Genomic DNA, 57,671 nt, shown 5'->3' on the forward strand with positions numbered 1-57,671 from the left:
CTGGAAGTATCTGTGCCGGATTCCGATCCGCATATTCCGTCGATCGTCGGGATCTACCCGACCAATGACTGGCATGAACGCGAGACGTACGACTTCTTCGGGATCGTCTTCGACGGTCATCCGGCCCTGACCCGCATCGAGATGCCCGACGACTGGAAAGGCCACCCCCAGCGGAAGGACTATCCGCTCGGCGGTATCCCGGTCGAGTACAAGGGCGCCCAGACTCCGCCTCCCGACGAGCGTAGGTCGTACAACTGATGAACGAGACGACAGGAAGCAACTCCGGTGCCACGACGGAAACCGTCGTCACGGCATCGGGTCAGGACTGGGACGACATCGTCACCGCGGCCGCCCGCCAGCGAACCGGCGAGGCGGAACGGATCGTGGTCAACATGGGCCCACAGCATCCGTCCACTCACGGGGTCTTGCGCCTCATTCTCGAGATCGAGGGTGAGACGGTCGTGGAAGCTCGATGTGGAATCGGCTACCTGCACACCGGAATCGAGAAGAATCTCGAATTCCGGAACTGGACGCAGGGTGTCACTTTCGTTACTCGAATGGACTACCTGTCACCGTTCTTCAACGAAACCGCGTACTGCCTCGGAGTCGAGAAACTTCTCGACATCACCGACGACATTCCCGAGCGAGCCACCGTCATTCGCGTGATGATGATGGAACTCAATCGGATCTCCTCACATCTCGTGGCCCTGGCGACCGGCGGAATGGAACTGGGCGCCGTGACGGCGATGCTGTTCGGATTCCGCGAACGCGAATTGATTCTGGACGTGTTCGAGACGATCACCGGACTGCGGATGAATCACGCCTACATCAGGCCTGGTGGTCTCGCTCAGGATCTACCCGACGGGTCGGTCGCGAAGGTTCGAGAATTGCTGAAGGTCCTACCGAAACGGTTACGTGACGTCGAACTGATGCTCAGCGACAACTCCATCTGGAAAGCACGTACCCAGGGAATCGGATATCTCGATCTCACCGGCTGTATGGCGCTCGGGGTGACGGGGCCGGTCCTTCGCGCCACAGGTCTCCCCCACGATCAGCGTCGAGCGCAGCCGTACTGCGGCTACGAGAACTACGAGTTCGACGTAGTGACACACGACGGATCCGATTGCTACGGAAGGTACGTCATCCGCGTCGAGGAGATGAAGGAGTCCCTCAAGATCGTGGAGCAGTGCCTCGACAAGCTACAACCGGGCCCGGTCATGGTGGACGACAAGAAGATCGCCTGGCCTGCCGATCTCGCTGTGGGACCGGATGGCCTCGGCAACTCGCAGAAGCACATCGCCAAGATCATGGAGTCCTCCATGGAAGGTCTGATTCACCATTTCAAACTGGTCACCGAGGGTATCCGCGTGCCGCCAGGTCAGGTGTACGTCGCCGTCGAGTCTCCGCGTGGCGAACTGGGGGTGCACATGGTCAGCGACGGGGGAACCCGGCCGTACCGCGTCCATTTCCGGGACCCGTCGTTCACCAACCTTCAGGCAGTAGCCGCGATGTGTGAGGGAGGCATGGTGTCCGACGTGATCGCTTCGGTTGCCAGTATCGATCCCGTCATGGGCGGAGTGGACCGATGACCGGCCCGAACAGCTCGTCACGCGTGTTCATCGAACTCGGGCCGCGCCCGGAGGAGCCCACGCAATTGGTACGCCCCGGCGCACGATCGAGCTATCCACCCGACGTACTCGCCCGACTCGACGCCGACGCCGAAACCGTCATCGCTCGTTACCGTGAGCCTGACGCCGCCGCGACCACCAGTCGATCCGCCCTGTTGCCGCTCCTTCATCTCGTGCAATCCGAGGACGGGTACATCACCCCGGCCGGGATCGATTTCTGCAGTGCCAAGCTGGGTTTGACGGGCGCCGAGGTCGCCGCAGTTTCCACCTTCTACTCCATGTATCGCCGGGGGCCGACGGGTGAGTATCTGGTCGGAGTCTGCACCAACACGCTGTGCGCGATCATGGGCGGCGACGACATCCTCGCGGCACTCGAAGAGCACCTGGGCTCGACAGGCTCCAGAGACGAAGGCGGACACTCCATCTCGACGTCCGACGGTAAGATCACCCTCGAACACATCGAGTGCAATGCGGCGTGCGACTACGCCCCCGTCATGATGATCAACTGGGAGTTCTTCGACAATCAGACCCCGGAATCGGCGCGCTCACTCGTCGATGCGCTCCGCGCCGGAGAGCGCGTGACACCCGATCGCGGTGCCACGCTGTGCTCGTTCCGGCAGACTGCGCGCACTCTGGCTGGTTTTCCGGATACGCGAATCGAGGCAGCCGAAGCTCAGACCGTCGGCGATGCAACTCTTGCCGGACTACGTATCAGCCGATCTCTCGACGACAACCCACCCGGCTCGGCTTCCGCGGCCGACGCTCCCGGCGAAGGGAAGTGACATGACACTCGCCCCCGTCCTGAGTCGATACTGGGATCAACCGAATTCATGGACCCTCGACAGCTACCTTCGCCGCGACGGCTACCAGGCGCTGCGCAAAGCGCTGGCCACGCCCCCCGACGCCGTGATCGAAACCGTCAAGGACGCGGGCCTGCGCGGACGTGGTGGCGCGGGCTTCCCGACAGGCCTCAAGTGGAGCTTCATCCCCCAGGTCTCCGAAGACAAGCCAGGAGACGGCAAGCCTCACTACCTCGTCGTCAATGCCGACGAGTCCGAACCGGGCACATGCAAGGACATGCCGTTGATGATGGCGACCCCACACACGTTGGTGGAGGGAGTGATCATCGCGGCGTACGCAATTCGAGCAGCAAAGGCGTTCATCTACGTCAGAGGTGAGGTTGTCCCGGTTCTGCGGCGCCTACAGACCGCTGTCGCCGAGGCTTACGCGGCTGGATATCTGGGCCGCAACGTCCTCGGTTCGGGTTTCGATCTGGATCTCGTCGTCCATGCCGGAGCCGGCGCCTATATCTGTGGGGAAGAGACGGCCCTCCTCGATTCGTTGGAGGGACGACGCGGTCAGCCTCGACTGCGGCCGCCGTTCCCCGCTGTCGCCGGTCTCTATGCCTGCCCGACAGTCGTCAACAACGTCGAGTCCATCGCGAGTGTTCCGTCGATCGTCCTGGGCGGCCCGGAGTGGTTCCGGTCGATGGGAAGTGAGAAGTCACCGGGATTCACGCTGTATTCGCTCTCGGGTCATGTCACCACACCCGGCCAGTACGAGGCTGAACTCGGGATCAGCTTGCGCGAGCTGCTCGAATACGCAGGCGGGGTCCGCGCTGGACACACCCTCAAATTCTGGACTCCCGGCGGATCCTCGACACCGATCTTCACCGACGAACATCTCGATGTCCCACTCGACTACGAAGGCGTCGGCGCCGCGGGATCCATGCTCGGAACCAAGGCCTTGCAGATATTCGACGAGACAACCTGCATCGTGCGTGCGGTGTTGCGATGGACCGAGTTCTACGCTCACGAATCCTGCGGTAAATGCACGCCGTGCCGCGAGGGCACGTACTGGCTGGTGCAGATCCTGCGACGACTCGAAGGCGGAACAGGAACCGAGGCCGATCTCACCAAACTTCTCGATATCTCGGACACGATCCTCGGAAAGTCCTTCTGCGCGTTGGGTGATGGAGCGACCAGCCCGATCATGTCTTCCTTGAAGTACTTCCGCGAGGAATACGTAGCGCATTTCGACGGTAACGGATGCCCGTTCGATCCTCACCGGTCCGTTCTCGCGACAGGAGCGTTCGTCTCATGACTGCATCCGACGCCGCCACTGGAACCGATGCGGCACCGCCGACCGATCTCGTCACCCTCACCATCGACGGCCGGGACCTCCAGGTCCCCAAGGGCACGTTGATCATTCGCGCTGCGGAGATGATCGGCACCCAGATTCCGCGGTTCTGCGATCATCCTCTACTGGACCCGGTCGGTGCTTGCCGCCAGTGCATCGTGGAAGTCGAGGGTCAACGCAAGCCGGTGGCGTCCTGCACGACACCGGTTGCGGACGGAATGGTCGTCACCACACAGCTCACGTCGCCTGTGGCCGAGAAGGCGCAACGCGGGGTGATGGAACTCCTGCTCATCAACCACCCTCTGGACTGCCCCGTGTGCGACAAGGGCGGCGAGTGTCCGCTCCAGAACCAGGCGATGTCGACCGGTCGCACCGAATCCCGGTTCGGTGAGGAGAAAAGGACCTACCCCAAGCCCATCCCCCTCTCGTCCGAGATCCTCCTCGACCGCGAGCGTTGTGTCCTCTGCGCCAGGTGCACGCGATTCTCGAGTCAGATCGCCGGCGACCCGTTCATCGATCTCCTCGAGCGCGGCGCGCTTCAACAGGTCGGGATCTACGCCAACGAGCCCTTCGAGTCCTACTTCTCGGGCAACACCATCCAGGTTTGCCCGGTCGGCGCGCTCACCAGTACGGCATATCGATTCCGGGCGCGACCGTTCGATCTGGTGTCCAGCCCCAGCGTGTGTGAACACTGCGCCGACGGATGTGCTCAGCGCACCGACCACCGTCGCGGAAAGGTTCTCCGTCGTCTCGCCGGGGACGACCCCGACGTCAACGAGGAATGGAACTGCGACAAGGGGCGCTTCGCTTTCACGTACACGACCCAAGGTGATCGGATCACCACTCCCCTGATCCGCAATGCTGACGGCGAATTGATTCCGGCGTCGTGGCCCATGGCACTCGACCTCGTTGCGCGATCCTTCGCGCAGGCCCGCGGTGACGCAGGCGTACTCGTCGGCGGACGCTCTACCTTGGAGGACGCCTACGCCTACGGTAAGTTCGCGCGAGTTGCTCTCGCTACCAACAACATCGACTTCCGAATCCGCGCTCACTCAGCCGAAGAGGAAGATTTCCTCTCAGCTCACGTCGCGGGCCGCACACTTGAAGGGTCGGTGACGTACCAGGACCTCGAATCTGCCCCGACCGCGTTGCTGGTAGCTCTCGAGCCCGAGGAGGAGTCACCGATCATCTTCCTGCGACTGCGCAAGGCCGCACGTTTCGGCAAGACGACGGTGCTCTCCAGCGCGCCATTCGCTACGCGCGGCCTGCAGAAGATGGGCGGTGGTCTACTTCGGACCGTACCCGGAAGTGAAGCAGCTCTGATGGATTCGTTGTCCCACCCCGGCAGTGAGGAGGGTCAACTCCTTCGGCGGCCCGGTGCTGTGATCCTGCTGGGTGAGCGACTGAGTGCGGTAGCAGGCGGCTTCGCCGCGGCGCTGCGACTCGCCGAATCGACGGGAGCTTCTTTGGCTTGGGTCCCACGCCGCGCTGGTGATCGCGGCGCCGTCGAGGCCGGCGCGCTACCGGGATTGCTTCCCGGCGGACGCCCCGTTGCGGACCCGGCAGCACGCCAGGAGATGGAATCAGTGTGGGGGGCCTCCATCCCGGCATCCGACGGTCGCGACGCCGCGAGTCTGCTGGATCCGGAGCAGACGACTGCTGCGCTTCTTGTCGGCGGCGTCGAGTTGAGTGATCTCCCGAACCCGGCGAAGGCAAGGGCCGCGATCGAAGCCGCAGGGTTCGTTGTGAGTTTGGAGATCCGTCACAGCGGAGTCACCGAACTCGCCGACGTCGTCTTCCCGGTGGCACCGGTCGCCGAGAAGCCCGGAACCTTCCTCGACTGGGAAGGCCGCGAGCGCGTGTTCGACACCGCGTTGAGAACGACAGGAGTAATGCCGGATCAGCGCGTTCTCCACGCGATCGCAGCCGAGATGGGCATCGATCTGGGCCTACCCGACGCAGATTCCGCACGCTCGGAGATACACCGCCTCGGCGCGTGGTCCGGATCGCGCCCCAACTCGCCTCAGGTCCCGTCAGGCACCCTGCCCATACCGGCGCAAGGCGAGGCAGTGTTGTCGAGTTGGCGAATGTTGCTCGACAACGGCCGATTGCAAGACGGCGAGCCCAACCTGGCGGGTACGGCACGGCCGTCGCTCGTGCGTTTGTCGGCCGAGAGCGCTGCCGAGATCGGCGCCGACAACGGCGATCACGTTGCGGTGTCGACTGAATCCGGTTCCATCACATTACCGTTGGAGATCACCGAACTCCCGCCTCGAACAGTCTGGCTTCCGCTCAATTCACCGGGTAGCACGATCTACGAAACGCTCTGCGTCACCGCGGGGTCCGTGGTGAAGATTGCGAAGGCGGGAGCGCAATGAACACCCACGAGTACGGGACGGTCGCAGCTCCGGTCGACCTGTCGGCGTTTGGGCACGACCCGTGGTGGTTGGTGATCGGCAAGGCTCTCGCAATCTTCGTGTTCCTCGTACTCACCCCGCTGGTGGCGATCTACGCGGAACGAAAGGTCATGGCACGCATGCAGATGCGTGTCGGACCGAACCGCGTCGGCCCCCGTGGAATGCTCCAGAGCCTCGCTGACGGAATCAAGCTCGCCCTCAAGGAGGGCATCACACCGAGCGGCGCCGACAAACCGATTTACCTCCTCGCGCCCGTCATCGCGGTCGTGCCCGCCTTCATGGCTTTTGCTGTCATCCCGTTCGGTCCACAGGTGTCGATTTTCGGAACCCGGTCACCTCTGCAACTGACCGATCTACCGGTCGGCGTTCTGTACATCCTGGCCGTCACTTCTATCGGTGTGTACGGGATCGTCCTTGCCGGCTGGTCTTCGGGATCGACGTATCCCCTACTGGGCGCACTTCGATCGACCGCTCAGGTCATCTCGTACGAGGTAGCGATGGGCCTGTCTTTCGCTGCCGTTTTCCTCTACGCCGGCACGATGTCCACGTCCGGCATCGTCGACGCCCAACAGGGAGCCTGGTACGTCTTTCTCCTCCTGCCGTCCTTCCTGATCTACGTGACAGCCATGGTCGGCGAAACCAACAGGGCTCCCTTCGACCTTCCCGAGGCCGAGGGTGAGCTGGTAGGTGGGTTCCACACCGAGTACTCCTCCCTCAAGTTCGCGATGTTCATGCTGGCCGAGTACGTGAACATGGTGACGGTGTCCGCTCTGGCCACCACGCTGTTTCTGGGCGGGTGGCACGCACCGTTCCCGTTCAATCTTTGGGACGGCGCCAATTCCGGTTGGTGGCCGGTGCTGTGGTTTGTCGCGAAGGTGTGGGGCTTCCTCTTCGTCTTCATCTGGTTGCGCAGCACGCTTCCTCGATTGCGCTACGACCAGTTCATGAATCTCGGCTGGAAGGTTTTGATCCCAGCAGCTTTGGTATGGGTGATGGTGATCGCGACCGTTCGTGCGTTCCGCAACGAGGGCTACAACACCTGGGTCGTACTTCTCTGCGTCGCACTGGTTCTCGGAGCTGCGCTCCTGATCGTGTTGGCCGGGACTTACCGCGGCCGACGCCGAACTGCCGCGTTGGTCACCGCTTCGGGGACCTTGCCTTTCGATGCAATGTCGGGCGGGTTCCCGGTTCCACCGCTGCCTGGTCAAAAACTGCCTGGTCAAAAACTGCCTGGTCAGAACGTGCCACCGCAGCGACGCACAGATGTTTCCGACACATCGGAGGACTCCCATGCCTGAATTCCTCGGACCTATCGCGGGTTTCGGAGTGACGCTCTCGACCATGTTCAAGAAACCCGAGACCGAGTTCTATCCGGAGGAGAAGCGCCCCACCGCGCCCGGATACCACGGTCGCCATCAACTCAACCGGTATGCGGACGGACTCGAGAAGTGCATCGGTTGCGAACTGTGTGCCTGGGCCTGCCCCGCCGACGCGATCTATGTCGAGGGTGCTGACAACACCGAAGAAGAACGGTTCTCCCCCGGAGAGCGCTACGGGCAGGTGTATCAGATCAACTACCTGCGGTGCATCGGCTGCGGCCTCTGCGTCGAGGCCTGCCCCACTCGGGCCCTCACGATGACCAACGAGTACGAGATGGTCGACGACAATCGAGCTGGATTGATCTACGAGAAGGACCGATTGCTCGCGCCCCTGAAAACCGACATGACAGCGCCACCACACGCGCTGCGTCCCGGCACAACTCAGGACGACTACTACCGCGGCGACATCACAGCAGTACCCGAACAAGCAGCACCCGAACAAGCAGCACCCGAACAGCCAGCACCCGAGCGAGAGCCGAACCCGGAGACCGAGAAATGATCGCGGCGGTCACCACCACGATCCTGGCGGAGGGAACGATGACATCGACCTCCACCGGCGAGGCGGTGCAGTTCTGGATCCTCGGAACCCTTGCGGTGATCAGCGCTTTGGGTGTCGTCGCCGCTCCCAAGGCCGTCTACTCTGCACTCTTCCTTGCGATGACGATGATCATCCTGGCCGTGTTCTACATCGTGCAGGGCGCACTGTTCCTGGGTGTCGTTCAGATCGTCGTCTATACCGGCGCGGTGATGATGTTGTTCTTGTTCGTCCTGATGCTGGTGGGCGTGGATTCTTCGGACTCCCTGGTCGAAACGCTACGCGGACAACGAGTCAGCGCGATCGTGATCGGCGTCGGATTCGGGCTACTCCTTATCGGCGGCCTCGGAAATGCGTCGATCTCGGGCTTCACCGGATTCACCGGACTCGACCAGGGCAACATCGACGCACTCGCCGATCTCATCTTCATCCGCTACCTCTGGGCCTTCGAACTGACCGGCGCACTGCTGATCACGGCGACACTCGGCGCAATGATGCTCGCACACCGGGAGAAGATCGGAGCCACACTCAGCCAACGCGAACTCTCCAAGCAACGATTCGCGTACCTGGGCAGCGATGAAGACAATCCCGAAAAGGGCTCGGCCACTCCACTCCCCAGTCCCGGCGTGTACGCACGTCACAACGCAGTGGACATGCCGGCCTTGTTGCCGGACGGAACATTCTCGACGCTCTCGGTCAGCAGCGCGCTCACTCCACGTTCCCCGGATCCGAGCACCGGTGAGGAGACTCAGCGATGAATCCCGAGAACTATCTGTATCTGTCCGTCCTGTTGTTCACGATCGGAGCTGCAGGAGTCCTCCTGCGCCGCAACGCCATCGTGGTGTTCATGTGTATCGAATTGATGCTCAACGCCGCCAACTTGGCGTTCGTGACCTTCGCGCGCATGCACGGCAATCTGGACGGCCAGATCTTCGCCTTCTTCACGATGGTGGTCGCTGCGGCCGAAGTAGTCGTCGGCCTGGCAATCATCATGCTCATCTTCCGATCTCGGCGTTCTGTATCCGTCGACGACGCAGACCTGCTGAAGTACTGATATGTCAGGAGGAATCACGTCCGCCATCTGGTTGCTCCCCGCCCTGCCGCTGTGCGGCGCGGCTGTTCTTATGCTGGCCGGTCGTCGCACGAACGCGTGGGGTCACCTGCTTGCCTGCGTCATGGCTATCGCGTCGTTTGTCGTCGCAGTGGTGTTTTTCATCGCCATGCTCGGCCGCGACACCGCCGACCGCACCGTCACCGAGCACCTGTTCAGTTGGGTCCCGGTCGACAGTCTTCAGGTCGAGTTCGGACTGCAACTGGACCAACTGTCGATGTGTTTCGTTCTGCTCATCACCGGTGTAGGTTCGCTGATCCACATCTACTCGGTCGGATACATGGCGCACGACCCCGAGCGTCGTAAGTTCTTCGCGTACCTCAATCTTTTCCTCGCTGCAATGCTGCTTCTGGTGCTCGCCGACAACTTCCTCGGACTCTACGTCGGCTGGGAAGGTGTCGGTTTGGCGTCATACCTGCTGATCGGCTTCTGGCAGCACAAGCCGTCGGCGGCGACTGCTGCCAAGAAGGCTTTTGTCGTCAATCGGGTGGGCGACATCGGGTTGATGATCGCAATGATGTTGATGTTCAGCACATTCGGCTCGCTCTCGTTCAGCAATGTCTTCGGCGACGCGTCCGGCGCAAGCGAAGGTGTCCTGACGGCGATCGGTCTGATGCTCCTCCTCGCTGCGTGCGCGAAGTCGGCGCAAGTGCCGCTGCAGTCGTGGCTCGGCGACGCGATGGAGGGCCCTACCCCCGTTTCGGCGCTGATTCACGCGGCCACGATGGTCACCGCCGGCGTCTACCTGATCGTGCGCTCCAATCCGATCTTCGATCTCGCGCCCGACGCTCAACTCGTGGTTGTCATCGTCGGTGCCGTGACGCTCCTGTTCGGTGCGATCATCGGCTGCGCGAAGGACGACATCAAGAAAGCGCTCGCCGCATCGACCATGAGTCAGATCGGATACATGGTCCTGGCCGCGGGTCTCGGACCAGCCGGATACGCCTTCGCAATCCTTCATCTGATCACCCACGGATTCTTCAAGGCGGGCCTGTTCCTCGGCGCCGGCTCCGTGATGCACGCGATGAACGACGAAACCGACATGCGGCGCTACGGCGGACTCCGGGCGTTCATGCCACTGACTTTTGTCACGTTCGGGCTCGGATATCTTGCCATCATCGGTGTTCCGCCATTTGCCGGGTTCTTCTCCAAGGACAAGATCATCGAGGTTGCAATCGGCGAGGGCGGCGTCAAGGGTGTTGTGCTTGGCATCGTCACGCTCTTGGGTGCGGCGCTCACTGCCTTCTACATGAGCCGCGTGATGCTGATGACCTTCTTCGGGAAGGCCCGCTGGGAGAACCAGAAACCTCACGAATCTCCGGCGGTGATGACGTCTCCGATGATCATTCTGGCGGTGGGATCCGTCGGGGCCGGCATGCTCCTGACCATCGGGTCCAGCTTGCAGAACTGGCTGGAACCGGTAGTCGGCTCCCATCACGTCGAACCGCCGATACCCGCATGGTCGATCACCGCGCTGGCGCTGCTCGCAGTTGCCGCCGGCGTCGCGATTGCTTATCGCGAGTACGCCACACGGGAGATTCCCGTGGTGGCACCGACTCCGGTTTCTCCGTTGACCGTTGCGGCTCGCCGTGATCTGTACGGTGACGCCTTCAACGAGGCGGTGTTCATGAAGCCGGGACAACAACTCACCAAGTCGCTGGAAGTGGTCGACACCAAGGGAATAGGCGGCGTCGTGGGTAGCTTTGCGGTGGTCGTCACCGGGTTGTCCACGCTCACGCGGAAGCTGCAGACCGGGTTCGTTCGTTCGTACGCGCTGGTGATGTTTGTCGGAGCAACACTCGTGGTCGCGACAATGATGGCGGTGACACTGTGGTGATCGAAGCGGCGGTGAGCGACTCTGTGACCAATGCCGGCTTCCCTGCGCTGACGGCGCTCTGGCTGCTTCCGCTCATCGGAGCGGGTGTTGTCCTCGCTCTGCCTGCACGGTCGTACCAATTTGCCAAATCTCTCGCGCTGGCAGTGTCCGTGGCAGTCCTGGTGATCGCCGGCGGTCTCGGAGTTGCGTTCGACCGCGGCGGCGGGCAGTTTCAGTTCGTCGAAAGCCATAGCTGGATACCGGCTTTCGGTACCAGCTACACACTCGGGCTTGACGGCATCGCACTCGTTCTGGTTCTTCTCACCGCAGTGCTGGTGCCATTACTACTGATCGCGGGCTGGAACGACGTCCCCGCGGACCCGGCATCACCCAAGCGGATGCCGCACACCTATTTCGCGCTGATCCTTGTTGTCGAGTCCATGGTGATGATTTCGTTCAGCGCCTTGGATATTCTCCTGTTCTATATTTTCTTCGAGGCAATGCTGATACCGATGTATTTCCTCATCGGCGGGTTCGGCGGAGTGGGCAGATCTCGCGCAGCCGTGAAGTTTCTGCTCTACAACCTCCTCGGCGGCCTGGTTATGCTCGCTGCGGTCATCGGCCTGTACGTGGTCACCACGCGCGACGAGAGTCCCTTCACCAGCGGCACTTTCGACTTCCGAGCGATCGCGTCCGCGGCGAGCAGCGGTGAACTCGGCGTCGGACCCGGGGTGCTCAACGCCTTGTTCCTCGGATTCATGTTCGCGTTCGCGGTCAAGGCACCGCTCTGGCCGCTGCACAGTTGGTTGCCGGACTCCGCGGTGGAATCGACTCCGTCGACAGCAGTGTTGATGATGGCGGTCGTGGACAAGGTAGGCACCTTCGCGATGATTCGCTACTGCCTGCAACTGTTCCCGGAGTCGTCGTCGACTTTTGCACCGTGGATCATCACGCTCGCCGTGATCGGAATCGTCTACGGCGCAATACTGGCGATCGCGCAGACAGACGTCATGCGACTGATCGCCTACACGTCGATTTCACACTTCGGCTTCATCATTCTCGGAATCTTCGCGATGACCAGCCAGAGCCAGGCAGGTTCCGCGCTGTACATGGTTAATCACGGAATCTCCACTGCCGCGCTGTTCTTGATTGCGGGCTTCCTGGTCTCGCAGCGAGGTACACGATCGATCGCAGCGTACGGCGGCGTCCAGAAAGTCGCACCCGTCCTGGCCGGCACATTCCTCGTTGCGGGGTTGGCAACACTGTCTCTGCCGGGTCTCGCGCCGTTCGTCAGCGAGTTCCTGGTGCTGATCGGAACGTACTCGCGCTACCACGTGGCCGCTATCGTGGCGACTGTCGCGCTTGTACTGTCCGCGATCTACATACTCTGGCTCTATCAGCGCATGATGGGCGGACCGGTGAAGGAAGGGCAGGGAACGATCCGCGACCTCGCGCGACGCGAACTCGTGGTGGTCGCCCCTCTGATCGCACTCCTCCTGCTTCTCGGCATCTACCCCAAGCCTGCCTTGGACGTCATCACTCCTGCAGTGAGCCACACGGTCGTCTACGAGGCACCGACGCCGCTCGTCGCCGACCACGAAGGAGGTGCCCACAAATGAGTTCCTTCAACGACGTGACCATCCTCGGCTCGGCCGACGCGGCATCACCCAGTATCGAATACAGCCTGCTCGCACCGATGTTGATCGTGTTCGGTGTTGCGGTGGTCGGGGTACTCATCGAAGCCTTTGCACCCCGGCGTATTCGGTACCCAGTGCAACTCGTCCTCGGTGTCGGAGGTTTGGCGGCTGCGTTCGTGGCAGTGCTTCTGCTCGCCGGCACGCGGTCGACGGCGATGATGGGTTCTGTTGCTGTCGACGGACCGACGCTGTTCTTGCAGGCCACGATCCTTCTTGTGTCGATCCCCGCGGTACTGCTGATTGCCGAGCGAGGCTCGGGCAACACCGCCCAAGTGATTGCGCAACATGACGCGCTCGGCAGTTTCACCCCTCAAGCGTCGAGCGTCCCGGGAAGTGTTGCGGAGCAAGAAGCAGTGAAGGTCGGTATCGCCCAGACCGAAGTCTTTCCGCTCACGCTCTTTGCGGTCGGCGGTATGTTGTTGTTTCCGGCTTCGAACGATCTACTGACGATGTTCGTTGCGCTCGAAGTGTTCTCACTGCCTCTGTATCTCCTGTGCGGTCTGGCACGTAGACGTCGCCTGCTCTCCCAGGAAGCTGCGCTCAAGTACTTTCTGCTCGGGGCATTTTCGTCGGCGTTCTTCGTTTTCGGAATTGCGTTGCTGTACGGCTATGCCGGGACGGTCACGCTCTCCGGTATCGCCGACGCAGCACGCATCGGGTCGGGCACCGACGCCTTCCTCTGGCTCGGAACGGCCCTGGTGGCAGTGGGGTTGCTGTTCAAAGTCGGTGCAGTGCCGTTTCATTCGTGGATTCCCGACGTCTATCAAGGGGCGCCGACGCCGATCACCAGTTTCATGGCGACTGCGACCAAGATTGCCGCGTTCGGCGCCATCCTTCGCGTCTTCTACGTGGCCCTGCCCAATGAATACGTGAACTGGCGCCCGCTGATGTGGGCGGTCGCGATTCTCACGATGGTTGTCGGATCGATCGTTGCAGTGACGCAGACCGATATGAAGCGAATGCTGGCCTATTCGGCTATCGCGCACACCGGATTCATTCTGACCGCCGTGGTGGCGGACTCGGATGCCGGCCTCGCCTCGGCGATGTTCTATCTTCTGGCTTACGGATTCAGCACCGTGGGTGCGTTCGCCGTCGTCAGTGTGGTCCGGGACGCTGACGGTGAGGTCGCTGCGCTGTCGCGCTGGGCCGGATTGGGCAGACGCTCACCATTGGTCGGCGTTGTGTTTGCACTGTTCCTGTTGGCTTTCGCCGGGATTCCGTTGACCAGTGGGTTCATCGGAAAGTTCGCGGTGTTCAGCGCGGCCGCCGAGGGTGGGGCCGCGCCTCTCGTGATCGTCGGCGTCCTGTGCAGCGCGATCGCCGCCTACTTCTACGTGCGAGTGATCGTGTTGATGTTCTTCACCGAATCGGCGGAAGACGCACCGACCGTCGTGGTGCCGAGTGCACTGACCAGCAGTGTGATCGGCCTCGGCGCCGGTGTAACGCTCATCCTCGGCATACTCCCCCAGCCGGCGCTCGATCTCGCCGAGCGTGCAGCGGACTTCGTACACTGAGCCGATGCGTGAATCTGTTGGCGACGCCGGACTGCCGAGCACCTTCCGGTCGCCATGGTTTGTCGGGTTTTCCGCGGTAGCGATTCTTCATCTGATCCTGAATGCCGCTGATGCTGCGCCCTGGGACGGGATCACCAAGGTCATGCTCGCTCCGATTCTGGCTGCCTGGGTTGTCGACCAAGGCGGACCGAGGATCGTTGCTGCTGCGCTGATTGCCTGCGCTTTCGGAGACCTGTTCCTGATCTGGGACTCCACGTTTGTCATCGGGATGGCCGCCTTCGCGATCGGTCACGTCTGTTTCATCCGATTCTTTCTCTCGCACGGCGCGCTTCGGGAGATACGAAGGCGGCCATGGTTTTTGTGCGCGTACGCCGTTGCCGGAATTGCCCTTGTGTCGTACGCCTGGACCGGTCTCGAACCGGCACTTCGGATTGCCGTCCCTGTGTACGCCGCAATCCTGGTGGGAACCGCGTCCACCGCACTGGCCTACAACACGATCACCGGTATCGGCGGCGCACTGTTCCTCACCTCTGACGCCCTGATCCTGCTCGGTCAGGCGAACAAGTGGCAGCCTGCCGCTGCCGGCATCTGGATCATGACGCTGTACATCCTTGCGTTGTTGCTCCTGACCGTCGGAATCCTCGGCCGGAGTAAGACGGCAAACCGTCCATTGGCGCCCACGCTGTAAGGATCAGCAACCAGCCGGACATCTCTTCTTATGACGCCGAAATCCGAGGACGGGCCACCACCGAGCGACGAACAGCGTTTCACCGTCCTGTGGGACGCCTACGCCGGTCGGGTGTTCGCGTACACCTGCCGCCACGTTGATCACCACAGCGCACAGGAAGTTGTCTCCGAGACGTTCCTCGTTGCCTGGCGACGCTTGGACGAGGTGCCCGAACAGGCACTTCCATGGCTGTTGGTGGTGGCTCGAAACACCGTGAACAACAACCGTCGAAGCGTTCGGCGCCACGATGCGTTGACCGAGAAGATGCGACGAATCGAGCAGATCGCGGCATCGACGCCGGGCGCCGACGTCACTGTCCCCGACCGCACAGAACTGCTCGAAGCACTGACAACACTCACCGTCACCGAGCGTGAAGCCCTACTCCTGACTGCCTGGGACGGATTGACCGCCACCGAAGCAGCGCGTGTCGCCGGGTGTTCGGTTCCAGCCATGCATGTTCGACTCTTTCGCGCTCGGCGTCGATTGAGCACCGGGTTGGCTTCAGAATCCGACACCGCGATCCCGATGAACACCGCCCGACCTTGCGCTGCCGCCGAACACGGGAGTACTCCATGAGCAATGATCTGCTGACCACCCTCGAGAAGCTGCGGCCGACCGATTCACTTTTCGCCGAGCTCTGGCCCGAGAACGTCCAGGTTGCCGCTCGCATCCGAATCATCGCTGACGAAAACAACATTGGAACGCCCAAGGTTCCACGCCGCCGAGTTGGCGCCGTAGCTCTCGTCGCGATGCTCTGTGCAGCGGGAATGGTGGGCTGCGCCGCTGCCACGGCGATGATGCCAAAACCGTTTACGGATATGTACTCGGGTTGGCAGACCATGCCGGGAACCAACGGCGGAATAGATCCGTCCACCGCCGATCGGGTCGGGTCCATCCCCGGACCTGACGGAACCCGGTTCAGCGTCTTCGTTGCCCACGGCGCTGATGGCTGGAGGTGTGTCGCCCCGGTTTTCGAGGCGTCAGCCGACATCGACAAGGTTGGTCCGTCGAAATTCATCAGCCTCGGCCACGGCTGCAGATCGAACGACGACTTGTACGGCGCAGATTCATTCGGGGGCGGCGCCGGGTACGAGGCCGGTTCGCACGAGGCGACCTACGACGCAGGGGCGGGAGGTGCCGTTCGGGCCGAACTTCACACCGCAGACGGCCAAATCTATCCAACAGTTCTTGCCGAAGACCGCTTCTACGGATGGATTCCCCTCTCGCTCATCTCCCCTCGTCCAACCCTCGTCGGATATGCCGCAGACGGGACGGTCGTCGGCACCCGGTGAGCTGTCGGTACCCTCGAAAGATGACTGCACAGGCCCCGAACGAGCGCATCCCCAGCCAGTGGGAAGAGATCACTGCAGCCGACTCGACGCATTCCACACGATATGTCGAGCGTTTCCGTTCCATGAGAGCGGACGGCAAGGACATTGTCGGGGAAGCACGTTTGATCGACGCGATGCTCGGACGCGGTGGCCGGGTTCTCGATGCAGGGTGCGGGCCGGGCCGACTCGGCGGTTATCTGCACGACGTCGGGCATGTGGTTGTCGGAGTCGACGTTGACCCGGTTCTCATCGCTGCCGCGGAGGAGGACCACCCAGGCCCGACGTGGCTTGTCGGCGATCTCTCCGAGCTCGATCTACCGGCCCGCGGTGTCGAGGCGAATTTCGACGTCATCGTGTCGGCAGGCAACGTGATGGCGTTTCTCGCTCCGTCAACCAGGCAAGCAGTATTGTCAGGATTTGCTCGTCATCTCACTCCGAGCGGCCGAGTGGTCATCGGATTCGGTGCCGGCCGTGGCTACGAGTTCCCCGAGTTTCTCGCCGATGCGGCCGCGAGTGGCCTCGAGGCTGATCTGCTGCTGTCCACGTGGGACCTGCGCCCGTTCAAGGACAATTCCGAATTCCTGGTCGCGGTGTTCTCCCGCGCCTAGCCCGCCAGTTCACCGCCTTCCCCACAATCCGTCACATGGCGATCAATTCACCCTGATCACAATCCTGGCGACTGTTGTTCACTACGAACATAATTGGATCAATGCGGGTGTGGCCGAGCGGCAAGGCAGCGGTCTGCAAAACCGTCCACGCAGGTTCGACTCCTGCCATCCGCTCAGCTTGCGAACCAGCGACTCATGCCGCGACCAACCACTTACCAAAGACATTCGGTGCACGCAGCCTGCATCGCTCCGCTCTGTCTCCGCGCACAGGGCTCCGGACAGTTACCCTCGATCGATGCACCCTCTCCCCGAGACAGGCCAGTTGCCTCCCGGACCGATGGCCTTACAGGTGGAACACCTCTGCATGGCGTTCGGCGCGAAAGTTGCTGTGAACGACCTTTCCCTCGCGGTGCCCTCAGGTTCGTTGTTCGGCCTGGTGGGCCCTAACGGTGCGGGAAAAACGACCACACTGTCGATGGCTGTCGGATTGCTTCGCCCGCACTACGGTCGCAGCCTGGTGTACGGCTACGACGTGTGGAACGACCCTGTGGCAGCGAAGAGTCTGCTCGGCGTTCTACCCGACGGTCTGGCGCTACCCGCCCAGTTCACCGGTCATGAACTACTCACCTATTTCGGGCGACTGCGCGGCATGCCAGAGGACGTCATCGCGTCACGACGCGACGAACTGTTGGCCGCGCTCGATCTCGCCGATGCAGGTGGAACGGTCATCGCCGACTATTCAGCGGGTATGACGAAGAAAATCGGGTTGGCCTCGGCCTTGTTGCACGGCCCTCGCTTACTGGTACTGGATGAGCCGTTCGAAGCTGTCGACCCCATTTCTTCGGCCGGAATTCGGAGCATTCTGCTCTCGTTCGTCCACTCAGGTGGCTCGGTCATTCTTTCCAGTCACGTGATGGCCCTTGTCGAACAACTGTGTACTCAAATCGGAGTCATCGCAGACGGGCGCGTCGTGGCTTCAGGAACGGTCGACGAGGTGCGCGCAGGCAACACACTCGACGAGGCATTCGTTCGCCTTGTCGGCAGCCGCAGTCCCAATCCCGACGGACTGTCATGGATGCGCGCATGACCACCACCAGCTTTTCACCGACACACTGGAACACGTCGGTCTCGGTGTGGCGCACTGTTCTCCGCATGCGCATGACCCTCTACAAACGTCAGTTCACCGGCGGAAGAGCTGTAATCAAGGTCATTGCAGCGTTGTTCGGGGTTCTGGGGGCAGCTCTACTGTGCCTACGAGCTTCGGGAACAAACGGTGTTTCTCCCGAACTCGTCAGCGGCACAACCAGTCTCGCACTGTCGGCTATCGGCGTGATGTGGATCTTGATGCCGATCATGTCTGGTCTGTCAGATGACAATCTTCACCCCAGACATTTCCAACTACTCCCCCTGGAACCCGTCCGACTCGCCAGAGCACTGTTCTCGACGTCGCTGGTCGGTATGACCGTGCCGATTACCGCGTTGGCTGCAGCAGCGATTCCAATTTATGCCGCTACACACCACCCTGCCGTATTGCCATTGGCCATTATCGCTTGGCCCGCAACGGTCCTGCTCATTGTCGGCACCTCACGGGTCGCGATGCTGGCGATGTCGCAGCTCCTGCGGAGTCGTCGCAGCCGCGAACTGGGACTGTTGGCATTCGGCACGTTCTTCGGCGGACTGTATCTGCTGCAATTTCCGCTGCAGAGTCGCCTCGGCACGGTCGTGGACGGCGACGTCACGTGGCCGCTCACGGTCGCGCATTCGATACCGTTCGCGTGGGGAATCACCAGTGTCGACGCAGCAGCAGGAGGCGCCTGGCTCCTCGCCGCCGGAGCAGTCCTCGCCCTGGTGCTGGTCGATCTCGCACTGCTGTGGTCATGGCAACGCCTGGTCGTTCGCTACTTCAACGGGAAGGTCGCAGAATCAGCGGGCGCCACTTCCGTGCAATTGAAGAACCAGGGCCGCGACATTCGAACCGGTTGGCGCGCATCCCGACTGGGCACCGTCATCTCTCGCGAGCTTTCGCTCTGGCACGGAGACATGCGCCGACGAACACAACTGCTCTCCGTTGCCATCATGACCTTGGTCTCCGGCTTCGGACCGCTGATCTCGTCATCGATCCCCTTCTCCGCCGCATGGGGTGCCTGGTTCCTGATCTACCTGGCAATGGCAGCCGGATCGAATCTGTACGGATTCGACGGCGCATCGATCTGGCATCTGGTGATGATCCCCGAAGCCGCTGCCGCTGACGTCCGGGGCCGACAAATCGCGTGGGCAATCGTGATGACACCCTTCGTGGTCGTCGCAACAGCTGCTGTACGGATCTTCGGGGACCTCGGGACCGACCGACTGGCCGTGCCGATCGCCGTCGGCATTTCGATGATGGGAGTCGGTGCAGGATTGGTAGTGGCGATATCCGCCAAAGCGCCCTACCCGGTTCCGGAGATGAAGAAGACGTTCTCCTTCAACACCCGCGGGTCCTTCAACGGCTCGTCCTTCGGACTGATCATTCTCGCCATCGTCATCTTCGCCGCGACAACGGCGCCCGGCGTTCTACTCGGGGCGCTGCTACCGAACCCGGTGAACTATTTCGCCATCCCTGTCGCTGTTGCGATTGGTGCACTTGGTGCTTGGATCGGGGGCCGCGTCGCGATCACCCGTATGCAACGCGAGCCGGATCGGATTCTGTTCGCGGTTACCACCACATGATCGTTGCCCAGATAGCCCGAGAATTTCTGGGCGTCAGCGCAGTAGCCGCAGCTTGCACCAAAAAAACTCAGTCTGGGCAATCGGATTATCAGGGAGCCAGGTAGCCAGCCTCAACGCGTTCGGTCCTCGCATATCGCCGCCGGCGCTTTCGTGACATAGCTTCCGCTCGAGCCGAACCATTGCCCTGGAAACATCGCACCACCAAGATGTTTGGCATGCCCCCGGAGCACCACGGTTCCGTACGTGTCGCCGAACGTCCCGGCCGATGCGGGAACTGCGCGCACCCGGCCCCTTCGCTCGAGCGCGGCTGGATCGAGCGCTGCCTCAGGTTCGCACCGCAGCCCGCTCGGTGCGCAGAAATCCTGGTGATGGACCACTACACCGGAGCGATGGAATTCTGCCGGTGCCGACATCCGTTCCACGGGTCCTGATCGCGCCGGATCCTCGAGATCCGCTGCCGAGCCGAGTCCCTCGGCGCCCCGGCTCGACAGCGAAATCACACCTGAATCAGCTCAGCGAACTCAGCAGCGGCTCGAGCAGCTTGTAGAGCTCGAAGATGCCGATGATCGTTGAAATAGAACCCATGATGATCCTCCGTGATTCGTGAACTTTCCGTGACGTCGCGTCACAGGCAGAAAGCTAACAAACCCGGCTTTCAAACGGGGACCTTGGATGTGTCCGGCAGATGAACTCCCTGCTGGCAGAGCCCTTTTGGTGACCAGCGTCATGTTCGACGAGAAATACGCCTCATCGTCACATCACCTGACCCTGACCGACCACAACAGCGAAAGTCTGCCGGTTGTGGTCTCGCGATACTTCGCGCCAATTCCGCCCCATCCGGCTCTTGCTTTGTGCGCTGAATCCGATTACATTTCTCCACAATAACGGTACGCGTAACGAAATAACAAGACGCTCTACCGCACTGACCTATATACCCAGTGCCACAACCCTTCCGGACTCTTGCTGGGGCGGCGCTTCGTCGTGTCCAGAAGCCCCTCACTCCCCGATCGAAAGAGAGCACGATGACCACAGAGAGCATCTCCGGAAATCAGCCGCGACCGGTAGCAACTATCGCAAGCCTGACCCTGCTGATCGCTGCCGTCGCCGCGCTCGAAAGCATCATCGTCCCCGCACTCCCCCTGATACAGAGAGACTTCGGAGTGACGGCCGACGTCGGAGCGCTCGCATCCGTCGCTCTGACGTTGAGCACTGTTCTCGTCACGCCGATGGCCGGGCGAATAGCCGACGTGTACGGCGCCCGCCCCACCTTGCTCGCGATCACGACAATCGTCGTCCTGGGCGGCAGCGTGTCCGCTCTTGCAACGATCTTCCCGCTGTTCGTCCTCGGCCAGTTTCTCCAGGGATTCGGGCTCGGGTTGTTGCCCGTGAGCTTCGTGGTCCTACGACGCACTTTGTCCTCGGACCGACTCAAGACGGCCACGGGTTTGCTCGGGGCTGTCGTCGTGGCCGGCGGCGCTCTGGGAGTCGTGCTGGCGGGACCCGTCGCGGAAAACGTCTCACGCACCGCGATGTATGCAGTTCCGACCGCGTTCGTTTTGCTCGGCGCAATTGCTTTTGCCATGAGCACACCACGAGATCATATGTCGAACGTCGGCGGCCGACTCGATTGGCCGGGAGCTGCCGGATTGGCTCTGGGCTTGTTGACGCTGACGGCGTGGCTGGCGAGCGCATCGAGCAACGGGTGGGGCGCACCGACGTCGATGCTGCTGCTTCTCGCTTCCGCTGCCGTCTTCACGATCTGGGCCAGGTATCAGAGCCGGACAACCGAGCCGATGGTCGACCTGACGATGATGCGGCATCGTTCGATGTGGAGCGCCGTGGTCGTCGGCGTGGTTTTCGGGTTCACCTACGGCGCTGTTGTCTATCTACTTCCGCAGCAACTCGCCGTGCCGGCAGAGAGCGGATTCGGCCGCGGTGCGTCGACCAGCGCCATCGGCTTCCTGCTGTGCGTCGGCTACGGCGCAGCGGTCATCGCGTCGGTGATCTCCGGAAAGCTCGCGCAACGGGTCGGCACGAAAGCCATTGCGGTAGCGGGAGTTGCCTTTCTCGGCCTCAGCGGCGCCGCCGGGGTCTTTGCAACCACGATGTGGCAGATCGTTGTGGTGCTGATCCTTGCGGGTACCGGCGTTGCCGCCGCGTCGACGGCAGTGTTCGTCATCTCCGCCGACAGCGCACCGGCAGACCGCGTAGGTGTCACGACGGCAATAGTCACGATCGCCAGATCGCTGGGTTCTGCTGTGGGAACCCAAATTGCCGCCGGGATCATCGCGAGCGCGACTTCATCCGGCGGCCTTCCCCAGCACTCGGCATTCGCCACGGCTTTCGGAGTGGCGGCAATCGTTGCGATTGTCGGACTCGTTGTCGCGGTGACGATGCCGAAACCGGCGTCAACCGATGTTCAGTGGTCGTCGTCGTCCTCGTCGAAGTCTGCGACTCCGCGCTTCCAGTAGCCCGTGATCAGGTGGTCGCCCGAACTCAGGCCGAGTTCGTCGCGCACGAATCTGCGAATCGGCTTGAGACTGGTGGCCTCACCGGAGATCCAGGCGTAGACGCGCTCACCTTCGGGCACGGTGACCGTCCGGACTGCCTGCTCGAGCAGATCCGAGTGACCGGCTGGGACGTCACCGCGGTGCAGCCATCGCACCTCGACTCCTTCCGGAACAGTGAGTTCGATTTCCTGTGAAGGGTCGGTGATCTCGACGAACACCCACCCGGCGGCAGCAGCGGGCATCATCTCGAGCCAACGAGCAATGGCAGGAAGGGCGGTGATGTCACCGGCCAGCAGATAGCGGTCGTACGTCCATGGAACTACGACGCCGCCGGGCGGACCTGCCACGTGCACCCGAGTGCCGACGGTGGCCGCCTGAGCCCAATCAGAGGCGTACCCACCTTCGTGGAGCGCGAAGTCGAGGTCCAGCTCCCCCGCCTCGGCGTCATATCGACGGACGGTGTACTCACGCGAGATCGGCAATGGACGAGGCCACTTCAGGCTGAATCCGTCGCGTTCGGGTAGACGCAAAGTTCCGTCTGCATCCGGGTACACCAGGCGGACATGCTCGTCGGGAGCGTGCGATTCGAAGCCCTCCAACTCCGGTCCACCCAAGGTCAGACGCAACAGTCCGGTCCCGACCATTTCGCTGCGAACAACTTCGAGTTCGCGAATGCCGATGGGGTACGGCACTTTTGCGCCGGTGGTTCCCGCCAGAACTTCGGCGATGGTCGCGAGGTGGTCTCCTCGGTTCATGAACTACCTTCCTTTTCCGGCGGAGCATTCCCCACCGGCACAGTGTTTTCGGAGAGATCGACTTCGTTGATCTCCGAAGTTACCCGGCGCACCGAACCCAATGCTGCCAGGAGCACCAGGCCCAGTGTCACACCGGCGAGCCCCAAGACCAGTAGCGCGGCGCCAGGCTCGAGCCACTGCCCGAGGAACCCGGCTGCCATCGAACCGATCGCCGTACCCGTGACGGCTTGCACCATCCACAGACTGGACACGCGTCCGCGCAATTCGTCCGGCGTGTTCTGTTGAAGGACTGCAAATCTCAGAATGTCGTTGAGTGCGCGGCCGAGGCCGAATCCGGCCAGGCCCAGGAACGCGACAATCGCTGCTCCCGACGCACCCAGTACCACCAGGCCGAGAGGCATCAGCGCAACAGAGATCAACATCGCGGCGCCGTTGCGGTGGACTCGTCCCGTCCAACCGCTGGTGAGTGAACCGATCACAGCGCCGACAGCGGGGGCGCCGTAGAGCAGACCGAGCATGGTGGGTCCGCCGCCGAGAACCTGGTCGACGAAGGCAGGCAGCAACACCATAGGCCCGCTGACGAACATGACCAACAGTCCGCTGATCAGGATGCCGCGAATGACTGTGTGCGTGCCGGCGAATTTCACGCCGGTCACAAGCGCGCGCATCGGGCTTTCGTGATTCGTGCCCGGTGCAGGGGAGGGGCCGATGGCCTGGAACAACGTGACAGTTGCTGCGGTGGCCACCGCAGCAACAAAGTATGTCGCGGGGATGCCGCCGGAGGCGATGATCACGCCGGCGATTGCCGGCGAGATCATCGTCCCGATGTCGGTGGTCAGCGCTACCAAAGCGCCGGCCGCAGCCATCTTGTTGCGCGGCAACAACGTCGGCATCAAAGCCATCAAGGCCGAGCTGCTGACACCGCCGGCCAAGCCGTCGACGGCTGCCGCGACGTAGATGACCCACATCGACGGGTGTGGCAAGAGCGCATTGCACCCGAGAATGACAAAGCCGAGACCCGCAGCACTGCGGGCCAACTGGATGGTGCGTCGCCGGTCGTAACGGTCAGCGAGCACGCCGCCGAACAGGCTGCCGAAGAACATGGCGATGGCCATCGCCGTGGACACTCCGGCAACCTGCAAGGTCGAGCCGGTGAGCTGGTACGTCTGCGCGGGAACGGCTACGACGAGCAGTCCGATCCCGAGCAGCGAGATCAATCGCGCGGAAAACGCGTACCTGAATGGACGGCTGGTCCGCAACGGTGAAACATCGATCACCAGCCCACCGAATCGAGTCATGCGAAGGTCTGGCCGATCAGGTCGAGCGTAGCCATTGCGCCGTCGTAGTCAGGACGGTAGCTGGTGGCGGGGAGCTCGAACGTCGTGCCTGCCTTGAAGGACGGCAGCTGCGAGTAGAGCGGATCGGTGGCAAGTTCGGCCATCGGGCGACCGGACACCGGAATCACAAAGGCGACAGGAGCATCGGCGACCTGCGAGAGCAGTTCCGGGCTGACCTCGAACGAGTCACCCGAGCCGAAGAGCTGCGGGTTGCCGGCCTTGGCCATGACGTCGTCGGCCTTGAAACCGAGCTCGGCGAGCATTGCGGGGAGCGCTGCCGTCGGCGGCACGAGGTACGGCTTGTTGTTGGCGAGCGAGAGAATGTAGACGACGTTGCCCTCGGGAACCTTGATCTTGCCCTTGACCTCTTTGACCTTGTCGTCGTACGCGCTGATCAGTGCCGGAACCTTGTCCGAACGACCTGCGGCATCGGCGACGATCTCGAGCTGCTTGTCCCAGTTGGCAACCGTCTTGGGGACCAACACGGTGGGTGCGATAGCGGTCAGCTGGTCGTAGAGTTCCTCGGCCTGAACCGAGGTGATGCCCTGTCCACCGCCGATGATCAGGTCGGGTTCAGCCGCCGCGACGGCTTCGATGTTGAGCTGCTCGCCGGCCGGCAATTCCTTGGTGCCCTGCGCCTTTGCGGCATCCGACCATGCCGGCGGGAATCCACCGTCGAGGTTCGTGACACCGAGGACGCGGGTATCGGTGGCAACCACCGGTGCGTCCAGGGCGTACAGGTATCCGGCGAGACCGCCGCTCAGAACCACGATGCGCTCCGCCGACGCGGGCACGGTGACCGAGCCCTTTTCAGTTTCGATCACGCGCGTCGTGGGCTCTGCAGCCTTGGTCGGTTCGTCGTTCGAATCGCTACTGCAACCGATCATCGCCACGAGTGCGACGATCAGCAACCCTGCGATGGCGACGAATCGTCGCCAACTCCGTATCGCGAGGGGCGGTGTGGACTTCATCATTGAGCTCCCATTGTGTTTCAACTGTGTGGTTTTCAAACTATGTGGCCGTGCGTTTCGACAAATGGCTGTCGAGCAGCGGGGCAATTGCCGCCCACCCGGCTGGGGTCACCAATCCGGCGTGGTCGTACGGCAGATGGTGTACTGCCATGTCCCGGTCCCCGCGGACTCTGCGCCAGCGATCGGCCAGCAGCTGTCCGGACGCCTCGGCGTCGGCGGTGATCAGAGTAACCGGTCCGTCGTAGGTTGTGTCAGTCGAGCGGGCCACGAGCAAACGAGTGGCATCAAAACCCGCCCGAACATCCTCGACCAGTCCCGGTGCCTGAGTGAGGATCTCGGGTGGCAGGGCGGCGGCCAGATCTCGGTCGTCGGCATCGTCGCGACCGCGATCGTCACGATCTCCCAGTGGATGAGTATCGATCAGACCGGCGAACTCCACCGTCTCGCCGATATCGACCAGCTGAGCCGCCATCGCGGCAACGACGTTGCCACCGAACGAGTAGCCGAGCAGGTGGTACGGCCCGCTCGGCTGAACGCCCCGAATCGTGTCGACGTACATCGCTGCCAGTTGGTCCACGTTCGTCGGTTCGAGTGGCTCACCGGCAACTGTGGGAAGTTGCAGGCCGAACAGTGGACGGTCAGCCTCGAGGACACCGATCAAAGGTGCAAAGGGCCAAGCGAATCCACCGGCCGGATGCACGCAGAACAGTGGTTCTTCGCTGCCTTCGGCTCGGAGTGTCAGAAGGCGATCGCGACTTAAATCGATTTCGGACGCCGACTCGCCAAGGTGTGCTGCAAGTTCTGCAACTGTCGGACGGGCCATCAGCGTTCCCACACCGACGCTCACCGACAGGTCATGCTCCATCTCCCCCACCAGTCGCATGGCTCGAAGCGAGTCGCCGCCGAGATCGAAGAAGCTCTCGTCGGGATCGACGGCCTCGACGCCGAGTACCCGCGCAAAGACCTGGCACAGTTGCCTTTCCATCTCGGTTCGCGGTGCTCGGGCCGCTGCTCGGGCGGGGGGTGCCGGCAACGCACCGCGGTCCAGTTTTCCGTTGGGCGTCAGCGGAATCGAATCCACGACGACGATGTCCGACGGAACCAGGTGTGCCGGTACGCGTTCCCGCAACGCAGCTCGCAGATCGGTTGAATCAGCGCCGGGTTCTTCGATGACGTACCCGACCAGTCGCGGCGGCCCACCGCCTTCGCTACGGACTGACGCTGCCGCTCTCAACACTCCCGGCAACGACGCCAGCGCGGATTCCACTTCACCCAATTCGATCCGAATGCCTCGGATCTTGACCTGATGGTCTGCGCGACCCAGATATTCGAGTTCGCCGTCGCGGCGACGCAGAACGACGTCACCCGTGCGGTACATGCGGTGACCGACCGAGTAGGGATCAGCGACGAATACGGAAGATGTCAGCGCGGTCCGGTGAAGGTAACCCATCGCCGTTCCGTCACCGGACATGTACAGCTCGCCCGCCGCTCCGATCGGAACCTCCCGCAGCCCCGAATCGAGTACCCGCGCGGACGCGTTCAGAATCGGACGACCCAAGCACGGTGTCTCGCTCCCCTGAACCGGGGATCCCATCGCGTTGATCGTGAACTCCGTCGGCCCGTAAAGGTCGTACCCGTCGACACCGTCCTGATCGCGCAATCGCGACCACAGTTCGGCAGGTACAGCTTCTCCTCCGAGCATCACCAACACAGGCGTCCGCTCCCCGTCGAGGAGACCGGCGGCCATCAGTTCCCGTGCATACGAGGGGGTTACATTCACGACGTCGATACCGACTTCGCGGTAATGCTTCACCAGAGACGCGGGGTCCAGTCGCGCCTGCTCGTCGATCACGTGAACTTCATGCCCCGCGAGCAACCAGAACAGTTCCTCCCACGACATGTCGAACGAGAACGAGACTGTGTGCGCGATGCGCAAACGTCGGCCACCCACACTGTTTTCGGTCGGAGTGAAGATCTCGGCCTTGTGATTGTGATACATCGTCGTCAACCCGCGGTGACCCACCACGACGCCCTTGGGTTTTCCGGTACTGCCCGAGGTGTAGATGACGTAGGCAGGCTGGTCCGGTGAGGTCGGCCCGCACACCGCGGCCTCGTCGACTACAGGTGCCGGGGACTGCCCGTCGAGTACCCCGGTTACGTCCGGGTCGTCGAGGACCAGACATACCTGTCCGTCCGGAACAACAAGGTCACGCGTCTGAGTCGTGGTGATCACCAGCGCCGCATCGCTGTCGAGGATCAGTTCGCGCAGGCGTGCCGGCGGGTGAGCCAGATCCAAGGGAAGGTATGCCGCTCCGGTTCTCATGACCGCGAAGATCGCTACGACGTGATCGGCGGTACGCGGAAGTGCGAGCGCCACAACACGGGTCGATCCCGCGCCTGGCACCGACTGCCCCAGCGCCGAAGCGAGTATCCGTGCCAGCCTGTCCACTCGAGTGTTCATCTCGGCTGCGCTCAGTGTGACGTCTCCGAAGACCAGCGCCGTCTCGTCCGGAGTTGCCGCTGCCCTTTCGCGGAGCAAGGCGTCCACGCTACCGCCGGCCTGGTCCGGCCGCGGCATCACAATGTGCTCCGAAGCGAATTCCGCGGGGGTGCGCGAAAGCGGAACCGCCGTGTCCGCCACCGTGGCGGTATCGGAATTCGCCATCACTTCGAGGATCGTGATGGTGCGTGAAAGAACGTCCCGAGCCACGTCGTGGGGAATCAGGTCGGGACGATTTTCGAGAGTGAGCGCCATCGGCGCATCCCCGACCCCCGGATCCACGTCGAGCGTGAGCGCATAGTGGGTGCCGTCCACTGCGTCGAACCCGACGATTCCACTGCGCCCGAACGTGTCTCGACGTGCCTGTTCGTCACGAGGCGTGTTGCGGAAGACGTAGAGCGTGTCGAACAGTGTTGCGAACCCAGCGCTTCGCTGCACGTCGCCGAGCCCGAGATGGTGATGCCCCAGCAGCGAACCCTGTTCACGGAACAGGCGTCCGAGCAACGCCGAGATCTCCTCGCCTGGCCGGACCCGGACACGCACGGGAATGGTGTTGAGCGCCAAGCCCACCATGCGGTCGGCGCCCTCGACCTCGGGTGAACGTCCCGAAACCGTCGATCCGAAGACCACGTCGTCACGCCCCGTCACGGCGCGCAATGCCAGGCCCCACGCCGCAGAGACGACGGTGGACAGCGTCACTCCGCTACGTCTGGCCAGCTCGCGAACGTGCTCGGTGATGCTCTGTTCGAGCTGAACGCGGGTGAACACCGGCAACGGAGCGCGTCCGCCTGATCCCGTACCACCCACGAGTGTGGGTTGCTCGAGATCCGCGAGGTAGTCCTTCCAGGACGAGAGGGCGTCCGTGCGATCCGCTTCGGCGATCCATCGCAGGTGATCACGGAAGTCCGCAGGCTTGTCGAGCGCGCCGTCGAGTCCAACCGGGTCCGTGCCGTGAGTGCGAGCAAACTCGTAGAGCGCAAACAACTCCGCGTACATCAAGGTCTGCGACCAACCGTCGGTCAGCAGGTGGTGCTGAGTGAAGACGAGATGCGCTCCCCCACCCGGTAACCAGACCAGCACCATTCGAATGAGTGGTGGTGCACTCAAGTCGAAGAGCGTGCCGAATTCGGCCTCGTCGACGGCGCGAACCTCGCGATCGATGTCCTCGGTCGCAACTGCGCTCAGATCGATCTCGCGGAAAGGCATTTCGGCTGCCCTGGGCACGAACTGCACCGGAGCGTCGAAACCGGCGTGTGTGAAGCCGGCCCGCAGGTTCGGATAGCGCCGCAAGAGCGCATCCCCCGCTGCTCGGAGTGCGCGAACGTCGACGGCAGCATCGGCGGAGAACTCGAATCGCGGCTGCATGTGATAGACATCCGTACCGCCGGCGCCGTCGAGAACCGACTGGAAGTACATGCCTTCCTGCAATGGACCGAGTGGTAGCACGTCCTGCCATCCCGGGCTCAGCGACTCGAGCCGTGCCCGACGATCCGCATCGACGGCTACGAGTGGGCTCGGCACACGATCCGGCGCGGTGTCGGGCAATGCCTTTCGGTCCACCTTGCCGTTGAGGGTGAGCGGGAGTGCTTCGAGCACCGTGATGCTCTGCGGCACCATGTGCTCGGGGAGCAGCCGCGCAATCTCCTTGCGCACCAGTACCGAATCGAGCGTGGTTCCACCTTCGGGAACCACATATCCGTGCAGACTTCCGGTGCCCGCCGCATCGACACGGACGGTGGCTGCCGCGCGGAACACACCGGCCACCGATCCGAGCGCGCCTTCGACCTCGCCGAGCTCGATACGGAAACCGCGAACCTTCACCTGATCGTCCGCACGACGAAGGAAGTGCAAAACCCCTCGCCTGCGTCGGACCAGATCGCCGGTGCGGTAGAGACGTGCCCCCGGCAGAGAAGGATCGGCAACGAACCGAGCGACGGTCAGATCGGGGCGATTCAGGTATCCGCGGACCACCTGCGCACCACCCAGATACAGCTCGCCCGCAACGCCTTCCGGAACCTCACGCAGGTCGTCGTCGAGGATTCGCACGTGCACGTCGGTCCAGGGCTGACCGATCGTGACTCGGTCGCCGGTCGTGATGACCGAAGATGTCGCCCACACCGTGGCCTCGGTGGGTCCGTAGACATTCCGGACCGAAGCAGCGTTGGCCACCAGATCGTCAGCCAGATCCTGCGGGAGGGCTTCCCCTCCCACCAGGGCTCGCACCATGGCGAGTCCGACTGCGTTCTCGTGTTCGGTGACCACTCGCCACAGCGCCGGCGTTGCCTGCATCACTGTCGCATCGCTTGCGATGATCAACGCCGACAACGCATCCGGATCGCGAACCGTCCTGCGGTCTGCGATCACGACAGTCGCGCCCGCTGCGAGCGGGCACAGCAACTCGAGTGCCGCGATGTCGAACGACACCGTTGTCACCGCGACGATGCGATCGCCCGGCCTGATCCAGCAATCCTCGAGTACCGTGTCCGCGAAGGCCGCGAGGTTGCCCGTCGAGACCATCACGCCCTTGGGGCGACCCGTCGAACCGGAGGTGTGGATCATGTAGGCGAGGTGATCACCCGCCGCGGGCGGTGAAGGAAGCACAACGCCCGAGTTGGTGAACTCACCGTCCACGAAGACACTCGTGGCGACCGTCGACGGAAGTTGCCCGGCGCTGTCGATACTGGTCAGGACACACACCGGGGCCGCGTCCTCGATCATGAACTCGAGCCGCTCACTCGGGTAGTCGACGTCGAGTGGCAGGTACGCCGCACCAATACGCAGTACCGCGAGCAGTCCGGCCACCAGATCCGCATCTCGATCGAGCGCGACGGCGACTACCTTCTCGGGTCCGGCGCCGGCCGCGAGAAGTTCGCGGGCCAGCTCGTCGACGCGCGCCGACAGTTCCCCGTAGGTAATTCCGACCTCGCCGGAGATCACCGCGACGTCGTCGGGGTGGAGGCTGGCATGTCGAGCGAACAACTGCGAGATCCCCGACGGCGGCGTCGCGCGTCGGCCCGGGTCGCGATCCGACTTGCTTTCCGACAATCGCAGGTCCGCGACGACAGTGCTGTTTTCGTGACCGAGGACCGCGATCACACCGTCGAGCAATGCGTCCGCAGTCGCGGCGTCGAACAGCCCGGCATCAACCGTCAATCGAAGTTCTGTTGCGGTTCGGACGAATTCGAGGTCGACGCTATTTCCGGGCGAGTGACCGACACGGGCAGCGAACAGACTGCTGGTGGGACGCCCGAGTAGATCGGCGATTCGGTCGAGGCTGACTTCGGAATGCGCAAGTGACTCAGAGACAGCGTTTTCGACTCGTCGAACGACATCGGCAATTCTCGGCCGACCGGACAGGTCGACCCGAATCAGGGTGTCAGTCCCTTCCGAGAACAGTCCGACCGCAAGGTCCCGACCGCCACCGAAGCCGTTCAGCGTCGCCGCCACTGCGGCCAAGAGCACCGCGTCGAATCCTGATCCGTCACCGAACCGAGCATCGCGTAGCTGACGAACGTAGGTGTGCGGGCGGTACTCTTTGCCGCGCGGGCGATCGTAGGGAAGGTCCGTTTCGAGGGGCAAGCCCGCGAGCGTGCGAACCCAATACCGCTCGTGATCAGGATTTCCCGCCACTGCCGGGGCGCGGAACGTCGCCACGGTCACGGCGGGTCGATCGACGACAGCAACCGAATCCGGCGAGAACTTCTTCTGATCGACGCGTGCGGCCATTGCAAGACCGAGGGGGGTCGGGGTGTCGAAGACATCGGAGACGACGACGCGTATTCCCAGCTTCCGCAGACTTCCCACCAACCGCATCGCTGTGAGCGAGTGACCGCCGAGAGTGAAGAAATTGTCACCCGGATCGACGTCGGGAATCTCCAACACCGTTGCGACACAGGCGCACACTGCATCGACGACCGCGGGATCGACATCGATCGCAGGATCGGACGCGGCCACCTTTTTCGTGACAGCCACATTTTTCGTGACAGACACCGCATCGGCAACGGACGCTGCCTGTCGGACAACCGTGAGCACCGCGGATGCGGGAGCTGTCGGCTCGGTCAGCAACCCACGCAGGATCTCCGCGAGCCGTGTGACCATTCGCTGCGCCGTGGCTTCGGAGACAACTGCCGGATCGTGGTACAGGACCAGATCCAGACCGGTGCTCGGCGGCGCCATCAACGTCATCGGATAGTGCGTGACTCCGCGGTTGGTGAATCCCTCGACTCGAAGTGTGTGCGATGCAGGCTGTCCCGCACCGGAGTTCGGGAAGTTCTCGAACACCAGGAGCGTGTCGAACAGTTGACCGATCCCGGCGATGCGTTCGATCTCGGCCAAACTGGTGTGCTCGACGTCCACGATGTCGAACTGCGCGTTCTGCAGACCGACGAACTGATCCAGCAAGGGCTGATCCGCGACGATGTCGAGGCGGGCCGGAATCGTGTTGCTGAACAACCCGACCATTCCCTCCACCCCGGAGAGTTCGGCAGGTCGGCCGGACACCGTGGCCCCGAACACGACGTCCCACTGTCCCGACGCTTCGGCGAGCGCCGCTGCCCACGCACCCTGAACCAGGGTGTTGACCGTCAGCGCTCGCGCACGACCGAGTTCGATCAGCGCTTCGGCGTCCGATGTCGCGAGAGGAACCTCGAGCGCGACGGGCACACTTCGCGGCGCCCCTGCGTCGGCAACGAGAGTCGGCGCGGTGAGCCCACGCAGACGCTCACTCCACACTGCGCGGGCAGAGTCCTGATCACGGCCGGCGATCCATGCCAAGTAGTCGCGATACGGCGTCGGCGCAGGAAGGTGCGCATCGCCGTCGTGGTAGACGTTCATCAGCTCGCGCAGGACGATCGGAGTCGACCACCCGTCGGTGAGCAGGTGATGCGCATTGAGGACCAAACGGTGCACCCCGCCGGGCAGCCGAATCAGCAGCGCACGCAGCAGAGGCGGTGTACTGACATCGAAGACGTAATCGGCGGCCTCGTCCTCGAGCTGATCTGCAGAGCGGAATGCAGTGTCAGCTGGAACGGAGGTCAGGTCGACCGAACGCCACTCGACTTTTGCACCGCGCGGAATGATCTGAACGGGCCGTTCGAACTGCTCGTAGTGGAAAGCTGCGCGTAGGTTCGGGTGCCTGTCGATCACGGTCTCGAACGCGTCGGCCAACTTCACCTCGTCCAACGGGCCGGAGAGGTCGAAGCGTGCAGTAAGGGTGTAGACGTCTGCCTCGCCGTCACGGACCGCGTGGAACAGGAGGCCTTCTTGTAGCGGCGAGAGCGGAAGTACATCGGCAAGCGGTCCGTGGACGGCTTCGAGTTCGTTGATCCCGGCTTGATCTACCACCGCGCCCTGGCCGAAGATCGTCGCCGAGCAATCGGAAGGCGTCAAACCACCCTCGAAGAGCGCGGCATGCGCGGTCAGGGCAGCGAGCGCACGTTCCCAATGCTCTTGCAGCGCGACGATCGTTTCGCCGTCGAGCACTGAACCCGCCGCAGTCCATTCGACTGCCAGCGTCGTCGAGTCGTCCTCACGGACAAATGCGTTGAGCGCCAGCACCTCCGACATAGCCTTCGTCGCCGGTTCGATGACCGCGAATGGATCCTGCTCCGGCAATCGCCATCCGGTTCCGGGTAGGGACGGGAAGCGGCCGAGATAGTTGAGCAGCAGTTCGGGTGTAGCGCACGCGGAAAGGTCAGGTGCGGTGTCGCGATCCAGATGCCGCAGAACTCCGTAGCCGACTCCACCTCCGGGTACGGCGCGTTTTGCTTCCTTCACCGCACGAAGCAGATGCCCGGCTGCTGCTCCGCCGCTCAGTGCGTCGGCAAGATCGTCTGCGGTGAGCAGTGCATCGGTGGGAACCCGGACGGGGAACTCACTGGTGAACCACCCGATGGTTCCGGCGAAGTCGGTGTCGCTGGTGAGCGCGTCGCGGCCATGGCCTTCGACGGTGACTGTCTGCGCGGGCATCCCGATGAGGCCGCGGCCGTGCTGCCATGAGCGCAAGGCAAGCATCAAACCCGCGAGAAGCACTTCGTCGGCCTTGGCTCGATACGCCGCCGGAAGCGTGGTCAACAGCGCGTCGGTGACAGCCGGGGGTGCAACAGTTGTCGTGCGAGAGGCGGTTGCGGTGAGGTCGACTTTCGGGTCGAGACGACGACTGCCGATCGGCTCGTCGTCCGCCTGTACCGACGCGGACTTCCAGTACTCGAGCTCCGATGCCATGCTGCCCGAGGTCCCGAATTCTGCGAGCAACCCCGCGTATCGGCGCCACGAACTTCCGCCAGCACCCAGCCGGGCCGACCTACGCTCGCGCGCTGCATCGGTAGCTTCGTGGAGGTCTGGAAGCAGAATTCGCCAGGACACACCGTCGACGATCAAATGGTGAGCCACGACGATCAATTGGTCGGGTCGACCGGTCTCGGTATTGACCAGTACGACTCGCAGGAGTTCACCGGCGCGTGGGTCGAGACTCGCCGCCGACGCCTCCGCGAGCTCTCTGATCCGGGACGGCTCGGAGGTGTCGGACACCTCGTGAACGAGCCCCTCGCTGCGCACCGCGCCGACGTCTCGGACGATCAATTCGGTAGTGCCGCTGTCATTGTCACGGCGCAGGAGCAGACGTAGAGCGTCATGGTGATCGAGGATCGTCTGCACGCCGGACTGCAGGTCGCCAAGCGAGAGGCCGTCGTCGATGCGCACTGCGGTCCACTGCGTGTAGCCCGCGATTGCCTCGTCTGTCGGATTCTTGTCGATCAGTGCCCGAACGATCGGCGGAGCGATCACGGTGCCGGTCGCCACGTCCGCAACCGAGGCTACGGCGTCGGCGTCATCGGCAATCTCACGCGCCGCAGCGGCGATGGTTCCCAGATCTCGCTGTGCCAGTAGCTCTTTCGGAGCGACGACCAGTCCGCGCACCCGCAGGCGACTGCTGACACTGATTGCCGTGATGCTGTCACCACCGAGGCCGAAGAAATCCTCGTCCACACCGACGCGCTCGCGGCCTAGCACCTCGGCCACCACGTCACAGAGGATTTCCTCGTGTGGTGTGGATGCAGCGCGACCTTCCGATTCGGTGGCCGGGGCTGGTAGTGCCGCACGATCGAGCTTTCCGTTCACCGTGACGGGTAGTTCGTCCAGAACGACGATTGCGGCGGGAACCAGATGATCCGGTACGCGACCGGCGAGGTCTCGGCGCAATTCTTCCTGCGGCGGAAGCGTCGTACCGGCGGCGGCTACAACGTAGCCGACCAGGCTGGGCCGTCCTCCATCCGTACGGATCAGCGCGGCGGCCGCGCCGATTCCGGGCACCGATCCGAGAACTGCCTCGACCTCGCTCAACTCGACGCGATGTCCGCGGATCTTCACCTGCTTGTCGCTACGACCGATGAAGTCGTATCCCCGCCCGGGTACCCAGCGCGCGACGTCCCCGGCGCGGTACATCAGATCTCCCGGAGCCCCGAAGGGATCTGCGACAAAACGCTCGGAGGTCGCTCCGGCGCGACCGAGGTATCCCCTGGCCAATTGCGGTCCGGCCAGATAGAGCTCACCTCGTTCGCCGTCGGCGACCGGTTCGAGCGCGCTGTCGAGCAGGTACGCGCGGGTTCCCGCGAGCGGGTACCCGATACGCGGTCCGGCACCTTCGACCGTGGTCGCGATCGCGTCGACCGTCGTTTCGGTGGGGCCGTACAGGTTTCGAGCGGGAACACCGGATTCGATGATCGCGTCCCACAGTGCGGGCGGTGCCGCCTCGCCGCCCACGACAAGCAGGTGCAGCCGCTGCGTGCGCAGCAATCCGTTGTCCACCATCGCTGCCGCCATCGACGGCGTCGTGTCGACCACGTCGACGCAATCTCGCTCGAACGCCGCGACCAGGGCAACGGCGTCCTTCTGCAGTTCTTCGTCGTATACGTGCACCCGATGACCACACAGCAGCCACAACAGCTGATCGAGAGACGCGTCGAAGGCGAACGACGCCGTATGCGCGGTGTGCAGTTGCCGGTTTCCGACGCGCGCGGCCGTGTCCCGGTAGATGGTGGCGCGGTGATGGTGAAGCAGGTGCGCCAATCCACCGCTTCTGACCAACACGCCCTTCGGCTTGCCGCTCGATCCCGAGGTGTAGATGACGTACGCCAGGTGATCGCCATGCCGCGCCGTCGCCAGTTCACCGAGTTCGAGTGGAAACTCGGAATGGGCACGGAGTTCTTCGCGCACTTCGTCGGAATCGAGTACGAGCGGGTCGGGTCGAGAATCTCCGACGAGTTGCTCGGCCAGCGCGGAAGTGGTGAGCACCACCTTCGGTTGCGCGTCGTCGATCAGATCCCGCAACCGCTCGGCCGGGTGCTGCGGATCCAGGGCCACGTACGCTGCGCCCGCGTTCAGTGTCGCGAGCAGAGCCACCACCATCTCGGAGGTACGCGGAAGCGCAAGTCCGACAATGTCGTCCGGGCCGACATCGCGAGCCCGAAGCAACCGGGCGAGTTTGTGGACGCGGCCACCGAGTTCTGCGCCTGTCAGACGTTCCTCACCGCACACCAGGACCGTGTCATCCGCATGATCGGCGACGATGCGGTCGAAGACGTCCGGGACGAGGGCGACGGAGCCAGGCACAGGTTCAATTTCACGGCCGGCAAGGATCCGCGCAGCTTCGGGTGCCGGCATCATCTGCACCTGTCCGACGGCAGGGTCTCCCTCCCCCACCATTGCGTTGACGATGCTCACGAAACCAGCGAGGCGACGCTGAACCGAATCCCGAGTGTTGGTGCGCGCGTCCACTTCGAACCCGAGGAGAACTTCGCCGTCCGCGATGGGGGTGACCGTCAAACCCAGGTCCTCCGGCGGACCTCCGGCGACGTTACGTAGTACACCCACAGCGCCGGCGAAATCGAGGGCGAAGTCGAAAGCCTTGAGATTGATTCCGATCCCGTGAAGCAGTGCGCCGGTGCCGGCGACGCCCAGGTCCCGAGCAAGATTCTCACCGCGGTAGCGCTGGTGTGCGCGCAGGCTTTTCATCGTGGCGGCCACCTGCTTGCTCAGGTCACCGAGTCGATCGTGGCTGCGAATCGTCAACCGGAGAGGCAGAACGTTGACTGCCATGGCCGGCGTCTTGAGTGCCGTGCGGCCTACGCGCGCCATGAGTGGCATCGCGATGACAACATCCGTCTCACCGAGCAACCGGTGGAGAAACGCGCCGTAGCAGGCGATCAGTGCCTCGGCCCACGTTGTTCCCGTCGCGTCTGCCACCTCTTTGAGGCGGTTGAGGGCGTCGGCGGTAATGACCTCGCGAACCTGGATCGTTCGTTCCGCCGGACCGGTGACCCGCTGGCCGCGTCCGTCCAACGCGGGCAACGGCGTCAGGACATCACGCCAGTAGTCACGATCTTCCGCGAACTGCTCGCCAGCCCGGTACGCCTCGTCCTCGGCGACCAACGCACTCATCGAACCGAATCGCGTTGGTGCGACGTCGGTTCCCTTCTTCGCCGCCGTGTAGTGCGCGGCGACACGACGCGAAATCATGGCTGCGCTGTATCCGTCGACGATCAGGTGGTGATAGAGCTGAATGCACCAGATCTCGCGATCGGAGAGCCTGATCAGCGAGTACGTGTAAAGCGGGCGCTCCACCATCAAGCGGCAGTACTCGGACGCTCGGCTGCGCTCGGCGTCGACCAGTGCGTGCGCCACGGCTACGGGATCGCGCTCGTCACGGACGTCGGTGATCGGGATGACGCCAACCGGCTCGTCGGAGATGTACTGACGCGGGCCGTCCGCCGTCTCGATCATCCGCAGCCGCATGGTTTCGGCTTCGCCGATCGTCGCAGTGATGGCGGCCGTCAGAAGTTCGGTGTCGATCGGTTCGTCGCCCGAGATTTCGAGCACCTCACCGACGAGATAGCTCCGGGATTCGGGATCAAGCCTCTGTGCGTTCCAAATCCCGAGTTGAGCTCCTGTGAGAGCAAACGTAGCTTCGTTTGCCGCTCCGGAGTTCGAACCTGGAAGAACGCTCACACTGATCCCCTCGTCTGTGGACACACGTCACCCAAGGGTGACCTAACGTCGTTTTGGGTAGCCTAAACTAAATGTCGATGAATCGGGGAATCCGCCTCGCCGGTGACCCGAGAACCGACGGCTCCCGACGCGTTCACCAGAGGACACGCGCTTCTACAACCGCTTGAGGGACAGTCTCTTTCGTGAACCGAAACGAGAAAGTGGAAGGCTAGTCCATCAGCGTTGCTGCGACGGTTCCGCCCAGTTCATAACAACCATCGCGGACAGATTTGTCCACGCTCACAGTCACTTCGAGCGGATCCGCCACCGCGACCAACCCGAGCCCTGTCGCGAGTTTGCGCACCGACGACACGGCACCAGCAGTGTCGTTGTTGCCGTGAACCCACAGGCCGTACGGCCGATCCGACACCGCACCGAGGCATTGGTAGTACGTGGTATCGAAGAAGTATTTCAGCGCGCCCGACATGTAACCGAAATTGGCGGTGGTACCGAAAAGATAGCCGTCAGCAGCGAGGACGTCGGGCACCGTCGCCGCCAACGCCGGCACCACCTTCACCTCGACGCCCTCGATCTCGGGATCGCGAGCCCCGGCCAGGACTGCATCCAACAATTCGTGGGTTGTCGGCGAGGGCGAGTGGTGAACCACCAACAAAGTCTTCACGCACCTGACAATACGGCGACGGGTGGCGCACCCGTCGCCGTTCACGCCTACGCCGAAACCGTTTCCGCGCTCATCGCCTTGACCAGGTCATCGGTTCGGGTGACCGAGGCGCAGCGCCCGGCCGCGTACTCGAGGGCGCCGACATGCTCGCCCAGGGAGAAGTCGGCCACCGCGTCGCCCACGAAGAAGATCTGCACGTCTTGCATGAACCCGTCCAAAGCGGTAGTCAGGCAACCGATGTGGGCATAGATTCCGGTGATGATCAGCTGGTCACGCCCACTCTCGCGCAGCCGCTCACGCAGATCCGTTTTGATGAAGGCGCTGTAGCGCCATTTTGTGAGCATCACGTCGTCCGGATGCGGAGCCAACTCGGCGATCACGTCGGTGTGAGCGGGATCTGCCTTCAGACCCGGTCCCCAGAAATCCGACAGCAACGCACGCTCCTCGGGATCCTGATCACCGGGTTGCGCGGTGTAGACGATCGGGATTCCGGCAGCTCGCGCCGACGAACGAAGCCGGTCGATGTTCGGAACCACGGTTTGGAGCGGGTCGACGCTTCGGTCGTACGCGTTCACGAAATATTCCTGCATGTCGTGCAGAAGCAGCACCGCTCGGGAAGGATCGAGAGTCCAGTCGACGCGATTCTGCGGAAACTCGGTGGGCATCTCGTATCGCACTGCTGTGGGTAGCGCCATGATGAATCTCCTCGAAAATGTGGGGGTGGGAACCGATCAACTCGACAGAGTCTGTGCGGCAATCGATTCGCTGAGAACACGGCGCAAGGCCGCCTTGCTGGTCTTTCCGACGCCGGTGACGGGGAACTCGGTCACGAACTCCACTCGATCCGGAACCTTGTACGCCGCAACGCCTCGGCCTCGTATGTATCGCTTGATCTCGCCGACGGTCGGTGCATCTCCGGAAATCACCAGAACGGCGCAGGTTCGCTCGCCCAGGTACTCGTCGGGAACAGCGACGACGGCCGCATCGTGGACAGCAGGATGCGAGAGCAGGTGGTTCTCGATCTCCTCGGCGGCCACCTTCTCACCGCCGCGGTTGATCTGGTCCTTTGCGCGGCCCTCGACAATCAGGTGTCCCGAATCGGTGACGCTGACCAGATCGCCGGTGCGATAGAAACCTTCGGCGTCGAAGACCTCGGCATTGTGCGCATCCGCCCGGTAATAGCCACGGATCGTGTACGGCCCCCGAGTCAGTAAGTGCCCCGTGGTTCCGGGCTCGACGAACGCGCCATCGTCATCGACTACACGAACCTCGTCGTCCGGTGAAATGGGCCGGCCCTGCGTGCTGACGATCAATTCTTGCGTGTCGTCGAGGCGGGTGTAGTTGACCAAACCCTCAGCCATGCCGAACACCTGCTGAAGGGTGCAGCCCAGCTCCGTGGGTACGCGTGCGGCAGCTTCGGCGCTGAACTTCGCTCCGCCGACGCCGAGAACCCGCAAGCTCGACAGGTCGTGATCTGCCTTGCTGGGGGCGGCCATCCAGGCCAATGCGATCGGTGGAACCAGCGACGCGTGCGTGACTCGCTCTGATTCGATCAGACCGAAAGCTGTGGACGGCATGGTGTCCGGCGCCAGAACCACGGTGCCGCCCGCGTGGAAGACACCCAGGATGCCCGGCGAACTCATCGGAAAATTGTGCGCAGCAGGGAGAACCACCAACATGCGCGTCGAATCGTCGACGCCGCAGATCGGGTTGGATGCCCGCACCGAGTAGAGGTAGTCGGCGTGCGTTCGCGGAATCAGCTTCGGAACACCGGTCGTGCCACCGGAAAGCTGAAGAAAGGCGACCGACAACGGATCGACGTCGGCAAGAACGGGAACCTCGTATCCGCGCAGCGAATCGAAACCGACAAACTCTTCGGGGTCACCGGCCACGATCACAACAGGCGGAGTCTCGAGGCCTTCGTTCACATCACGCGCCAGTGCGCGGTAGTCGAACCCGCCATGACGGTCGGCGACGATATAGGCAGCGACATCAGCGAACTGGCAGAAGTATCCGATTTCGGTTCGGCGATGCGCCGGCAACCCGAATACCGGCAGGGCGCCGAGCTTCAACACACCGAACAATGCTTCGACGTATTCCACGATGTTCGGTAGCTGCAGAAGCACACGGTCACCGGCGCGAACACCCAACCCGGACAGGCCTCCGGCCACTGCCGAGCTGCGACGATCGAGGTCGCAATACGTCAGCCGTGTTTGTGCCCCGGTGGCATCGCTGCCTACCACCGCTTCGTTGTCGGGATGCCGTGCGGCCGCGGCCGTGATGAATCCGGCCAGCGTCTCGTCAGTCCAGTAGCCTCGTTCCCGATAATGCGTCACCAATTCGGGTGGATACTGTGCGACGGGCGCCAAGGGCTCGCGAGCGATCCTCGATGTCATGCAAGTGACTCCTCTTCGAAAGTACTGTCAGCAAATACATCTCACGCTTTTAGCGTCGCTCCGCCGTCGACGTACAGCGCCTGCATGGTGATGTGGGCCGCCCGGTCGGACAGCAGGAAGTGCACCGAGTCCGCGATATCGTCTGCGGTGGCAAGTTTTCCGAGCGGAATGCCCAGGCGATAGCCCGCCAGATTGCCTTCGATGACAGCGTCGGCACCCGAATCGTCGGAAGGGTCCGACCACAAAGACCGCTGCATCGCTGTGTCTGTGGAACCCGGAGCGACAACGTTGACGCGAATCCCGTCGACAGCCAACTCCAGGCCCGCGGTTCGAACCAACATGGTGGCAGCAGCTTTGGACGAACCGTAAGCACCCATCCCGATACGTGGGACACCGGCCGCGTTGGACGAGACCACCACGATCGACCCAGCCCGCCGGCGACGCATTTCCAGTCCCACACTTTGCAGAACGTTGAGCAATCCGAATACGTTGACGCCGAATATCTTCCGCCACTGGTCTGGATCGGAGTCCAGCACCGATCCGGTGTCGAGAATTCCGGCGACGTGCGCGAGCGCGTCGATCCGGCCGAACGTGTCCGTCGTGGAGGCCACTGCCGCGTCGACTGCCTGCCGATCGGTCACGTCCACGACGTGACTCTCGATATCGGCGCCTTCGACGATTGTTTCTGCCAATTCCGCAGTTGCCCGCTTCAGTTCGACGTCGTCGCGATCGAGAAGTGCCAGCGAATACCCGTCGCGCGCAAGAGTCCGGGCCACTGCGGCGCCGATCCCCGCCGCCGCACCGGTGACTACGGCAATTCGGCGATCGCTCACTGCGGGCACAGCACCTGAACCCAGGCATTGATCGTCGGTTCTTCTGCCAACTCCGCGAAGTCGGCATCCGCGCCCGCTCCTCGCCATCGTTCGACGAGCGTCATCAAGCGAACCGAGTCCAGTCCTTCGTCACCCAGGTCCGCGTCGTCGCCGAGTTGTTCTGCCCTCATCGACAGAACCTCGGCGACGTCGCGCACGATCTGGTCACGGTCCACGGTGTTGCTCATCGGTCTCCTCGAGTAGTGGTCGACGCGCTCAGATCGAGCCAACCCACCCCTCGTGTCGACCCCGTCCGCACGCCTTTACTTTAGGCCAGCCTAACCATAACGGTACGGAAGTACACAACCCGGATGCTCACGACACAAATTCACCCGAACTAAGGCTAGCCTCAACATAGCAAGTAATCCTGTCGAACTGGAAGGGTGTCCATGTCAGCACTCGCCGAAGTCTCCGAATTCCCGTTGCGCAACAACCGGACTGACGATGAAACGGACTCCGTTTTCCTGCTCTCACGTAGGCAAACGTCGATCCGTACTTCGGGAGCAGTCGAAGAATTCGACTCGGCCTTCGACGCCGCTGAAGCCCTCAAAACGGGGCGCATCGACTCGGTCGTCGGAGCCCTGCCGTTCTCACCGGAGACGGCGTCCGCCCTCACCGCGCCACTGAGTTTCACACGAGTCCGCGGTGATCTATATCACTCGAACGTACCGACGCTACCCACTTCGCGGGTAGCCGGATTCGAACCCAGCCCGCAGATCCACACCGACAGGGTCCGCGGCGCCATCGAACGTCTTCGAGCAGGCGAACTCGACAAAGTTGTCCTCGCACGCTCCCTGACCATCGAGGCCGAGTCCACGATCCTGCCCGCCGCTCTGGCCGAGAAACTGATTGCACTCGATCACGCGCACAACGGTTTCTGCGTCGACTTGTCCCCCGCCGGAGGAAAGTACCGCGGGCGTTCGCTGGTCGGCTCGACGCCCGAGGTTCTGATCGAACGGCGAGGCGACGTCGTCACCTGCCACCCGTTGGCGGGCTCGATTGCACGGCACCCGAATTCGGATCAGGACGAGGCGAATGCCGAGCAACTCCGCGCGTCGACCAAAGATCTCGCCGAACACGCGTTTGTCGTCGACTCCATCAGCGCGATACTCGGACCACTGTGCACATCATTCACTGCACCCAGCGCACCGGAACTCCTTCGGACACCGCAACTATGGCACCTCGGGACCAAGATCGAAGGAGTCCTGACCGATCCGAGCCTGACCTCGCTCGAACTGGCAATGGCGCTGCACCCGACTCCCGCTGTCTGCGGAACACCAACGGACGCTGCACGCGAGCACATCACCGCAACCGAGGGCGATCGCGGATTCTATGCCGGTGCCGTGGGCTGGTGCGACCGCACCGGAGACGGTGAGTGGATGGTAGCCATTCGTTGCGCCGAGATCGCCGCAGACGGTCTGTCCGCGCGGGCGTACGCCGGCGGCGGCATCGTCGCTTCTTCCGATCCTGAAACCGAGCTGCGAGAGACCAGTACAAAATTCCGCACGCTACTCAGCGCGTTCGACCTCGCTGAACATCAGCTCTGACAGGGAGTCACTATTTCGAGGTGTTCAAGGCGATCGCGGCGTGAACGAGTGCCTTGAACGCCTTTTCGTCGACGGCTTCACCTTCGTGAAAATCGATCGCCCGTCTCGTATTGCCCTCGAGGCTGGAGTTGAAGAGACCTGAGGCGTCGTCGAGTGATGCGCCTTTGGCAAAAGTCACCTTCACTGCACTCTTGTAAGTCTCACCGGTACAGATCATTCCGGCGTGGTACCACACGGGAACTCCTCGCCACTTCCATTCCTCCACCACATCCGGATCCACCTCTTTGATCAGAGTTCGTATCCGGGAGAGCATCTCGCCCCGCCAGTCTCCGAGTTCCTCGATTCGCTGGTCGATCAACTGAGACGGGGAATCTGCGCCTTGCTTTTCGGAATCACGCTTCGCCATCGCTTCGTCACTTCCTGCTCGTTGCCGCCGATCTCCGGTGAGTCGAGTATCCCCTCCTGCACCAACATTCACTCAGCGAATCACTGACGCATCACGACGTCTCGGCAAGCGCGATTTCTTGGAATTCGGACAAAGTGAGACGGACGTCCAGTATTCTCTGGGTACTAAGTCCCGATTCTTCGGCCCGGAGGACTGCATCGTAGTGTGGAATCGCCCGCTCGCCCATTCAGTCGCTGCGGCTGCCGGATCGGTTCTTCTCGCCGCCGCAGTCGTCGGCGTTCACACTGTTCCGGCGGCGGCGCAACAGGCCCCGCGCGTCTTCGACGTACTGTGCACACCCACCGATGCAGGCCTTTCCGAGCTGTCCGGACTCACCCTCACCTCGGCCGGGATATACGCAATCGGCGACAGCGGCTCCGATGATCGAGTCGCCGAACTCGATTCGAACTGCCACGTTCAGCGCTGGATCAACGTGGGCACCCCTCGTGTCGATGTCGAGGATCTCTCGTCGACTCCCGACGGCCACCTGTGGCTGGCAGACATCGGCGACAACAACGCGGTACGAACGTCGATCGGGCTGATCGAACTCGATCCGACTTCAGGTGCCGCGACCTCCTACCCCCTGGTTTATCCGGACGGGGCGCACGATGCCGAGACACTGCTGATCCAGAGCAACGGGCTTCCCGTCATCGTCACCAAGGATTACCTGGGCGCAAGCGTGGTCTACACAACCGCTGAGCGACAGCAGGTTCAGGATCTGAGGACGGCGTCGCCGACCATGTTGGCCAAGGTAGGTCAGCTCAGATTTTCTCCCACCCTCACTTCCGGTGGGCCGGTCCCCCACGCCGGAACGATGGCTGTCACCGGAGGCGCCGTGAGCAAAGACGGCACGGTGGTAGCGCTGCGCACCTACACCGATGTCTACCTCTACACAGCTCCCGACGGTGATATCGCGAAAGCCCTGACCACCAAGCCGATTCGTGTGCCCCTTCCCGACGAGCCACAAGGTGAAGCGATCGCGTTCGACGCGGCCGGTGATCTGATCAGTGGCTCCGAGGCATACCAAGGGCCGCTGCCTCCGCTCCGAATTGTTCGAGGCGCCAGTGACATCGCGCTCTCGGGCGGAACCACAAGCTCTCTCGGGTCGTAGTCGATTCACGTCTCGGGAAAGCGGACAGGCGCCGCTATCATGGCCGAGTGAACAAACAACTTCGAGCAACAGTGGCGATCTCGACAGTTCTCGCGCTGGCTTCGTGCGCGAATTCTCTCGAAGGAACACCTCGACCGGATGCGTTTGTTCCGAGCGTAGACAATCCGGATCCGTCCGAATCCATCGACGGAGTTGTCACGGTCGACTACCCGGCAGCTCAACACGTACGGCCGAACGAACGTGTGGCGTACACACATTCACCGCCCTTCGGTGGTCGCCATGATTCGGTCTGGGCAAACTGCACCGGAGTTGTCTACCCGCAAGCCATTCGAACCGAGAATGCGGTCCATTCCCTCGAGCACGGGGCAGTGTGGATCACGTACAACCCCGACCTGGTCTCGAGTGAGGATCAGGCGCGCTTGGCACAGCGAGTCGAAGGCATGAGCTACACCTTGATGTCGCCGTATCCGACCCTGGATTCGCCGATCTCGCTGCAGTCCTGGGGCCGTCAACTCAAACTCGACAACGCTGAGGACGCTCGCATCGATCAATTCGTCTCGGCGCTACGAGTCAACCCGAACACGTATCCCGAAGTGGGCGCGACGTGTTCGGTGCCGATGACTAGCTTCGACCCGAACAACCCGCCGCCATTCGACCCCACCACTCCGGATCCGTCTTCTCCCGCAACAGTTCCGGAGCGGTAGCATCCCAGCAGACCCCTGTTCACAGCAGGGAGAAACTACTTACCTCGCGACCGACGTTCCAGTTCCACTGCGCGGCGCATGGTTTCCCGTGCCCGGCTTCGGTCACCGGCATAGTCGTAGGCGCGAGCGAGTCGGAAGTTCTGCTTCCAGTTGTCCGGGTCTGCTTCCCAGTCGACCTTGATCTGAGCGAACAACTCGTCGGCAGCCGCCCGCTCGATCCGGCCCGAAGGCAATTTCGGAAGTGAAGACGCATCGACAGCGAGGCCCTCGTCGTGAATCTGCTGTGCGAGGCGTTGATGTGTGAAGCCGGCACGAAGAGTGGCGATGACGAGCCACAGCCCCAGGAACGGCAGGATCAGCACGCCGATCCCGAGACCGATCGCGGCGCCGCCTCCGTCTTGGATGAGCTGGATTCCGCGCTGGCCGAGCAATACGAAGTACACCGCGAGCGCGATACAGATCGCAACGATCAGCGCGAGGGTGCGGGTGGTCTTGTTCATAGATCGAGGAAGGAATCGATACCGACCGTCAGGCCCGGACGTGACCCGATCTGGCGGACACCGAGCAGAACGCCCGGCGCGAACGAATTCCGGTCGATCGAGTCGTGGCGAATGGTCAGCGTCTCGCCCTGAGTTCCGAGAATCACTTCCTGATGCGCGACCAGTCCGGCCATCCGCACGGAGTGAACCCGGACGCCGTCGACGTCGGCGCCGCGCGCACCCTCGAGCTCGGTCGTGGTGGCGTCAGGGCTGCGTCCGACGCCTGCTTCCGCGCGAGCCTCGGCGATCATGGCGGCCGTTCGGTATGCGGTGCCCGAGGGAGCATCTGCCTTGTTGGGGTGGTGAAGTTCGATGACCTCGACGGAATCGAAGAAGCGCGCCGCGGCAGCCGAGAAGCGCATCAACAACACGGCACCGATGGCGAAGTTCGGGGCGATCAGAACACCCGTTGCAGGCTGCTCGTCGAGCCAGGACTGCACAGTTGCAAGCCTGGACTCGTCGAAACCGGTGGTGCCGATCACGGCGTGAATTCCGTTGGCCACGAGGAATTCCAGATTTCCCATGACGACGTCGGGGTGCGTGAAATCGACGACTACCTGAGTGCGGGTGTCGACGAACGTCTCGATGCGATCACCGGTATCGACCTGAGCGACAAGTTCCAGATCGGGAGCAGCTTCCACTGCCTCGCAGATCGCTCGACCGACCTTGCCCTTGGCTCCCAGAACCCCGACCCTGATGGGTGCTGCACTCACGTCTTCCACGCTCCGTCCGATGCATTGTTTGAGGTGAAGCCTACGCAATCGTGCCGATGCGCTCACCATCAGTCGGGCAGGAGTTATGTCACCACTGGCACACTGGACGTAGTGAGCAACCGTCCGCAAGTCCGCGAAACCGGCAACCTTCGACCACTCGAGTTGGCAACGGGTGCCGTCATGGCCGGATTCACGGTCGCGTTGTCCGTCATTGCCACGGTCATCCCCATGGCCAGCGCCCTCAACCTCGTGGCCGCCGTTCCGATGGGAATTGTTGCCCAGCGCTTTCGAGTCCGCGCCGTGATGACGGCCGGCGTCTCGGCTACTGCGGTCGCTTTCGTCGCAGCGGGTTCGGGATCTGCGGCGGCGGTCGCGCTGAGCGCTCTCCTCGGCGGAATCATCGGTACGGTCAAGCGGCGCGGTCTCGGCTTCGTCTCCGCGTTGCTGTCGTCGCTTGTCATCGGACCCGCGCTGGCGTTGTTCTCCATAGTCCTGTTGCTTGTTCTCGCGCCCCTGCGCACCTTGTTGTTGACCTCGCTGGAGAACACCGCGCTTGGCGTGGCCGCAATCTTGAAGCGTGCCCCCACGCTGGTCGGCGCAGCCGAATGGATCGAGAACAGCATCGGCTCGATCATCGACTACTGGTGGTTGTGGATCGGCGTGTCGATCATCTCCGGAATCGTCCTCAGCACCGTCGTCTCCTATTTTGTCCTCGGCGCCGTCCTCGATCGATTGGCTGCACTCCCCTCGGCCGACCCGCTCCAGACAGCACCCGACGACCGTCCGATCGATCCGCTACCGGTCACTTTCGATCACGTGGGCTTCACCTATCCGGGTGCATCGACGCCGGCGCTCGTCGACGTCAACTTCACGGTCCGACGAGGAGAGTTCGTCACCGTCGTCGGCCACAACGGCTCGGGCAAGTCCACACTCACCCGGTTGCTCGCCGGTCGCGCACCGACCGTCGGGACCCTGACGAGGCCCGGGTCCGCCGGTCTCGGTCGACACGGCGGAACCGCCGTCGTCCTCCAACGTCCCGAGAGCCAGATCCTCGGAACCCGCGTCGCCGATGACGTCATCTGGGGGCTTCCGCCCGAGTCGCATCCCGACGTCGATGCACTGCTGGCCGAGGTGGGACTCGCCGGCATGGGCATGCGCGAGACCTCAGGGCTGTCCGGCGGCGAGATGCAACGTCTGGCGGTTGCTGCCGCGCTGGCGCGGCGCCCCGCTCTGCTGATCGCGGACGAAGCCACCGCGATGGTCGATCAGGCCGGCCGGGAGGAATTGGTCTCGCTCCTCGCCGAACTGCCCCGGCGCCATCCGATGGCCGTGGTACTGGTCACCCATCACCACGCCGACACCCGCAACGCAGATCGGGTGATTCAGCTACAACGCGGACGGCAGATCGATCACCAACCCGGTTGGATGACGTCGACGTTCGCGGGTCCGCCGTCTGCGCCGTGGCCGGCCGGCACTCGAACGGTCCTCCAACTCACCGATGTCACCCACACCTACAACGACCGGACTCCGTGGTCGCGGCGCGCACTGTCAGACGTGAACCTGACCATCGGCGACGGGGACGGGCTACTGGTCCTGGGCGGCAACGGTTCCGGTAAATCGACCCTGGCCTGGATCATGGCGGGATTGATCGCACCGAGCCGGGGAACCGCGGTCTTCGACGGCAAACCCGTCTCGCGTCAGCTCGGCAGTGTCGGTCTGACGTTCCAACACTCGAGGCTGCAGCTGCAACGCCGAACCGTCGCCGAAGACATCGAGGCCGCCGGCGGTCCGGAGATCGGATCGGTGCAAGTCTCCTGGGCGCTCGACGCCGTCGGACTCGACCGTCACATCGCCGGCCGCAGTATCGACGAGTTGAGCGGCGGACAGATGCGACGCGTCGTACTGGCCGGTCTCCTCGTCCGCCAACCCCGCGTACTCATCCTCGACGAACCATTGGCCGGTCTCGATCCACCCGGCCGACACGAAATCCTGAACGTACTCAGGTGGATTCGTCGGAACGGAACCGCAATAGTCGTCATCTCCCACGATGTCGACGGCATGGATGCCGTCTGCAGCAGAACAATTCGACTGTCGCAGGGTCGCATCCTCGACCCTGCCGCCAGCAGTGCCTTGGAAGGATCGACGACGTGACAACACTTCTGCGCGAAGTCCCGACTTCATCGCCGATCCACCGATTGTGGGCCGGAACGAAGATCGTTGCCGTCGTTCTCGTCAGCATCGTGGTCGTGGCCGCGCCGTCCTGGCCTGCGATCGGCGTCGTACTCGGATTGTTGTTGCTGACCGCGGTGATCGGACGAATCCCCCCGACTGCAGTTCCCCGACCTCCGTGGTGGTTGTGGGCGCTGATCCTGCTCGGCGCGTTGATCAACCTTCCGATCGGCATCGACGCGGTGTTCATCTACCTGCAAGCTGTGACGTTCGGTCTTGTATTGCTCTGCGTCTCACTGATGTTGGCGTGGACCACGTCGATGAGCGACGTGGCGCCGGCACTGGCAACGCTCGGTAGACCGCTGCGAATATTCAAGATCCCGGTCGACGAGTGGGCCATCGCGACCGCCCTCTGCATTCGTTCACTTCCGCTGTTGATCGACGAGATGCTCACCCTGGTAGCGGCGCGACGACTGCGCCCGAAAGCTGTGGTGAACAGCGCGGCCGACAATTCGATAGTCGACCTGATCACCACAACCATGTCCGTGGCAATTCGGCGGTCTGCCGAAATGGGCGAAGCAATCTCCGCTCGCGGGGGCACTGGACTGATTGCGGCGTACCCCAAGCGCCCTCATCTCGCCGACCTGTTCGCACTGACCGTCGTCATCGCCGCGTGCGTCAGTGCCGTTGCTTTGACGATAGTCCTGCGCTGATCGGGTCATCGCTGACAGAATTTGCCTGGGCGATGATCGCAGAACCCATCCAGCGCCGTAGGTATCGCCGCAGTTCCTCATCGCTCCGCGGTGGGTCGCCAGGCGCGAGGAAAAACGACTGCATCGTCCGCAGGACGTATTCGACCAGTTCCTGAAGTGACGCGTCGTCGTAGCCGTAATGCACCCAGTCCACGTCGAAGCGGTTGATCATCGCCATTCCGAAGGCTTGCGCCTCCTGCGAGGTCAGACCCTCCGGGTGCAGACTCGTATTCGTGCTTGTGAGAAGGATGCCGAGATGCGGTGTTCGGTGGACCTGAGTCAGTGTGTAGAGAACACCCTCGGTCATCGCCTCGACGGGATCTTCGATGCCGCTCACGTGTGTGGTGAGTCGATCGAGGTAGCCGTCGACCGACGCGATCGCCGCTGCCCGCATCAGAGCGTCCGCGCTGGGGAAGTATCGATACACGGTCTGCCGGATCACGCCCAGTGACTCCGCGACGTCGCCGATGCTGATTTCCGAACTCGTCCGTCCGATCAGCTCGACCGCGGCCTCGACAATTCGACGAGACGCATCTTCGTCGTTGTCCGGTGGATTGCCGCCCCACCCACGCCTTCGTGCCACTGCCCACTTCCTCGCTCGAACGAGGCTCGAACCATGTCTTTGCGCTCGAAGTCCAAGAGCCACAGGCTAACACAGGCAGGTTTTGCATCTGCGTCCCTCGAATTCACGTTCGTCATCGAAAAGTGAACATACAACTGCACACCAATATGTATGATTACCGCCACACGTGGCTTCGAATGCCAGAGCGGCCACCTGACCAGCCCCTCCGAAAGACGAGGTTCGACAAGTGACCAACCTTCAGCCCCGAAAGATGGATTTCGGATTCGAGGATCATGACGTTCCCTTCCTGTGGAACCCGGAGAATCCGGCCTGGTCGAGCATGTCCAACGCGGTCTCGTTCCTGGCCATCGGTTTCGAAAAGATGATCGTGAAGATGATCATGCAAACCAAGTCGCGGATCAGCGATCCGGAGGTCGCCGAGGAAGCCGTGGCATTCATGCGTCAAGAAGGCCACCACTCGACCGCCCACCGCCAACATGTGAAAGCTCTGATCAGGCGATACCCCGGACTGCAGAACACACTCGACGCCGTGATCGGTGAATTCGATCTACTCACCGAGGCGACCTCGTTGAACTACCGGCTCGCGTACACCGCAGATCTGGAGGCGACCTTCACACCGGTGTTCAAACTGATGCTCGACAACGAGGCGACCTTGTTCCGTCCGGGAGACGACCGCGTCGCATCACTGTTCATCTGGCACTTCGTCGAGGAGGTCGAGCATCGCAGCTCGGCACTGATCATCTTCAATTCCGTTGTCGGAAGCGAGCTTTACCGGATGCGAATGGCGCCGTCGATCTTCGCGCACGTCATGAAGGTGATTCGCATCGCCTGTGCAGGGTTCAACCAGCACGTTCCACTCTCCGAACGGCAAGTCGACTCACTGTCGATGTTCGCCATGCACCGCACCAAGCAGAAGATTCTGACGTCGTTTGCGCCCTACCTGACCAAGGGCACCATGCCCCGCGCCTTCGATCACCTACAACTCGGCGAACAACTCGTCGCGCTCGGCGGAGTCTTCCGCAGCCAGATGCCCAATCACAACCCGGACCACGAGAAGCTCCCCGCACTGGCCGACCAGTGGTTCAAGCGTTACGACGACGGCTACGACTGCACACGCTGGTACACCGCCGAATCTCAGGCACAAGAGTCGATCACGTCAGGGGCCAACTGATGGCAGAGCACTGCTCCCCCACGTTTGCCCAACTGGCAACAGAACTCGGTTTCTCCTGTCAGGAAGCAGGTGGACTCGTCGAGTTCCGTAACCCGGCGGCCCTCGAGAACTGGACCCTGCCCGTACTCGAATGGACGATCATCGTCGGCTCGGTACTCGCACTGGTCTTGGCGATCGTACGACTGCGCCGCAACGGCGACCCCACCAACCTGGTCCTTTGGTTCGGCGCCACCGCCTACCTGTTCATCATCGAGCCTCCGCTGTACTTCCCGGCAGCGTTCGGCATCGAAGAACAAGTGGACACGATGTTCGCGCACAACGTGTTCACCATCGACTTCATGTGGGGTCGACTGCCGCTGTACATCATTGCCATCTACCCGCTCATGGCGACGTTGGCCTTCGAAATAGTCAGAATGCTCGGCGTTTTCCGCAAATACGGTCCCCTGCTGGGTGCAGTCTGCGTCGGCTTCGTCCACCATGCGTTCTACGAAATCTTCGATCACCTCGGACCCCAGTTGCGGTGGTGGGAGTGGTCGACGTCGAACCCGATCAACCAACCCATGTTCGACGCGGTTCCACTCCCCAGCGTGGTCGTCTTCGCCGCTCTGTGGCCGATGTCGTTGGCATTCTGCGTCCAGTACTTCGTCGGACGGCACGTCGATGCCGGCAAGCACTTCTCCGGGCTTCAGTTGGTTTGGCGCACCATCGTGATCGGCCTGCTGGCCTCGCTGGGTACGTTCATTCTCCCGCTCCCGGCGACGGTCTTCGGGATGGGCAGTGACACCGTTCGCGGGTTCCTCTATGCGGCGGAACTCGCCGTCCTCACAGTGGTCGCGATCGTGGTTCTCGTCCGCCAGTGGAGAAACCTGCGCACGGCAGAATCGAACGCTCCTGCACACACCAACAGGTTCGTCCAGATTTACAGCGTGGTGTACCTGGTTGTCATGGCCGTACTGTGGGCGAGTGCGCTTCCGGACTTCTTCGACGCAGTCGACGGTTCCACCAGCGCTGGAGATCCCATCGGGAACCTGTGGTACACACTGGCGTGCTTCGTCATCGCAATCCTGTGTGTGAGCGCAACTTTCACCATTCCGAAGAGGAACTCCGTCGTCGACGACGCTGAACTTCTCGGGGCAAACTCAACGACTCCGGCCAGCTAGGTCGACCGGGACGAGACCTCTCGGGTCTCGTCCCGGTTTGTCGGTGTCTCGAGACAACGGCGTCACGGGACGCGGTGAGTCCACGCTTCGGTGCTGAACTTCGTGTCCACCAGCTTGCGCGCCTGCTCCAACTCCGAGTCCGTGTAGTCGCTGTCACGGGTGTCGTACTGGCCGCGGAAGTGCTGCGCAAACGACTCCAGGATCGCTGCACGCGTCATTCCGGTTTGAGAACGCAGCGGATCGACCCGCTTGGCTGCGCTCTTGGTTCCCTTGTCCGACATCTTCTCTCGCCCGATTCGCAGCACCTGCGTCATCTTCTCCGCATCGATGTCGTAGGCCATGGTCACGTGATGGAGCACGGTGCCGGACGCGAATCGCTTCTGAGCGGCGCCGGCTATCTTGCCCTTGTCCGAGGCGATGTCGTTGAGCGGCACGTACCGAGCGTTGATACCCACCTCGGCCAGCGCTCCCATCACCCACTGATCGAGAAACGCGTAGGACTGCTCGAAACTCAAACCTTCGACCAACGACGCCGGTACTGCCAACGAGTACGTGATGCAGTTGCCAGGTTCCATGAACATCGCGCCGCCACCGGAGATTCGGCGCACCACGCCGATGCCGTGCCGCGCAGCAGCCTCGGAGTCGACCTCGTTACGCACGGATTGGAACGATCCGATCACGACCAAGGGCGAGTCCCAGTCCCAGAATCGCAGTGTCGGCGGACGCTCACCCGATGCCACCTCACGCGCGATGACCTCGTCCAGCGCGACGTGCATCGCTGGGTCCAGAACCACCGGTGGGATGAGGTCGAACGTGTGATCCGCCCAACTCGTGGCGTGACCGAGTGCGCGCCGGATCGCAATACCGACCGACTGCGGCGTGAAGCCGATCATCGAGACGGACTCGTCGAGCGCACTGGAGATAGCTTGTGCCAACTGTTCTGCATCCGAGTCGGCTGGCATTCCGCGCAACGCCGCGTTGATGTCGTCGAGCGCACTGTCGGGCTCGAGGAAGAAGTCCCCCGAGACTGCGACTTCGGCCAGCCGACCGTCCGCCACCTCGACGTCGACCGCGACCAGTTTTCCACCAGGAACCTTGTACTCTCCACGCATTTGTCCAGCCTATCCCTGTGCGATTCTCTGCGGTGAGCGCCGTCGAAGATCACACCGCGCGCGCAGTGCGCATCGGTTCGGCCGGAAGGGTGATCAGGCTCTCACACCTGTAAACCGCTGTGCGGCTCCATGATCGCGCGGCGAGGACAGCAGGTGTCGGCCCCCGCCTTGACACGTGCTTCTTCCGACAGGCGAGATGATCGCTGGGGTGGGAGGATTACCGCAACGAGCCAACTCTCTGGCGAGTGACAACGGAGGTAGACATGAAGGTCCCGGCGTTCCACTCGACGGTTCCTTCGGATCTCGACGTCTATCACGACAACGAAAGCTGCATTTTGGCCGCGCGCATCGCAGTACCCCATCGTGCCCCCGGGGTCGACGGCCGACCGTGGTGCACTGCCTGCGCGTCTTTGGACTGACGAGCGACCACCAGCTCACTCACACCCATGTCGCCGATTCGGGGACAACTCCATGTGCCAGAGCGTTCGCATCGATGACAGCGCGGAGCCACGCGGTCAGACCGGTCTCGACCGTCTCGTAGAACAGCGCGTCGTAGAACTCGGAGAAGCCTGGATCGCCAACGTACATCCGTCCCAGACACACCTGCATCGAGTGTGTGCAGTCGAAGTAGACCCCGATCGACGCTCGGTGGCGTTCTGCCAGCGAATTCGCCTCGGCGCTTCCCGGTTCGACACCCGCACGGCACGCCAACGCCAGATCTTCGTTGAGCGCCTCGACGCAGTCGGCGATCTTCTGCCAATCCTCAGCGGTCCTACCTGCCGACCGTTCCGCGTGCTGCGCCCACTGCGCACTGTCACCCCAACGCTCGTGCGCCTCCGGTCCCCATGACGGCTGCCAGTGTCGGCCGAAGATCGACACTTGCTCGTCTGCCGGCAACAGCACACCGGACTTCCTGGCATCGATGATGCGATCCAAGGACTCGCCCTGTTGCTCCAAGTCGGCAATCCGTTGTCGCAACTCGGCGCGCTGCCCGCGCAGTGTTTCGTCCACGTGGGCTGCCGGCGATTCGAGCAGTATCCCGATCTCGTCGAGCGACAAGCCCACGTCGCGGTAGACAAGTACGCGACCAATTCGGCCGAGGTCGGCGTCGGTGTACAGCCGGTAGCCTCCGTCACTGCGCCCGGATGGGCACACCAAACCGATTGCGTCCCAATGATGAAGGGTACGTACAGTTATGCCCAGCCGAGATGCGGCAGCACCGACGGTAAGAGCACTGTCTGCCTCGTCTCCGAAGAGTTGGTCCGTCACGGCATCCAGTTTGACAGACGCGGTGCGCGAGACCACCGCGTCAGACTTCTGTTCAGTCGTCGGGTCCGTCAATTCCCATACCTCGCAGATGCTCGGCCTCGGCACTGTTCGGGTCGTACGGACGAGCGGCCGTCATGATCACACGCGCGTTCTCCGGTGTCACGATCTCCAACTCCAGTGAATTCCACGGCTTCAGGTCTGGACCGCTGGTGCATCCGGGCCGCAATTCCTCACACGCCTTTGCTATCTGGTCGATCTGACTCAGCACACACGCAAAGCTCACGCTGATGGACGGTGGTGAATCTGCTCGCTCGCCGGGCACGAGCAGAACGTCTTGAAATGCCCAGCGCCGCAGATGCGTCAGTCGATCAGGCACCGAAAAGAGGTCGAAGAAACCGAGCCCGCGGATCCAGAAGTCTGCCGATTCGGCCAGATCCGAAGTCGGAACAGACACGAACATCGGCATACCGTAGAGACCTCGGAACTGTTCCGGAGGCACGGCATCGGTCGCAGGGACAGGGACGGGGCTGATGTCGAATGCAGGGTAGGTGTCGGTCATGAAGTCATCGTGAGCCCTCACGCTACGTCAGGGTCAAATCGTGTGAACTCCGATCAGAAAACACAGTGACCGGAAAACACAGTGATCAGAAATCGAGAAGCACCGAACCCGCAAGCCTCATAGGTTTGTCGAAACGACGCTCACGCCGACAAACTGGAGGTAGCCGACCATGGCACAGACGGATCCAACACCGAGAGATCCCATCGGGAATCACTGCGAACCGAAGTCCGGCGGTCCCGGCGCACTGTCACGGTGGATGCAGCGGAACGCGAACGCCCGCACGAATCGCAAGATTCGGCGCGGGAAAGGCACGTTCATGGGAATGGACGTCCTCATCCTGCACACGGTAGGCCGACGCAGCGGGCAACCCCGAGAGACTCCGCTGATGCACCTGTCCGACGGCAGGGGCGGTCTGTTGATCGTGGCTTCGGGCGGCGGCGGTCGAAACCCGGACTGGCACTCGAATGTGGTGGCGCATCCCGATCGAGTGTCTATCGAGATGCCCGGCCGAAATCCCGTACCAGTCACAGCTCACGAACTCGAAGGCGACGATCGCAAGCATGCGTGGCACCAAGTGGCCACCGCCCAGCCCCGAATCGCCAAGTACCAGAGCAAGTCCGGTCGCAAGTACCCGCTGATTCGGCTCACCGTGATGTGAGTGGTGGTGTGAGTGGTGGTGTGAGCCGAATCAGATTGCGCGATTACACCTCGCCGGCGAATACACCGCCGTCTGCGAATACACGTTGGGCAAAGCGTTCGCCGATGAGACGATGCGTTGCAGCGTCCGGATGGAGCTGATCGGGAAGCGGCAACTCTTCGTTCTCCGCGGCACCGTAGAGATCACACCCGTCGATGTAATGCAGATTAGGATCATCGACTGACCGCTGGGTTACGATGCGCGCCAACTCTTCCCGAATCGAGCGCAGCGTCAGCTTCCCGGATGCCCGCTCGGCGGGATCTCCGGTGGCAACGAATCGCATTTCGCCTCTGGCAAGAGCGTCGAAGTCGAAGGCACCAGGCCCCGGTGTGTCCTCGTGGATCAGGCAATAGACGGGCGAAACGACCAACAGCGGAGCCACTGGATGACCGTCGCGAACCGTGTCGAGGAAGCCGTGCATTGCAGATGTGAAGGCCCGTAGGCGCATCACGTCTGCGTTGACCAGATTGATGCCCATCTTGATGCTGATCAGGTCAGCAGAAGTGTCGCGCATCGCGCGGGCGGTGTACTGGTCCAGCAGAGCACTGCCACTGAACCCGAGGTTGATCAGATCCACGCCGCCGACGGAGGCTGCAAGAGCAGGCCAAGTGCCGGAGGGACTTTCAGCGCCGGATCCTTGACTGATCGAGCTTCCGTGATGGAGCCACACGCGGCGCTTCGTATCAACCGCGAGTTCGAGTGGCGCGTCGGTTCGCAATGCGACAAGTTCGGTGGTCTCGTTGTGTGGCAACCAGATCTCGACGGTCTTGGATCGCGCGGGCAGCTCCGCGAAACGGATGATACTGACAGGTCCGGACTGCCTCTGAGCGGTACCGGTAGCCATGTCGATCGTCACCGTATTGCCGCCCGTAGCGCTTGCTTGCCCGGCCAGTTCGCCGTCGACGAGCAGGTCGTACACCCCTTGCGGCCTCGGCGGAGCGCCGGTGTAGATCATTTTCGTGGGCAGAGTATCGAGTTCGATGCTCGTGGCGCTGGTTCGGAATACAAGCCGCACTCCGGACGGTTGTGATTGCGCCATTGCCATCTGCCCGTCAGCGAATTGCGTGCGAGCCTTGGCAGGTAGGCGGTGCGTCAGCACACCGCGTTCGGTCCGTTCGATTTCGAGGGCTCCGCGCACGATGTCCTCGGAAATTTCGGTAGTAATCCAGCTGCTCTGGCTGTGCATTTCATTCACCTGAAAATCGTTTACGGAAGTTTGCTACTGCTGATAGTAATTTGCCTATACTCTTTAGGCAAGTGGTTTACCCTCCCAACGAACAGGACCGATTGACATGCCTCGCGCAGGACTCACAGCCGACCGCCTCGCGATGGCGGGCGCGGAATTGGCCGACGAGGTCGGCTTCGAGCACGTGACCGTATCGGCAGTCGCCAGGCAGTTCGACGTCAAAGTCGCAAGCCTGTACTCCCACGTGAAGAGTTCGAACGACCTCAAAACCAGAATCGCGTTGCTCGCTTTGGAGGAGATGGCCGACCAGGCTGCCGACGCCGTGGCCGGTCGGTCCGG

General features: G+C 62.6%; 47 protein-coding genes and 1 tRNA gene (2 of these 48 only partly in view). 30 read left to right on the forward strand and 18 right to left on the reverse strand.

The annotated features are described in order from the left end of the window. The 19 genes from QMA15_RS15895 to QMA15_RS15985 all read left to right on the forward strand — a co-directional run. Nucleotides 1–258: the final stretch of an NADH-quinone oxidoreductase subunit C gene (locus tag QMA15_RS15895; RefSeq protein ID WP_279163912.1), read on the forward strand. It extends 405 nt beyond the left edge of the window; only the last 258 of its 663 coding nucleotides appear in the window; its start codon lies beyond the left edge, outside the window; its stop codon occupies nucleotides 256–258. Further along, nucleotides 258–1,589, forward strand: a complete 1,332-nt coding sequence (gene nuoD / locus QMA15_RS15900; protein WP_019748173.1) for an NADH dehydrogenase (quinone) subunit D — start codon at nucleotides 258–260, stop codon at nucleotides 1,587–1,589. The genes QMA15_RS15895 and nuoD overlap by 1 nt, the downstream gene beginning before the upstream one ends. Further along, a complete protein-coding gene (gene nuoE / locus QMA15_RS15905) occupies nucleotides 1,586–2,410 on the forward strand; it encodes an NADH-quinone oxidoreductase subunit NuoE (protein ID WP_060938476.1) in 825 nt (274 codons plus the stop codon). The genes nuoD and nuoE overlap by 4 nt, the downstream gene beginning before the upstream one ends. Before the next feature lies 1 nt (nucleotide 2,411). Next, nucleotides 2,412–3,731: an NADH-quinone oxidoreductase subunit NuoF gene (nuoF, locus tag QMA15_RS15910; RefSeq protein WP_279163913.1), complete on the forward strand. Its 1,320-nt coding sequence runs from the start codon at nucleotides 2,412–2,414 to the stop codon at nucleotides 3,729–3,731. Next, nucleotides 3,728–6,145: an NADH-quinone oxidoreductase subunit G gene (locus tag QMA15_RS15915; RefSeq protein ID WP_279163914.1), complete on the forward strand. Its 2,418-nt coding sequence runs from the start codon at nucleotides 3,728–3,730 to the stop codon at nucleotides 6,143–6,145. Before nuoF ends, QMA15_RS15915 begins: the two co-directional genes overlap by 4 nt. Further along, nucleotides 6,142–7,482, forward strand: coding sequence for an NADH-quinone oxidoreductase subunit NuoH (gene nuoH / locus QMA15_RS15920; protein ID WP_070797199.1), 1,341 nt, complete (start codon nucleotides 6,142–6,144; stop codon nucleotides 7,480–7,482). The genes QMA15_RS15915 and nuoH overlap by 4 nt, the downstream gene beginning before the upstream one ends. Next, nucleotides 7,475–8,062: an NADH-quinone oxidoreductase subunit NuoI gene (gene nuoI / locus QMA15_RS15925; RefSeq protein WP_020907505.1), complete on the forward strand. Its 588-nt coding sequence runs from the start codon at nucleotides 7,475–7,477 to the stop codon at nucleotides 8,060–8,062. Before nuoH ends, nuoI begins: the two co-directional genes overlap by 8 nt. Beyond that, entirely contained in the window at nucleotides 8,059–8,856 is a 798-nt protein-coding gene (locus tag QMA15_RS15930) for an NADH-quinone oxidoreductase subunit J (protein ID WP_290285333.1), read from the forward strand. The genes nuoI and QMA15_RS15930 overlap by 4 nt, the downstream gene beginning before the upstream one ends. Beyond that, nucleotides 8,853–9,152, forward strand: coding sequence for an NADH-quinone oxidoreductase subunit NuoK (nuoK, locus tag QMA15_RS15935; RefSeq protein ID WP_046378464.1), 300 nt, complete (start codon nucleotides 8,853–8,855; stop codon nucleotides 9,150–9,152). The genes QMA15_RS15930 and nuoK overlap by 4 nt, the downstream gene beginning before the upstream one ends. Before the next feature lies 1 nt (nucleotide 9,153). After that, a complete protein-coding gene (gene nuoL, locus QMA15_RS15940; protein ID WP_279163915.1) occupies nucleotides 9,154–11,046 on the forward strand; it encodes an NADH-quinone oxidoreductase subunit L in 1,893 nt (630 codons plus the stop codon). Continuing rightward, nucleotides 11,040–12,644 (forward strand): NADH-quinone oxidoreductase subunit M, encoded by a 1,605-nt coding sequence (locus tag QMA15_RS15945; protein ID WP_046378463.1) that lies wholly within the window; start codon nucleotides 11,040–11,042, stop codon nucleotides 12,642–12,644. Before nuoL ends, QMA15_RS15945 begins: the two co-directional genes overlap by 7 nt. After that, nucleotides 12,641–14,236, forward strand: a complete 1,596-nt coding sequence (nuoN, locus tag QMA15_RS15950) for an NADH-quinone oxidoreductase subunit NuoN (RefSeq protein ID WP_021333586.1) — start codon at nucleotides 12,641–12,643, stop codon at nucleotides 14,234–14,236. The genes QMA15_RS15945 and nuoN overlap by 4 nt, the downstream gene beginning before the upstream one ends. Before the next feature lie 4 nt (nucleotides 14,237–14,240). After that, nucleotides 14,241–14,924, forward strand: a complete 684-nt coding sequence (locus QMA15_RS15955) for a lysoplasmalogenase (protein ID WP_279163916.1) — start codon at nucleotides 14,241–14,243, stop codon at nucleotides 14,922–14,924. Nucleotides 14,925–14,954: 30 nt separating this feature from the next. Further along, nucleotides 14,955–15,539 (forward strand): sigma-70 family RNA polymerase sigma factor, encoded by a 585-nt coding sequence (locus QMA15_RS15960; RefSeq protein ID WP_279163917.1) that lies wholly within the window; start codon nucleotides 14,955–14,957, stop codon nucleotides 15,537–15,539. Then, nucleotides 15,536–16,255 (forward strand): hypothetical protein, encoded by a 720-nt coding sequence (locus tag QMA15_RS15965; RefSeq protein ID WP_279163918.1) that lies wholly within the window; start codon nucleotides 15,536–15,538, stop codon nucleotides 16,253–16,255. Before QMA15_RS15960 ends, QMA15_RS15965 begins: the two co-directional genes overlap by 4 nt. Before the next feature lie 20 nt (nucleotides 16,256–16,275). Continuing rightward, the gene (locus QMA15_RS15970) at nucleotides 16,276–16,902 is read left to right on the forward strand and encodes a class I SAM-dependent methyltransferase (protein ID WP_279163919.1); all 627 of its coding nucleotides are present in this window, start codon (nucleotides 16,276–16,278) and stop codon (nucleotides 16,900–16,902) included. Between the two features lie 103 nt (nucleotides 16,903–17,005). Then, nucleotides 17,006–17,076: transfer RNA gene (locus QMA15_RS15975), tRNA-Cys, on the forward strand. Between the two features lie 121 nt (nucleotides 17,077–17,197). Next, complete coding sequence (locus tag QMA15_RS15980; protein ID WP_279163920.1) at nucleotides 17,198–17,989, forward strand: ABC transporter ATP-binding protein; 792 nt, start codon at nucleotides 17,198–17,200, stop codon at nucleotides 17,987–17,989. Next, on the forward strand, nucleotides 17,986–19,611 hold the full coding sequence (locus tag QMA15_RS15985; protein ID WP_279163921.1) for an ABC transporter permease: 1,626 nt from the start codon (nucleotides 17,986–17,988) through the stop codon (nucleotides 19,609–19,611). The genes QMA15_RS15980 and QMA15_RS15985 overlap by 4 nt, the downstream gene beginning before the upstream one ends. Nucleotides 19,612–19,721: 110 nt before the next feature. Here QMA15_RS15985 and QMA15_RS15990 read toward each other — a convergent pair whose 3' ends face one another. Continuing rightward, nucleotides 19,722–20,111, reverse strand: coding sequence for a hypothetical protein (locus QMA15_RS15990; protein ID WP_279163922.1), 390 nt, complete (start codon nucleotides 20,109–20,111; stop codon nucleotides 19,722–19,724). A 522-nt stretch (nucleotides 20,112–20,633) separates the two neighbouring features. Between QMA15_RS15990 and QMA15_RS15995 the strand changes: the two genes are divergently transcribed. Next, nucleotides 20,634–22,082 carry an MFS transporter gene (locus QMA15_RS15995; RefSeq protein ID WP_019748157.1) on the forward strand — a complete coding sequence of 483 codons (1,449 nt, stop codon included), beginning with the start codon at nucleotides 20,634–20,636 and terminating at the stop codon, nucleotides 22,080–22,082. On the opposite strand, the gene QMA15_RS16000 is transcribed toward QMA15_RS15995, so the two are convergent. The 9 genes from QMA15_RS16000 to QMA15_RS16040 form a co-directional block, all read right to left on the reverse strand. Further along, the gene (locus tag QMA15_RS16000; RefSeq protein ID WP_070385277.1) at nucleotides 22,031–22,876 is read right to left on the reverse strand and encodes a siderophore-interacting protein; all 846 of its coding nucleotides are present in this window, start codon (nucleotides 22,874–22,876) and stop codon (nucleotides 22,031–22,033) included. The two genes, QMA15_RS15995 and QMA15_RS16000, sit on opposite strands and share 52 nt — an antisense overlap. After that, nucleotides 22,873–24,174 (reverse strand): enterobactin transporter EntS, encoded by a 1,302-nt coding sequence (entS, locus tag QMA15_RS16005; RefSeq protein ID WP_070385278.1) that lies wholly within the window; start codon nucleotides 24,172–24,174, stop codon nucleotides 22,873–22,875. The genes QMA15_RS16000 and entS overlap by 4 nt, the downstream gene beginning before the upstream one ends. Continuing rightward, nucleotides 24,171–25,184, reverse strand: coding sequence for an ABC transporter substrate-binding protein (locus QMA15_RS16010; protein ID WP_029538034.1), 1,014 nt, complete (start codon nucleotides 25,182–25,184; stop codon nucleotides 24,171–24,173). The genes entS and QMA15_RS16010 overlap by 4 nt, the downstream gene beginning before the upstream one ends. Before the next feature lie 40 nt (nucleotides 25,185–25,224). Beyond that, complete coding sequence (locus QMA15_RS16015) at nucleotides 25,225–37,686, reverse strand: non-ribosomal peptide synthetase (RefSeq protein ID WP_279163925.1); 12,462 nt, start codon at nucleotides 37,684–37,686, stop codon at nucleotides 25,225–25,227. A gap of 208 nt (nucleotides 37,687–37,894) precedes the next feature. After that, nucleotides 37,895–38,347 carry a flavodoxin family protein gene (locus QMA15_RS16020; protein ID WP_019748153.1) on the reverse strand — a complete coding sequence of 151 codons (453 nt, stop codon included), beginning with the start codon at nucleotides 38,345–38,347 and terminating at the stop codon, nucleotides 37,895–37,897. A gap of 47 nt (nucleotides 38,348–38,394) precedes the next feature. After that, nucleotides 38,395–39,042 (reverse strand): isochorismatase family protein, encoded by a 648-nt coding sequence (locus QMA15_RS16025; RefSeq protein WP_019748152.1) that lies wholly within the window; start codon nucleotides 39,040–39,042, stop codon nucleotides 38,395–38,397. A gap of 36 nt (nucleotides 39,043–39,078) precedes the next feature. Continuing rightward, the gene (locus tag QMA15_RS16030; RefSeq protein ID WP_279163926.1) at nucleotides 39,079–40,743 is read right to left on the reverse strand and encodes a (2,3-dihydroxybenzoyl)adenylate synthase; all 1,665 of its coding nucleotides are present in this window, start codon (nucleotides 40,741–40,743) and stop codon (nucleotides 39,079–39,081) included. A gap of 41 nt (nucleotides 40,744–40,784) precedes the next feature. Then, nucleotides 40,785–41,585, reverse strand: a complete 801-nt coding sequence (locus QMA15_RS16035) for a 2,3-dihydro-2,3-dihydroxybenzoate dehydrogenase (RefSeq protein WP_279163927.1) — start codon at nucleotides 41,583–41,585, stop codon at nucleotides 40,785–40,787. Continuing rightward, entirely contained in the window at nucleotides 41,573–41,803 is a 231-nt protein-coding gene (locus QMA15_RS16040) for a phosphopantetheine-binding protein (RefSeq protein WP_003942230.1), read from the reverse strand. Before QMA15_RS16040 ends, QMA15_RS16035 begins: the two co-directional genes overlap by 13 nt. A 201-nt stretch (nucleotides 41,804–42,004) precedes the next feature. Here QMA15_RS16040 and QMA15_RS16045 point away from each other — a divergent pair, with 201 nt between their 5' ends. Next, nucleotides 42,005–43,162 carry an isochorismate synthase gene (locus tag QMA15_RS16045; RefSeq protein WP_279163928.1) on the forward strand — a complete coding sequence of 386 codons (1,158 nt, stop codon included), beginning with the start codon at nucleotides 42,005–42,007 and terminating at the stop codon, nucleotides 43,160–43,162. A gap of 10 nt (nucleotides 43,163–43,172) precedes the next feature. Here QMA15_RS16045 and QMA15_RS16050 read toward each other — a convergent pair whose 3' ends face one another. Further along, the gene (locus QMA15_RS16050; protein ID WP_279163929.1) at nucleotides 43,173–43,568 is read right to left on the reverse strand and encodes a DUF1801 domain-containing protein; all 396 of its coding nucleotides are present in this window, start codon (nucleotides 43,566–43,568) and stop codon (nucleotides 43,173–43,175) included. Nucleotides 43,569–43,770: 202 nt separating this feature from the next. On the opposite strand from QMA15_RS16050, the gene QMA15_RS16055 reads away from it, so the two are divergent. Further along, the gene (locus tag QMA15_RS16055) at nucleotides 43,771–44,718 is read left to right on the forward strand and encodes a hypothetical protein (protein WP_279163930.1); all 948 of its coding nucleotides are present in this window, start codon (nucleotides 43,771–43,773) and stop codon (nucleotides 44,716–44,718) included. Nucleotides 44,719–44,765: 47 nt separating this feature from the next. Continuing rightward, nucleotides 44,766–45,422 (forward strand): DUF3105 domain-containing protein, encoded by a 657-nt coding sequence (locus tag QMA15_RS16060; RefSeq protein ID WP_019748146.1) that lies wholly within the window; start codon nucleotides 44,766–44,768, stop codon nucleotides 45,420–45,422. A 35-nt stretch (nucleotides 45,423–45,457) separates the two neighbouring features. Here QMA15_RS16060 and QMA15_RS16065 read toward each other — a convergent pair whose 3' ends face one another. Both QMA15_RS16065 and dapB read right to left on the reverse strand, forming a co-directional pair. Continuing rightward, nucleotides 45,458–45,922, reverse strand: coding sequence for a hypothetical protein (locus tag QMA15_RS16065; protein ID WP_020907483.1), 465 nt, complete (start codon nucleotides 45,920–45,922; stop codon nucleotides 45,458–45,460). After that, nucleotides 45,919–46,683 carry a 4-hydroxy-tetrahydrodipicolinate reductase gene (dapB, locus tag QMA15_RS16070; RefSeq protein WP_019748144.1) on the reverse strand — a complete coding sequence of 255 codons (765 nt, stop codon included), beginning with the start codon at nucleotides 46,681–46,683 and terminating at the stop codon, nucleotides 45,919–45,921. Before dapB ends, QMA15_RS16065 begins: the two co-directional genes overlap by 4 nt. Nucleotides 46,684–46,785: 102 nt before the next feature. Between dapB and QMA15_RS16075 the strand changes: the two genes are divergently transcribed. Both QMA15_RS16075 and QMA15_RS16080 read left to right on the forward strand, forming a co-directional pair. After that, complete coding sequence (locus tag QMA15_RS16075) at nucleotides 46,786–48,825, forward strand: ATP-binding cassette domain-containing protein (protein WP_290285351.1); 2,040 nt, start codon at nucleotides 46,786–46,788, stop codon at nucleotides 48,823–48,825. Beyond that, a complete protein-coding gene (locus QMA15_RS16080; protein ID WP_021333570.1) occupies nucleotides 48,822–49,556 on the forward strand; it encodes an energy-coupling factor transporter transmembrane protein EcfT in 735 nt (244 codons plus the stop codon). Before QMA15_RS16075 ends, QMA15_RS16080 begins: the two co-directional genes overlap by 4 nt. On the opposite strand, the gene QMA15_RS16085 is transcribed toward QMA15_RS16080, so the two are convergent. Then, on the reverse strand, nucleotides 49,522–50,178 hold the full coding sequence (locus QMA15_RS16085; RefSeq protein ID WP_097387437.1) for a TetR/AcrR family transcriptional regulator: 657 nt from the start codon (nucleotides 50,176–50,178) through the stop codon (nucleotides 49,522–49,524). The two genes, QMA15_RS16080 and QMA15_RS16085, sit on opposite strands and share 35 nt — an antisense overlap. Nucleotides 50,179–50,404: 226 nt before the next feature. Between QMA15_RS16085 and QMA15_RS16090 the strand changes: the two genes are divergently transcribed. Next, on the forward strand, nucleotides 50,405–51,349 hold the full coding sequence (locus tag QMA15_RS16090) for a metal-dependent hydrolase (RefSeq protein WP_029255210.1): 945 nt from the start codon (nucleotides 50,405–50,407) through the stop codon (nucleotides 51,347–51,349). Beyond that, complete coding sequence (locus QMA15_RS16095) at nucleotides 51,349–52,509, forward strand: hypothetical protein (protein WP_290285356.1); 1,161 nt, start codon at nucleotides 51,349–51,351, stop codon at nucleotides 52,507–52,509. Before QMA15_RS16090 ends, QMA15_RS16095 begins: the two co-directional genes overlap by 1 nt. Nucleotides 52,510–52,571: 62 nt before the next feature. On the opposite strand, the gene QMA15_RS16100 is transcribed toward QMA15_RS16095, so the two are convergent. Further along, nucleotides 52,572–53,621, reverse strand: a complete 1,050-nt coding sequence (locus QMA15_RS16100; RefSeq protein ID WP_019748138.1) for a biotin/lipoate A/B protein ligase family protein — start codon at nucleotides 53,619–53,621, stop codon at nucleotides 52,572–52,574. 245 nt (nucleotides 53,622–53,866) lie between these two features. On the opposite strand from QMA15_RS16100, the gene QMA15_RS16105 reads away from it, so the two are divergent. Then, nucleotides 53,867–54,040, forward strand: coding sequence for a hypothetical protein (locus QMA15_RS16105; protein WP_153211278.1), 174 nt, complete (start codon nucleotides 53,867–53,869; stop codon nucleotides 54,038–54,040). Between the two features lie 19 nt (nucleotides 54,041–54,059). On the opposite strand, the gene QMA15_RS16110 is transcribed toward QMA15_RS16105, so the two are convergent. Together QMA15_RS16110 and QMA15_RS16115 are read right to left on the reverse strand one after the other, a co-directional pair. After that, complete coding sequence (locus tag QMA15_RS16110) at nucleotides 54,060–54,890, reverse strand: MerR family transcriptional regulator (protein WP_044480356.1); 831 nt, start codon at nucleotides 54,888–54,890, stop codon at nucleotides 54,060–54,062. Between the two features lie 52 nt (nucleotides 54,891–54,942). Continuing rightward, complete coding sequence (locus QMA15_RS16115; RefSeq protein WP_031331575.1) at nucleotides 54,943–55,449, reverse strand: glyoxalase/bleomycin resistance/dioxygenase family protein; 507 nt, start codon at nucleotides 55,447–55,449, stop codon at nucleotides 54,943–54,945. 169 nt (nucleotides 55,450–55,618) lie between these two features. Here QMA15_RS16115 and QMA15_RS16120 point away from each other — a divergent pair, with 169 nt between their 5' ends. Further along, nucleotides 55,619–56,107: a nitroreductase family deazaflavin-dependent oxidoreductase gene (locus QMA15_RS16120; RefSeq protein WP_070161194.1), complete on the forward strand. Its 489-nt coding sequence runs from the start codon at nucleotides 55,619–55,621 to the stop codon at nucleotides 56,105–56,107. A 43-nt stretch (nucleotides 56,108–56,150) separates the two neighbouring features. Here the strand turns inward: QMA15_RS16120 and QMA15_RS16125 are convergent, their stop codons facing one another. Beyond that, nucleotides 56,151–57,332 (reverse strand): GDSL-type esterase/lipase family protein, encoded by a 1,182-nt coding sequence (locus tag QMA15_RS16125; RefSeq protein WP_084326592.1) that lies wholly within the window; start codon nucleotides 57,330–57,332, stop codon nucleotides 56,151–56,153. Nucleotides 57,333–57,438: 106 nt separating this feature from the next. On the opposite strand from QMA15_RS16125, the gene QMA15_RS16130 reads away from it, so the two are divergent. Then, nucleotides 57,439–57,671: the 5' portion of a TetR/AcrR family transcriptional regulator gene (locus QMA15_RS16130; RefSeq protein ID WP_029255204.1), read on the forward strand. 343 nt of this gene lie beyond the right edge of the window; the window shows 233 of its 576 coding nt (coding positions 1–233); its start codon is at nucleotides 57,439–57,441; its stop codon lies beyond the right edge, outside the window.

Origin of the sequence: Rhodococcus sp. APC 3903 (assembly GCF_030407755.1) — a bacterium.
GTDB classification, from domain to species: Bacteria; Actinomycetota; Actinomycetes; order Mycobacteriales; family Mycobacteriaceae; genus Rhodococcus_F; species Rhodococcus_F erythropolis.

Coding starts and splice junctions, on each gene's coding strand:
- QMA15_RS15970 (WP_279163919.1), top strand. CDS start 16,276: ATGACTGCACAGGCCCCGAACGAGCGCATCCCCAGCCAGTGGGAAGAG.
- QMA15_RS15930 (WP_290285333.1), top strand. CDS start 8,059: ATGATCGCGGCGGTCACCACCACGATCCTGGCGGAGGGAACGATGACA.
- QMA15_RS16095 (WP_290285356.1), top strand. CDS start 51,349: ATGGCAGAGCACTGCTCCCCCACGTTTGCCCAACTGGCAACAGAACTC.
- nuoL (WP_279163915.1), top strand. CDS start 9,154: ATGTCAGGAGGAATCACGTCCGCCATCTGGTTGCTCCCCGCCCTGCCG.
- QMA15_RS16050 (WP_279163929.1), bottom strand. CDS start 43,568: ATGGCGAAGCGTGATTCCGAAAAGCAAGGCGCAGATTCCCCGTCTCAG.
- QMA15_RS15995 (WP_019748157.1), top strand. CDS start 20,634: ATGACCACAGAGAGCATCTCCGGAAATCAGCCGCGACCGGTAGCAACT.
- nuoE (WP_060938476.1), top strand. CDS start 1,586: ATGACCGGCCCGAACAGCTCGTCACGCGTGTTCATCGAACTCGGGCCG.
- QMA15_RS15980 (WP_279163920.1), top strand. CDS start 17,198: ATGCACCCTCTCCCCGAGACAGGCCAGTTGCCTCCCGGACCGATGGCC.
- QMA15_RS16000 (WP_070385277.1), bottom strand. CDS start 22,876: ATGAACCGAGGAGACCACCTCGCGACCATCGCCGAAGTTCTGGCGGGA.
- nuoH (WP_070797199.1), top strand. CDS start 6,142: ATGAACACCCACGAGTACGGGACGGTCGCAGCTCCGGTCGACCTGTCG.
- QMA15_RS16065 (WP_020907483.1), bottom strand. CDS start 45,922: ATGAACAAGACCACCCGCACCCTCGCGCTGATCGTTGCGATCTGTATC.
- QMA15_RS16100 (WP_019748138.1), bottom strand. CDS start 53,621: ATGCGTGGAGAGTACAAGGTTCCTGGTGGAAAACTGGTCGCGGTCGAC.
- QMA15_RS15960 (WP_279163917.1), top strand. CDS start 14,955: ATGACGCCGAAATCCGAGGACGGGCCACCACCGAGCGACGAACAGCGT.
- QMA15_RS16125 (WP_084326592.1), bottom strand. CDS start 57,332: ATGCACAGCCAGAGCAGCTGGATTACTACCGAAATTTCCGAGGACATC.
- nuoI (WP_020907505.1), top strand. CDS start 7,475: ATGCCTGAATTCCTCGGACCTATCGCGGGTTTCGGAGTGACGCTCTCG.
- nuoK (WP_046378464.1), top strand. CDS start 8,853: ATGAATCCCGAGAACTATCTGTATCTGTCCGTCCTGTTGTTCACGATC.
- QMA15_RS15965 (WP_279163918.1), top strand. CDS start 15,536: ATGAGCAATGATCTGCTGACCACCCTCGAGAAGCTGCGGCCGACCGAT.
- QMA15_RS16040 (WP_003942230.1), bottom strand. CDS start 41,803: ATGAGCAACACCGTGGACCGTGACCAGATCGTGCGCGACGTCGCCGAG.
- QMA15_RS15915 (WP_279163914.1), top strand. CDS start 3,728: ATGACTGCATCCGACGCCGCCACTGGAACCGATGCGGCACCGCCGACC.
- QMA15_RS16115 (WP_031331575.1), bottom strand. CDS start 55,449: ATGACCGACACCTACCCTGCATTCGACATCAGCCCCGTCCCTGTCCCT.
- QMA15_RS16120 (WP_070161194.1), top strand. CDS start 55,619: ATGGCACAGACGGATCCAACACCGAGAGATCCCATCGGGAATCACTGC.
- QMA15_RS16030 (WP_279163926.1), bottom strand. CDS start 40,743: ATGACATCGAGGATCGCTCGCGAGCCCTTGGCGCCCGTCGCACAGTAT.
- QMA15_RS15955 (WP_279163916.1), top strand. CDS start 14,241: ATGCGTGAATCTGTTGGCGACGCCGGACTGCCGAGCACCTTCCGGTCG.
- nuoN (WP_021333586.1), top strand. CDS start 12,641: ATGAGTTCCTTCAACGACGTGACCATCCTCGGCTCGGCCGACGCGGCA.
- QMA15_RS16010 (WP_029538034.1), bottom strand. CDS start 25,184: ATGAAGTCCACACCGCCCCTCGCGATACGGAGTTGGCGACGATTCGTC.
- nuoD (WP_019748173.1), top strand. CDS start 258: ATGAACGAGACGACAGGAAGCAACTCCGGTGCCACGACGGAAACCGTC.
- entS (WP_070385278.1), bottom strand. CDS start 24,174: ATGACTCGATTCGGTGGGCTGGTGATCGATGTTTCACCGTTGCGGACC.
- QMA15_RS15985 (WP_279163921.1), top strand. CDS start 17,986: ATGACCACCACCAGCTTTTCACCGACACACTGGAACACGTCGGTCTCG.
- nuoF (WP_279163913.1), top strand. CDS start 2,412: ATGACACTCGCCCCCGTCCTGAGTCGATACTGGGATCAACCGAATTCA.
- QMA15_RS16045 (WP_279163928.1), top strand. CDS start 42,005: ATGTCAGCACTCGCCGAAGTCTCCGAATTCCCGTTGCGCAACAACCGG.
- QMA15_RS16025 (WP_019748152.1), bottom strand. CDS start 39,042: ATGGCGCTACCCACAGCAGTGCGATACGAGATGCCCACCGAGTTTCCG.